This is a genomic window from Novosphingobium terrae (genome assembly GCF_017163935.1).
GTDB lineage: Bacteria > Pseudomonadota > Alphaproteobacteria > Sphingomonadales > Sphingomonadaceae > Novosphingobium > Novosphingobium terrae.
Genome location: NZ_JABVZR010000001.1, coordinates 1,072,765 through 1,128,166 on the forward strand (window position 1 = coordinate 1,072,765; position 55,402 = coordinate 1,128,166).

Consider the following 55,402-nt stretch of genomic DNA (forward strand, 5'->3'; position numbering starts at 1 on the left):
GAGCCGGGAAAGGGCGCTCGTTTTTCTCTTTGTTCCCGAAAGGATAGACCCCAGTGCGTTCTGCTTCCTTTGTCCTGATTGCGGGCGCGCTCTCGGCGCCTTTTGCCTCTTCGGCTGCGGCCAGCACGGTGTCGGTCACGCTGCCGCGCATGTCGCTGGCCGAGTATAAGCGCCCTTACGTGGCGGGCTGGATCGAGCCTGCCAATGGCGGCGCGCCGCGCAGCCTCTTCGTATGGTATGATCTGAAGAAGGGCGGCAATGAGCCGGGCACGAAGTGGCTGGGCGATCTGCGTTCGTGGTGGCGTAAGGCCGGGCGCCTGATGAAGCTGCCCGCCGATGGCGTGAGCGGGGCCACCCGCGCCCCGGGCACCTACACCATCGCTCTGCCGGGTGATCTGGCGCCGGGGCATTATGTCTTCAACGTCGAGGTGGCGCGCGAGCATGGCGGGCGCGAGCTGGTCAGCGTGCCGGTCTCGATCCCCAACCCTGCGGGCAAGGCCTCGGGCAAGTCCGAGATCGGCGCTGTCGTGGTGGCGGCCAAGTGAGGGGCGGGATCATGATGCGCAGACTCGCTTTCGCTCTGGTCCCGATGCTACTGGCGGGCACGGCGATGCCCGCTCTGGCCGACAGCACCTACATCAAGCCCTCCGCCACCAGTCTGGCGGGCAACAACAACACCGTGACCTTCGATGCGGCGGGGGCGGATCATCTGTTCCAGCTGGATCACCGGCCCGTGGTGCTGGCCACGATCAAGGCGGAGAAGCCCGATGGCACCCCCGCCACGCTGGCCAATGCGTTGCAGCAGCGCTTCCGCTCGGTCTTCGACCTGAAGCTGGATCAGGACGGCACATGGCGCATCGTTTCGCAGCAGACCATGGTGATGGGCACCGTCAAGATCGACGGGCAGGAGCGCCGCGTGGGTGGCCGTGGCGGTCCGCCTCCGGGGCAGGGCGGCAATGGGCCGAATGGACAGCGTCCGGCTGGGCCTAATGGCCCGGGCGAGGGTCGTCCGGGTGGCGAAGGGCGTGGTCCTGAAGGCGGTCCCGGGCCGGGCGGTCCGGGCGGACCCGGAGGCCCGGGTGGCCCCGGTCGCGTGCCGCCGCTGGCCCTTGCGGACATCCCCGAGAACGCCACCGATGTGCATTTGACCGAAACCGTCAGCACCACGGAAACCTTCGTGACTCAGGGCGCGCCCACTCCGCTCAAGCCCAAGGGCAAGGGGCTGGAGTTCGATCCCGTCACCCATCCCAATGCGGTGGCCATGGGTGAGCCCGCGCAGTTCCGCTATCTGATCGACGGCCAGCCTGCCGCTGGCGTGAAGGTGACCGTCATCGCCGATGGCGACCGCTATCGCGAGCAGACTGACGCCCAGACCCTGACCACCGACAAGCAGGGTCTCGTCACCATCAAGTGGCCGAGTGCCGGGCTCTACTGGATCGGCGCAGAGGCCGAGGACAAGAAGCCCGATGAAAAGCGCGCGGAAAGCCGCCGCATGATGAGCGCCGTCACGCTGGAAGTGGCGACGCCGTAAAGATGGGCGCGGCCATCGTGGGGTGAAGCTTCAGGCTTGCTCCACGATGGCGGCCACCTCGTCCCAGTTGTGGGCGATATGGGTGGCTCCGGCGGCGCGCAGGCGTTCGCCGTGGCCTGTGCGGATATGCGATCCGGCGCAGAGGCCGATCACCCTCATGCCGGCTGCGATGCCTGCTTTCACGCCCGAGGGGCTGTCCTCGATCACGATGCAGTCTTCGGGCCGGGCGTTCAGCTGCTGCGCCGCATGCAGGAAGATATCGGGATAAGGTTTGCCTCTTTCGACAAGATCGGCGCTGAAGACGCGATCCGTGAAAAGGTCGGAGAGGTTCAGCACCTCAAGGCAGACCTCAAGGCGTTCCATGGAACTGGATGAGGCGATGCAGCGCGGCAATGTCGCGAAACGCCGGATGAAGGCGGTGGCCCCGGTCACCTCGGTCAAGTCCGAGCGGAAGCGGGTCAGTGTGTTGACCATCAGCTTTTTGGCGAAGCCCTTGGGCAGGCAGGCACCGATGTCCGCCGCGATCAGCGCCGCCAGATCGTGCCAGCGCTGGCCCATATAGCGGTCCAGCGCGTCGTCATAACTTGTGGGGCGGCCCAGCGCCGAGATTTCCTCGGCCAGCACGATGTTGGCCAGAGCCTCGCTGTCGGCGATCACGCCGTCGAAATCGAAGATCAGTGCGGTCATCGCGCTCCAGCCCCGTTGATGCCCGGGATGCTACAGGGATCGCGCCGAGACCGCCATGGCTCATCGCTGACCGGTTGCAAAGTCAGGGCGGGCGCGGATAAAATCGATAAAGGCGCGCAAGGGCGGCGGCAGATGACGCCGCCCCGAATAGTAAAGCATCGGGCCGGAAAAGGGCTGATCCCAGTCTTCCAGAAAGCGCACCAGCGCGCCGCTGTGCAGATGGGGAGCCAGCCAGTCCTCGAAGAGATGGATCACGCCGAGACCGGCGACGGCGGCATCGACCAACAGATCGCAGGCCAGACCCGGCTGGATCACTAGAGGGCCGGTGGGATCGAGGCGCAGCACCTCCTCGCCCTTTTCGAACTCCCAGATGGCCAGCGCGCCACTGGAAAAGCGGCCGCGCATGCAGGCGTGTTGCAGCAAGTCGCGCGGATGGGTGGGGGTGCCATGCTCGGCCAGATAGGCAGGGGCGGCGGCGGTGATGATCGTCTGCTGGCGCGGGCCGATGGGCACGGCGATCATGTCCTGCTCCAGCCGTTCCTCATAGCGGATGCCCGCGTCCGCGCCCGAGGCGAGGATGTCGACGAAGCTGTCCTCCACCGTCACTTCCACGCGGATCTGGGGATGGGCGCGGAGAAAAGGAGGCAGGATGCCGGGCAGCACGGTCTTGGCGACATTGGCGGGCACATTGATGCGCAAGGTGCCCGCAGGCTGGTCACTGCGGGCCTGCACCGCTTCCAGCGCGGCGCTGACCTCGGCCAGCGCGGGGGTGAGGCGGGCGTAGAGCCGTTCCCCCGCTTCGGTGAGGGAAATGCTGCGCGTGCTGCGATGGAGCAGCCGCACCGCCAGCCGTGTTTCCAGCCGTTTGAGCGCCTCGCTCAGCCCCGAGGCGGAGAGGCCGCTGGTGCGGGCGGCCTCGCGAAAGCCTCCGGCGCGGGCCACGGCCATAAAGGCGGAGAGGTCATCCAGTTCCATCGCCATTGTACGAAATTCCGAACAAGCTGTTGCGAATGACCCGGCTTATCGATCGCCGCGCGCAAGTCCATAACAGATCCAACATCACAGGAGGCATCTGATGAGCAATCTTGCAAAAGCCGGCACCTTCAAGCTCGGCGACCTTACCGTGAACCGCATGGGCTATGGCGCGATGCAGCTGGCCGGGCCGGGCGTGTTTGGTCCGCCGCGCGATCATGCTCAGGCTGTGGCGGTGCTGCGCGCGGCCATCGAGGCCGGGGTCAACCATATCGACACCAGCGATTTCTATGGCCCGCATGTGACCAACACAATCATCGCCGAGGCGCTGCATCCCTACACCGAGGATCTGGTGATCGTGACCAAGGTGGGCGCGCTGCGGGGCGAGGATGCCTCGTGGAACCCGGCGCAAAGCCCGGAGCAGCTGACGCAGGCCGTGCATGACAATCTGCGCAATCTGAAGCTGGATGTGATCGATGTGGTCAATCTGCGGCTGATGGGCGATGTGCATGCGCCCAGCGAAGGTCCGCTGGAGGAGCAATTCACGGCGCTGGCGGAACTGCAGCAGCAGGGGCTGATCCGTCATTTGGGGCTCAGCAATGCGACCGCCAAGCAGGTCAAACAGGCGCAGGCCATCGCGCCGGTGGTCTGTGTGCAGAACCTGTACAATCTGGTGCATCGCGAGGATGAGGCGCTGGTGGAAGACCTGGCGGCTCAGGGCATTGCCTATGTGCCCTTCTTCCCGCTGGGCGGTTTTACGCCGATCCAGTCGGATCAGTTGGCGCAGCTGGCTGCCGGTATCGGGGCGACATCGATGCAGGTGGCGCTGGCATGGCTGCTGGCGCGTTCGCCCAATCTGCTGCTGATCCCGGGGACGTCCAGCCTGAACCATCTGTCGGAAAATCTGGCGGCGGCTGAGTTGGAACTGACCCCGGACCTTCTGGCGAAGCTGGACCTCTAAAACCGTGGAATAGGTGCCTGCCCGATAGGTTGGGCGCAACGTAGACACTTAATGGGAGCGCGAGGGGGTAACCCCCTCGCATTTCCTTTTCACTCCCTCTGCCCAATCAAATCTGCCCGAATGGCCTGCAACTCGGCCTCATGCGCGGCGGTGACCTTGGGGAAGTGGGGCTTCAACCCGTCGAGCAGATCCAGCACGATCTGAGAGACGATCAGCCGGGCGTTCTCCTTGTCGTCGGCGGGCACGACATACCATGGCGCATCGGCGCTGCTGGTGGCGCTGATGGCGGCCTCATAGGCCTTGCGGTAATCCTTCCAGAACTTGCGCTCCTCCACGTCGGAGGGGCTGAGCTTCCAGTTCTTGTCGGGCTCATCGATGCGGGCGAGGAAGCGCTTGCGCTGCTCCTCCTTGGAGAGGTGCAGGAAGATTTTCACGATGCGCGTGCCATTGGCGTGGAGGTGCCGCTCGAAATCGCGGATCGAGCGATAGCGGTCCTCCCAGAGGTCGTCTCCCTTCAGGCGCTTGGCGGGAAAACCCTGGCCTTCGAGAATCTCGGGATGGACGCGCACCACCAGCACATCCTCGTAATAGGATCGGTTGAAGATGCCGATCTGGCCGCGCTCGGGCAGTTTGATCGCGGCGCGCCAGAGGAAATCATGCTGCACCTCGGTGGCGCTGGGGTGCTTGAAGCTGGAGACCTGACAGCCCTGCGGGTTGATGCCGGACATCACGTGGCGGATCGCGCCATCCTTGCCCGCCGCATCCATCGCCTGAAAGATGACGAGGACGGCGTGGCTGTTGTCGGCATAGTGGCGCTGCTGCAACTCGCTGAGCTTGGCGACGTGGTCGGCCAGCATCTCGTGATAGTTGTCCTTGGAGTGGTAGACGGGCGTCACCAGCGTCTTGCGCTTCTTGAGATCGACCTCCTCACCCGGGGCAATGCGGTAATCCTTGAGGCGAATTTTCATGAGGGTGGCCCTTCGGTTGGAGGAGGAGAGAAAGGATTGCCGGTTGCGGCGGCTTGGGCAAGGGGCTTGCGCGGTGGATGGCGCGTGCCTGTGGCGCTCTGTCGCTCAATGCGGGATCATGGCTTGCAGGGTGGCGACCAGATCGGCCTCGGCGGCGGGCTTGTCGCGGCGGATGCGGGCGATGCGGGGAAAGCGCATCGCCAGCTTTGACTTGTGGCGGTTGCTTTCGTGGATGGAATCGAAGGCGACTTCGAAGACAAGCGATTTCTCCACCTCGCGCACCGGGCCGAAGCGGTTGGTGGTGTGCTGGCGCACAAAGCTGTCGAGCCATTTGAGGTCTTCGTCGGTGAAGCCGGAATAGGCCTTGCCCACCGGCACCAGTTCGCCGCCTTCTTCCGGCGGGGCGGTCCAGCAACCGAAGGTGTAGTCCGAATAGAAGCTGGAGCGCTTGCCCGAGCCGCGCTGGGCATACATCAGCACGCAATCGGCGGTGAGCGCGTCGCGCTTCCATTTGTACCAGAGCCCCACGCGACGCCCGCCCACATAGGGGCTGTCGCGGCGTTTGAGCATCACGCCCTCAATGGCGGCATCGCGGGCGCCGTCGCGCAGCACGGAGAGGGCGTTGAAATCCGCCGCCTCGATCAGCAGCGAGAGGTCGAAGCGGGTGGCGGGCAGGCTGGGCATGATCGCTTCCAGCCTTTTGCGGCGCTGGTGCCACGGGAGGGGGCGCAGGTCTTCGCTGCCATCCAGCAGCACATCGTAGAGGCGCACGAAGGCCGGGTAGTCCTCCAGCATGCGTGCGCTGACCTGCTTGCGGCCCAGCCGCTGCTGCAGGGCGTTGAAGCTGGCCGCGCCGCCTTCCTCGCCGCCCTGATGGCTGCCGCGCACCAGCAATTCGCCGTCCAGCACGCCATCGCGGGTGACGTCCGCCGCCACCTCGGGGAAGGAGGCGGTGATATCGTCGCCGCCCCGACTGTAGAGCCTTGTCTCGCCGCCCATGCGGACGAGTTGCACGCGGATGCCGTCCCATTTCCATTCGGCGGCGAAGTCGGCCAGATCGACTTGCTCCTCGCCGAGTGGATGGGCGAGCATAAAGGGGCGGAACACCGGGCGATGCGCGGCATCGGGTTTGGGGCCTTGCCCGCGCGCCCAAGCGAAGAGTTCGGTATAGGGCGGCTCCAGCGCATGCCATGCCTCCTCCACCTCATCCAGAGGCAGCGTGAAGGCTTGGGCAAAGGCCGTCTTGGCCAGCCTTGCCGACACGCCGATGCGCAAGGCGCCGGTCGCCAGCTTGAGCAGAGCGAAGCGTCCCTTAGCATCCAGCCTGTCCAGCAGCGCGGCCAGATCGGCATGGACGCTGCTGCGTGTCATCGCCTGCAACGCTGCGACCGTCTCGCTGAGCCCCGGCGGCGCGGCGGGCGCATCGGGCGCGGGCCACAGCAGACTGACCGTTTCCGCCGTATCGCCGACATAATCGCGCGAGAGGGCAAACAGCACCGGATCGACCCTCTGCCCGATCAGCGCCCGGATCGCGGCAGGCTTCACCGCGGGAAAATCCAGTCCACCGGTCAGCCCGGCCAAGGCCCAGCCGCCATCGGCATCGGTGGCATGGCGCAGATAGTCCGCAATCAGATCCAGCTTGCCGTTGCGCGAGCGTGTGTAGATCAGCCGGTCGATGAGGTTGGCGAAATCCTCCACGCTCAATCGTCCTCATCTTCATAGCCGACCAGATCGAGCGGGCGCGCCTTCAACTGATGCGTCTGGCACCAATGGACCAGCGCATCGTCGCGCCCATGGGTGATCCATGTCTCGGCAGGCGCAAGTTCGCGGATGGTGGCGGTCAGTTCGTTCCAGTCGGCATGGTCGGAGATCACCAGCGGCAGCTCGACATTGCGCTGCACCGCGCGCTGGCGCACCCGCATCCAGCCCGAGGCCATGGCGGTGATGGGCTCTGGCAGGCGGCGGCTCCAGCGGTCGTTGAGCGCGGAGGGTGGGGAAAGGATGATCTGGCCTTCAAGCTCGCCCTTTTCGGCCTCGCTCACCAGCCGCAGATCGCCCAGATCGACGCCCCATTCGGCATAGAGGCGGCACATGGCCTCCATCGCGCCATGCAGCCAGATGGGGGTGGTGTAACCGGCCAGTCGCAACTCGGCGATCACCCGCTGCGCCTTGCCCAAGGCATAGGCGCCCACCAGCACGCAGCGCTGGGGATGCGCGTTGCGCGCTTCCAGCAGGCGGGCGATTTCCCCGGCAATCGGCGGATGGACGAAGACCGGCAGGGCAAAGGTCGCCTCGGTCACCAGAATGTCGCAGGGCACCGGCTCAAAGGGCAGGCAGGTGGGATCGGGGCGGCGTTTGTAATCGCCGGTCACGACCACGGTTTCGCCCTGCCGCTCCAGCACCACCTGCGCCGAGCCCAGCACATGCCCCGCCGGGGCCAGCCATGCGGTGATGCCATCGCCCAGCGCGATCCGTTCATGCAGGGCGAGGGGATGCGCGCCCTCCGCCAAGCCATAGCGCAAGGCCATGATCGCCAGCGTTTCGGGTGTGGCGATGGTCTGGCCATGGCCGCCGCGCGCGTGATCGGCATGGCCATGGGTAACCAGCGCCCGGCCCACCGGTATGGAGGGGTCGACCCAGATATCCGCTCCGGGCAGATAGAGGCCCTGCGGTGTGGGGCTGATCCATGACGATGCTGTCAAAGCCATGAATCCTCCCGGCGCCGACTGTGTTCAGGAGAAAGCGCCACCAAGGGTTCTCGTTCCGCAATTAAGGAGACTTCCCTACCAATCCCTAGGGGTTTGCGCTTATTCTGAACGCATGGGGTTTTGACTCAAGCGTAAGCGGCCTCCTGTTAGCCTCAGAGGATGGATCTCTCTAACGCGCCAAAGGCCGCCTGTCTCGACCGGGCAAGACTCGATGTGCTTGCCGGGCTGGGCATTCTCGATTCCGCGCCAGAGCAGGATTTCGATGAGTTGACGCGGCTGGCCGCTGTCGCTCTGGGCGTTGAGTGCGCCGCGATCAGCCTGCTGGATGACAAGCGCCAGTGGTACAAGGCGCGCCACAACATTCCCTTCGAGGAAACGCCGCTCGATGTGGCCTTTTGCATCTATACGGTGGCCTCGCGCGAGATTCTGGTGGTGCCCGATGCCACGCTCGATCCGCGCTTTCGCGACAATCCTTTCGTCACGCCAGAGGATGGCATCCGCTTCTATGCGGGCGTGCCGCTGATCGTGAATTCGGGCCATTGCCTGGGCACGCTGTGCGTCTTCGACACGAAGGCGCGGGCTGGCCTCGATGACATCCAGTTGCGATTGCTGGCCGATCTGGCCCGGCTGGCCAGCGATCTGATCGAGGCGCGGCGCTTCAACCGCATGGGCGAGATCGCCAGCAAGGTGGTCGATGCCACCTCCGATGCGGTGCTGGCGGTCGATCCGGATGGAGCCATCGTCTACTGGAATCCGGCAGCCGAGGCGATGTTCGGCCATGCTGCCCGCGATGTGCTGGGCCATGGCATCGAACTGATGCTGCCCGATGGCCTGCCCGAGCCGGGCAGCGCCGCCGCGTCACGGGGCGAGGCGCTGGCCTGTCGCGCGGATGGCAGCAGCTTTCCGGTCGAGCTGTCCGTGGCGCCCTGGGCGCAGGGGACCACCACGCGCGGTGTCGCCGCGATCCTGCGCGACATCGGCCATCGCAAGGCGCTTCAGCGTGACCATGAGCATGCCAAGGCCTTCCTCGACAATGTGGTGAGCAATCTGCCTGCGATGCTCTTCGTCAAGGATGTGCAGAGCCGGCAATATCTGGTCGTCAATCAGGCGGGCGAAAAGGTGATCGGGCGCGAGGCCGCCGAGATGATCGGCCAAACCGATCTCGACCTCTTTCCCGAATATGGTGCCGGTTACGAAGAGCGCGACACCGAAGCCGCCGCATCTTGCGAACCGCATGTCTTCGAAAGCACCTTCACCCGCGATGATGGCGAAACCGTCCATCTGCGCACCATCCGCAAGCTGATCGACGGGCCCGACCGGCCCGGCCAGTACATCCTTGGCATTTCCGAGGATGTCACCCAGATCCGCCAGCAGGAGGCCGAGGTGCTGCGCCTCGCCCATTACGATACGTTGACCGGGCTGCTCAACCGCGCCAGCTTCACCGACCGCATCCACCGCATGGTGCAGGAGCGCGCGCCTTTCGCCATGCTCAGCATCGATCTCGACCGCTTCAAGGCGGTGAATGACATGTTCGGCCATCCGGTGGGCGATGCCGTGCTGGTGCAGGTGGGCGAGCGGTTGAATTCGGTCATTGGCGGCGGCGATTGGGTGGCGCGCATCGGCGGCGATGAATTCTTCGCCATCCTGCCGGGTGAGAATCTGCGCCACCGCGCGGAGCAGGTTGCCGAGGCCATCGTGCGCCGCTTGAGCGCGCCTTTCTCCACCGAGCGCGGCGTGGCCCATCTGGGGGCCTCGATCGGCGTGGTGCTGATGCCCGAGGACGGCACCACCACCGAGCAATTGCGCGAGAATGTCGATCTGGCGCTCTATCGCGCCAAGATGAACGGGCGTTCGGGCGTCTGCTTCTTCAACAGCGCCATGGATGCCGCGGCTCAGGATCGGCGCAGCGTGGCGCGCGATCTGCGTCAGGCGGTGGCCAATGGCGAGATCACTTTGGCCTATCAGCCGCTGATCTGCACCAGGACCGGGCAGGTCGCCAGCGCCGAGGCTCTGGCGCGCTGGACCCATCCTGATCGCGGTCCGATCCGGCCCGACATCTTCATCCCCATGGCCGAGGAATATGGCCTGATCGATGTGCTGGGCGAGCAATTGCTGCGCAAGGCTTGCGTGGATGCCCAGACATGGCCCGAGCCGCTCTGCGTGGCGGTCAATCTCTCGCCCTTGCAGTTCCTGTCGAACCAGCTGATCGCCACGGTGCGCGAGGCGCTGAAGGTCTCGGGTCTGGCGCCTCAGCGTCTGCAGTTGGAGGTGACCGAGGGGCTGCTGATCCGCGATGTGGAGCGCACCTTCGCCCAGCTGGAGCAATTGCGCGAGCTGGGCATCCAGATCCTGATCGACGATTTCGGGGTGGGCTATTCCTCGCTCAGCTATTTCCAGCGCTTCATCTTCGACAAGGTGAAGATCGACAAGAGCTTCATCAACGACATCGCCACCTCCAGCGCGGCGCGGGCCATCGTTCAGGCGGTTGTCGGGCTGGGGCAGGAGCTGGGCATGGCCGTGGTGGCCGAGGGCGTGGAGAATGAGGAGCAGATGGGCCTGCTGGTGGGGCTGGGCTGCACCCATTTGCAGGGCTATCTCTTCAGCCATCCGATTTCGGCCAAGGCGCTGGCGCGCTTCCCGGACAGCAAGGGGGTTATCCCCGCGCGTACTGCCGCTTAGGTCGGGGAGCGTTAAAAGGTAGGAAATTCAGGGAAGCAAGCCTCCGGCGGGCAAAGGGCCATCGCCCTTTGCAATCCCTTTATTGTCTGCCTTGCGTTGCGGGTTCGGCGTCAGATATCGGGCGCGATGTGGCAGCTATTGTAAGCCGCTTCGCGGAATGGGAATTCCCGTAAAGTTGGGGGAAGCAGGCATCGGATCAGCGATTTGGTGCGTCTCGACCTAACAAAACAACCTCTCTGCCAAGGGCAACCATATCACCGCCGTCAAAGGTTCTCAGGCCAAAAAATGGATCGCCTTCCGGATTATGAATATGTGCCTCGGCTTGAACGAGTATGGTCAGAAACTCTTCGCCATCCTTCTTGCACAAAGCATATTGCGGTATCAAAATATCTAGCGCTCTGCTTTGGGAGCCGTCATTCGACTGCAGGCAAAAGACAGCATTTCCTTGACCAATGTCTTCCACCGTTGCGGATCGACCTGATATGAAACCTGTGATGGGAAGGGGAGGACAAATCATGGACGGATTATTTGCGCAAAAAGCGAATGTCCGCAAGTTTTTCGTGTTCGGAATGTTCGCTTTGTGCTGAAATATCTATGTGGCATTCGCAAAGTTCTATGTTTGAATTTACTCATGCCGTCTAGTCAGCCTTACTCTTCCGTGCGCACCGTCAGCATGGCCCCGGCGGCGATCAGCAGCGTGGCGGCGGCAAAGCCCATGGTGTAGACGGGCTGGCCGGGGAAGAAGGCCTCCATCACGCTGCGCATCACCGTGGCCACCAGCAATTGCGGCACCACCACAAAGACGTTGAACAGGCCCATCGAAACACCCAGCTTGCTCTGCGGCAGGCTGGAGGCCAGGATCGCATAGGGCATCGCCAGAATGGAGGCCCAGCAGATGCCGATCCCCACCTCGGCCAGTTGCAAAGCCTCTGGTGAGCGGATCACCAGATAGGAGGCAAAGCCCGCAGCCCCGCAGCACAGGCTGAGCGCATGCGTGCGCGCCTTGCCGATCCGCGCCGACAGCCACGGCAGCAGCGCCAGCGCCGCTACAGCGGCCACGCCATTGTAGATCGAGAACAGTCGCCCCACCCAATTGGCGGCCTGCTGATAGGCGGGACTGGCTGGATCACTGGCGCCAAAGGCATATTGCGCCACGATCGGCGTGGAATAGATCCACATCACAAACAGCGCCGACCAGCTGAAGAACTGCACCAGCGCCAGCCGCTTCATCAGCGGCGGCATGCCCGAAAAATCGCCCACCACGCTGGAGAGCATATTCGGCCGCCCGGCGCGCGCCATGAAGATTGCGGCGGCATAGGCCAGCCCATAAGCCGCCAGCAGCGCGGCCAGCAGATAAAGCTCCTTGGCCAGTGACCAATGCGCCACCAGCAGCGCCAGCAGGCCTCCGGCAGCAAGCCAGATCAGCGCGACAGCAGGATTGTTGCGAGCCAGCGCCGCATCGGGGGCGGGCGTGTCATGCGCCTCGCCGAAAGCGGCCATCTGGGCGGGGGAATATTCCTGCGTGCTCAGCACCGTCCACAGCACGGAGGCCAGCAGCGCCGCGCCGCCCGCCCAGAAGCTGTAGCGCACCGTGGCGGGAATTTCCCCGGCAGGCGCCACATTGGAAACGCCCGCCCAGTCCAGCATGCTGGGAAACAGCGAGCCGATCACCGCGCCTACGCCGATAAAGGCCGTCTGCACCGCATAACCTGCCGTGTGCTGATCGCGCCCCAACATATCGCCGACAAAGGCACGAAACGGCTCCATCGAGATGTTGAGGCTGGCATCGAGCAACCACAGCAACAGCGCAGCCCCGATCAGCACATGGCTGAGCGGCATGGCCGCCAGCGCCAGCGCGGCCAGAATGGCCCCGGCCAGAAAATAGGGACGGCGGCGCCCGAAGCGGCCTAGCCATGTCCGGTCTGACAGATGGCCGATCACCGGCTGCACCAGCAGGCCGGTCAGGGGAGCTGCCACCCACAGCGCGGCCAGATCATCGACATTGGAGCCCAGCGACTGGAAGACCCGGCTCATATTGGCGTTTTGCAGCGCAAAGCCGATCTGGATGCCGAAGAAGCCGAAGCTGATGTTTCCCAGATCACGCCAGCCCAATCGGGGCTTTGCTGCGCCATGCTGCGCGATATGATCCTTCAACCCCCGTCTCCCTTTATAGGCTTATGCCTTGATCGGTTTATGGCCCTGCGGTCGCATGGGGACGTGATTTGAGCAATCACGTATACGAATACCATGCAGTGAAATCGGGCGGTGAATTCACGCTCCGCTGCTGCGCCGGACCGTCAGCCGGGCGGGCAGCATCGGCGAGGGCAGGGGGCGATCCTCGATCTGGGCCAGCAGCGTGTCGATCAGCAGTTCCCCCGCGCCGCGCAGATCCTGCACCAGCGTGGTGAGCGGCGGGCTGGTCATGGCGGCGGCGGGAATGTCGTCGAAACCCACAATGGCGACATCCTCGGGCACGCGCAGCCCCTTGGCGGCCAGCGCCCGCAGCGCGCCGATGGCGATCAGGTCCGAGCCTGCGAAGATCGCGTCGAAGCCCGTGCCCCGCTCGATCAGTGCCATGGCGGCGGAATAGCCATCATCCTCGGTGGTGTAGGCATCGGCTTGCAGCGCCGGATCATGCTTCAGGCCCGCAGCATGCTGCGCGGCAAGCAGGCCCCGGTAACGCTCGGCGAATTCGGGGTAATGCTCGTCGGCCTGGCCCAGAAAGGCGATGCGGCGGCGGCCTTTGGCGATCAGATGCTCGCCCGCCATGCGGCCAGCGCCGAAATTGTCGCTGCCCACCGTGGCGCCGATGTTATCCGACCCTACCGAGCCCCAGCGCACAAAGCGCGTGCCCTGCGCCACCAACCCGGTCAGCCGCTGCTCATAGAGTGCATAATCGCCGTAGCCGAGCAGGATCATGCCATCCGCCCGGTGGCTGTCCTGATAGCGTGTGTGCCAGTCATCCTCCATTTTCTGGAAGGAAATCAGCAGGTCCAGCCCGCGTTTGGTGCATTGTCGGGTGATCGCCCCCAGCATGGCGAGGAAGAAGGGGTTGATCTTCGATTCATCGGGCGTGGGGTCTTCAAAGAACAGCAGGGCGATGGTGTTGGCCCGCTGGGACCGCAGCGAGGAAGCGTTCTTGTCGACCGTATAGTTCAGCTCACGCGCAATGGCCTCGATGCGGGCGCGGGTTTCGGCGCTGATCGCGCGGCTGCCCCGCAGGGCACGGCTGACCGTGGGCTGGGACACCCCCGCCAGATAGGCAATGTCGAAACTGGTGGGCTTGCCTGATCCCCGCTGGCTCATCGCCGTCTTCCCCGTTGTTCCTCTGGCCGGTTCCCTGAGGGAAAGGAGCCTCTGGCGCCACACGCCGATGCCCGCTCTGCCATGCGTATACGTATACCATCTTCAAAGCCGACTAAAGCGCGCTGTATCAAGGTGATCAACAGGGCGAAACCGCCCCGATCAGACAACAGCGCCAAGCCAAACGGGCAGGCCAATTCTTGGGGGGATCTTCTGACCATGTCACCAATGGCAACGTGCTGGCCGGGCGCGATTCGGTGAGAAGGATCGCTCAAACAGTCTTGAGTGGAGTGGGGGCGCTTTGCGCGCTGACTGGCTCAATGGGCAGCGCTCAGGCCGATACGGTGGCGCAGATGCGGGCGCGTCTGCCTCAGCAGGAGGTGATCTATTTCGTCCTGCCCGACCGTTTCGCCAATGGCGACACCGCCAATGATAAGGGCGGGCTGACAGGAGACCGTCTGGTCACCGGCTTCGACCCTTCATCCAAGGCTTTCTATCATGGCGGCGACCTGAAGGGGCTGATCGCGCATCTCGACTACATCCAATCGCTCGGGGCCAGCGCGCTGTGGGTCGGGCCGATCATGAAGAACAAGCCGGTGCAGGGCCCCAAGGGGCAGGAAAGCGCTGGCTACCACGGCTACTGGATCACCGATTTCCTGCATGTCGACCCGCATTTCGGCAGCGATGAGGATTTCCGCAAGCTGGTCGATGCGGCCCATGCGCGCGGGATGAAGGTCTATATGGACATCATCGTCAACCACACCGCCGATGTGATCCATTACCGCGAGGCAGGGGATGGCCCCGTGCCTTACCGCTCGCTGGCCGACTATCCTTTCTCCCGCAAGGGCGGCGCAAAAGGCGCGCCGATCAACGCGGGCTTCGCCGGGGATCACGATGCCAGCCCCGCCAATTGGGCCAAGCTGACCGATCCATCCTTCGCCTACACGCCTTATGTCCCGGCGGGTGAGCAGGCCGTAAAAAACCCCGCCTGGCTCAACGATCCCATCTGGTATCACAACCGGGGCGACAGCAGCTTTGAGGGCGAAAGCGCCAATTACGGCGATTTCTCGGGGCTCGACGATCTGGCCACGGAAAATCCGCGCGTCCTCTCCGGCTTTATCGACATCTACGGCAGCTGGATCGACCGCTTCGGCATCGACGGCTACCGCATCGACACCGCCAAGCATGTGAACCCTGAGTTCTGGCAGGGCTTCGTGCCCGCCATGCTGGCGCGGGCGAAAGCGCGCGGCATCCCCAACTTCCACATCTTCGGCGAGGTGGCGACCTTTGACTATGATCCCGCCCTGCTGGCCAACTGGACCCGCCGCTCGGGCCTGCCCGCCGTGCTGGACTTTGCCTTCGCGCGCGCCGTCAATGATGCGAGTGGCGGCAAGCTTGGCACCGGCGAACTGGCCCGCATGGTCACGGACGACGCGCTTTATCAGGGCGGAGAAGCCGCCGCGCTGCGCTTGCCGACCTTTCTGGGCAATCACGATTTCGGGCGCTTCGCCTATTTCCTGCACAACACCAAGCCGGACATCAGCCCGGAGGAATGGCTGAAGCGCGACCTGCTGGGCCACGCCCTGCTGCTCACCCTGCGCGGCGTGCCCACCATCTATTACGGCGACGAACAGGGCTTTGCCGGGCAGGGCGGGGACCAGTCCGCGCGGCAGGATATGTTCGTCAGTCAGGTGGCGGAATACAACCAGCAGCCGCTGGTCGGCAGTGCCGGGGGCGCGAAGAACCGCTTCACCACCGCCCATCCGCTGTATCAAGAGATCGCCACGCTGGCCCGCCTGCGCCGCGCGACACCCGCACTGTGGGGCGGCAGCACCCGCCTGCGCGCCTCTGGCGAGAAGCCGGGCCTCTTTGCCGTCTCGCGCTTCGATCCGCAGACCGGCGCCGAGGTGCTGCTGGCCTTCAACACCTCCGACCAGCCGCTGACCGCCGCCGTTTCTGTCGAGCCGAATGCGACGAGCTTCACCACACTGGCGGGCGCCTGCCCGGCGACGGTCACCGCGCCGGGCAGCGCCAGCATCAGCCTGCCTGCCTTTGGCTATGCCGTCTGCGCGGCCTCTTCTTCTGCTTCTGCCTCCAAGGACCTGCACCCATGACGCTTTCCGATACGGTCTCACCCTGGTGGCAGGGCGCTTCCTTCTACCAGATCTATCCCCGCAGCTTTGCGGACAGCAATGGCGACGGGATCGGCGATCTGGCCGGGATCACCGCGCGTCTGGACTATGTGGCCAGTCTGGGCGTGGAGGCGATCTGGATCAGCCCGTTCTACACCAGCCCGATGGCGGACTTCGGCTATGACGTGGCCGATTACTGCGATGTCGATCCCATCTTCGGCACGCTGACGGATTTCGATGCTCTGGTGGCGAAGGCCCATGGACTGGGCCTGAAGGTCACCATCGACATGGTCTTCGCCCACACCAGCGACAAGCATCCTTGGTTCGCCCAGAGCCGCGCCGACAAGGCCAATGACAAAGCCGACTGGTACGTCTGGAAAGACGCTAATGAAGATGGCACGCCGCCCAACAACTGGCAGTCCGTCTTTGGCGGCCCGGCATGGACGTGGGATGCCCGTCGCCAGCAGTACTACATGCATCAGTTCCTCAAGGAGCAGCCGCAGCTGAACGCCCATAACCCGGCGGTGCAGCAGGCGGCCCTCGATGCGCTGCGCTTCTGGCTGGATCGCGGGGTGGATGGCTTCCGGCTCGATGCGCTCAACCACTCGATGTTCGATCCCGCCTTCACCGACAATCCCGCCGCGCCCGAGGATGGCCGCCCCCGCACGCGACCGTTCGACTTCCAGCAGAAGGTCAACAGCCAGAACCACCCCGATGTGGTGGGCTTCGTCGAGAAGATCGCCAAGCTCTGTGCCGAGTATGGCGCCACCTTTACCGTCGCCGAAGTGGGCGGAGACGAGGCCGTCCCGCTGATGAAAGCCTACACCGCAGGCGAGCAGCGCCTGTCCTCAGCCTACAGCTTCGATTTCCTCTATGCTCCATACCTCACCGCCGATCTGGTGGTGAAAGCTCTGTCGCAATGGGGCGAGGAGCCCTCGGAAGAAACCCTCCCCGAAGGCTGGCCCAGCTGGGCCTTCGAGAACCACGACGCCCCCCGCCATATCTCCCGCTGGGTGAGCGATGAGCATCGCCCCGCCTTCGCCCGCCTGACCGCCGCTTTGCTGGCCAGCCTGCGCGGCAACATCTTCCTCTATCAAGGTCAGGAACTGGGCCTCGAACAGGACGAAATCCCCTTCCACCTCCTCAAGGACCCCGAGGCCATCGCCAACTGGCCCCTGACCCTGAGCCGCGACGGCGTGCGCACTCCCATGCCCTGGGATGGCGAGCACTTCCACGCCGGTTTCACTGAAGGTGAACCTTGGCTGCCCCTCTCGCCCGCAAACATCGCCAAGGCCGTGGCCGGGCAGGAAGCAGATCCCGAGAGCCAGCTGCACTGGACCCGCGCGATGCTGGCCCTGCGCGAGCAATATCCGGCGCTGAAGCTGGGCGCGCTGACTGAGGCCAAGGCCGATGGCGGTTTGCTCACCTTCACCCGTAGCCATGAGGGCCAGAGCATCGCTTGCGCTTTCAACCTCTCGGGCGAGGCGATCAAGCACAAGGCGCTGGAAGGCAGCACCGTGCTGGCCGTGAACGGCGCGACCAGCACCAGCCTGCCGCCTTACGCTGCGCTGTTTGTTGAGACAGAAAAGCAATGAGGAGAAAAGAGAATGCGAGGGCCATCGCCCTCGCGCTCCCTTTACTGTCTGCGTTGGGCTTCGGGTTCGGCCTTGGAGCAACGACGCCGCGCCGCAGGCTTTCATATCGCCAGCACGACTCATCGTTCCAACATTACCTGCCTGCGGCGCTTTGCCTCGCGCAGGTGGAGAGTTCCCGCACCACGATGCGGCGCCACCAACTCATCGCCGGAAGACGTCATGGGAGCGCGAGGGGGTAACCCCCTCGCTTCTTCCCTTTAATCCCTTCATAAAAACCCAATCGGAGAGCCCCCAATGCCTCGCCTGATCCCAGCCTTCGCCGCCGCGCTCACATTGGCTGCCACGGCCCATGCCCAGCCTGTGCCTGCTACCGCCAGCGCGACATCTCCCGATGGCCAGATCGCCCTGACGGTCTCGACCGACAATGACCAGCGCGCCAAATGGTCGCTCACCAACAAGGGCAAGCTGCTGGTGGCGCCTTCGGGTCTGGGCTTTATCCTCACCGATGGCGTCAACATGACGCGCGGCTGGACCATCACCGGCAGCGAGACCCGCGATCAGGACGATACATGGGAACAGCCCTGGGGCGAGCGGCGCTTCGTGCGCGATCATTACCGAGAGCTGATCGTCCACTTCAAGCAGGACAAGGACCATCACGAGCGCCTGATGAATGTCCGCTTCCGGCTCTTCGATAATGGCATCGGCCTGCGCTATGAAATCCCCGAGCAGGCGGCCTTCAAGACGATGCATATCGCCGATGAGCTGACCGAATTCTCCATCGCCCCCAAGGGCACGGCCTGGTGGATCACGGGTGGCGAATGGAACCGTTATGAGCAGGTCTATCAGAAGACCCCCATCGATGGCGTGGCCACCGCACATACGCCCATCACCATGCGTCTGGACGATGGCACCCATCTGGCGATCCATGAGGCGGCGCTGGTCGATTACTCGGCCATGTGGTTGAAGCGCGAGGATGGGCAGACGTTTCGCTCCACGCTTTCGCCCTCCAGCCATGAGGCGCGGGTGACGCGCGATCTGCCCTTCGCCACGCCCTGGCGCACGATGCGGATCGCGCCGGATGCGGCGGGTCTGGTCGAGAACGATCTGGAGCTGAACCTCAATGAGCCCAGCAAGGTTCCTGACATCAAGACCTGGTTCAAGCCGCAGAAGTACATCGGCATCTGGTGGGGCATGATCCGGGGCGACTGGACCTGGGCGACCGGCCCCCGCCATGGCGCCACCACCGCGCGCACCAAGCAGTATATCGATTTCGCCGCGAAGAACGGCTTTTCGGGCGTGCTGGTGGAAGGCTGGGACAAGGGCTGGGACGGCACGTGGTTCGGCGATGGCTGGGGCTTCAGCTACACCCAGCCCACGCCGGATTTCGATCTGAAGGCGATCACCAGCTATGCCGCGCAGAAGCATGTGCAGCTGATCGGCCATCATGAGACCGGCGGCAACATCGCCAATTATGAGGCTCAGCTGGATGATGCAATGAAGCTCTACAGCGGGCTGGGCGTGCATATGGTCAAGACCGGCTATGTCGCCGATGCGGGCGGCGTGCAGGCCCCCGGCGATGGCCCGAACCTCGGCCCTGACAACGTGCGCATGGAGTATCATGACGGCCAGCGTCAGGTGGAGCATCACCTTAAGGTCGTGGAGACGGCGGCCAAGTACCACATCGCCATCGATGCCCATGAGCCGGTGAAGGACACCGGCCTGCGCCGTACTTATCCAAACTGGGTGGCGCGTGAGGGCGCGCGCGGCATGGAGTACAACGCTTGGGGCGCCTTCGCCAACGGGCCCAGCCATGAGCCCACTTTGGTCTACACCCGTATGCTTTCGGGCCCGATGGATTTCACGCCGGGCATCCTGAGCCTTGAGGGCCACGATCATGCGCCGCTGGCCTCCACTTTGGCCAAGCAGCTGGGGCTCTATCTGGCGATCTATTCGCCGATCCAGATGGCGGCGGACTTTATCGAGAACCTCGAAGCCCATCCCAAGGAGCTGGCCTTCATCCGCCAGGTGCCCGCCGATTGGTCGGAAAGCCATCTGATCGCAGGCGAGGTGGGCGAATACGCCATCTTCGCGCGCAAGGATCGCAATTCGGCGGACTGGTATGTCGGCGGCGTCAATGATGCCACGGCGCGCACGCTGGATCTGTCGTTCGATTTCCTCGATGCGGGCAAGAGCTACACCGCCACCATCTATAAGGATGGCGAGGGTGCGACTTACCTCACGGATGCGCGTCACAAGATCGCCTATGAAACCCGCGTGGTGAAGAAGGGCGACAAGCTCCCGCTCTGGCTGGCCCCGGGTGGCGGTGCGGCGATCCGTCTGGCGCCGGGCAAGTAAGCCTTTGAGGGCAGGGCCAGTATAGGGCTGGCCTTGCCTTCGATCCTGACGCATGGTCGCGCGCCATGACGCTCGAACAATTGCGCATTTTCGTCGAAGTGGCCGAGCGGGAGCATGTCACCCGCGCGGCTCAGATCCTCAACGTCACGCAATCGGCGGCCAGCGGGGCGATTGCCGCGCTGGAGGCCCGACACGACGTCAAGCTGTTCAACCGTGTGGGGCGCGGCATCGAGCTGACCGATGCCGGGCGCATGTTCCTTGAAGAGGCGCGCGCCGTGCTGGCGCGGGCGGCGGGGGCGGAGCTGGCGCTTTCCGAATATGGCGGGTTGAAGCGTGGCAGGCTCAGGCTGGTGGCCAGCCAGACCATCTCGGGCTACTGGCTGCCGGAACGATTGGCCGCTTTTCATCGCCGCTATCCTGACATCGAACTCTCCGTCGCCATCGCCAACACCGAGGGCGCGGCCCGCGCCGTGCAGGCGGGCGAGGCCGAACTGGGCTTTGTGGAAGGGAGCATCGACGATCCTGCTCTGGCCCATTGGCCCGTGGGCAAGGACCGCATGGTGATGGTGGGGCAGGCGCCTGTGGAGGCTGTGACCAACGCATGGCTGGCGGGCGCGCCATGGATCATGCGCGAGGAAGGATCGGGCACGCGCTCCACCTTCGAGGCGGCGATCCGCGATCGCGGGATCGATCCCGCAAGCCTGAACATCGTGCTGACCTTGCCCTCCAATGAGGCGGTGCTGGCGGCGGTGCGCGCCGGGGCTGGCTATGGCGTGCTCTCCGCGCTGGTGGTGGGGCCTGCGGTCGAGACTCACGCCTTGCAGGTGCTGCCCTTCCATCTGCCCGAGCGCCCCTTCTTCGGCATCCGCCAGAAGGAGCGCTATCGCAGCAAGGCCGCCGATGCCCTGCTGGAGGTGATCGCCACCCATGATGCGCAGCCCGAATGGGTGATCTGATCGGTTGGCGCGATCGGTATGATCGGGGGCAAAGCCGTCTGATACATCATCATCCGGGCAAGGCTGACTGAAACCTCGGAAAATGGGGCTCAATCAATCTTTCTGTGAGATTGGAATGATATAAATCCATCGTTGGAATGATTGGTCTGCCGGGTCCATCTCCCTCTTGTCCCAAGGAGGCGATCATGGTTCACGGCACATCTTTCCGGCTTCATCTGACCCGGCTGCTCCCCGGTCTGGGGCTGTGTCTTGCAGTGTCTGGCGCGGCTTACGCCCTGCAAGGCGTGGAAGAGCGCCTGCTGGGCCGCAGCTGGCTGGAGGCTCTGGTGCTGGCGATCCTGCTGGGCACCATGCTGCGCTCGCTCTGGACGCCGCATAGTCGCTGGGCTCCGGGCATCACCTTCAGCGGCAAGTTTCTGCTGGAAGCCGCCGTGGTCCTGCTGGGCGTGACGATCAGCGCCCGCACCATTCTGGCCGCTGGGCCGTTGATGCTGCTGGGGATTGCCGGTGTGGTGGCCTGTGCCATCGGGGCCAGCTTCGTGATCGGGCGACTGCTCAAACTGCCCCCGCGCATGGCGCTGCTGGTGGCTTGCGGCAATTCGATCTGCGGCAATTCGGCGATTGCGGCGGTGGCACCGGTGATCGGCGCGGATGGCGATGATGTTGCCACCTCGATCGGCTTTACCGCTGTGCTGGGCGTGGCGGTGGTGCTGGGCCTGCCGCTGCTGGGCATCGCACTGCATCTCGACGGGCTGCAATATGGCGCTCTGGCAGGGTTGACGGTCTATGCCGTGCCTCAGGTGCTGGCGGCGGCGGCGCCGCTGGGCGCGAGTGCGGTGCAGATGGGCACGCTGGTCAAGCTGGTGCGCGTGCTGATGCTGGGGCCGGTCTGCCTGCTGCTCTCGCTGGTGGCGCCGCGTCTGCGGGATGGGGCGGGCGACGTGGCGGCGAAGCGCCCGGCGCTGCATCATCTGGTGCCGTGGTTCATCATCGGCTTTCTGGGCCTGCTGGCGGCGCGCTCTTTCGCTCTGGTGCCCGATGGGCTGGTGGCCCCGGCCAGCGGGCTGGCGAGCTTCCTCACCGTGGTCTCGATGGCGGCGCTGGGGCTGGGGGTGGATGTGCGCAGCGTGGCGCAGGCCGGTGGGCGCGTCACAGGCGCCGTGGTACTCTCGCTGCTGGTGCTGGGCGGGATCAGCCTTGGCTTTATCCACGCCCTGCACATCGCCTGAAACAGGCGAAGGCCGCCCCTTTTGAAGGGGCGGCCTTCAGGCGATCAGGCCATCACCTGAAACAGCGAGCCGGGCTGGATCGTCGAGAGATATTTGGAGGCGGTGCTGGCAGCGGCCTGCTCCGCCTGCTTGCTGCCATATTTCTGCTGATCCTGATCGGTGGCCGCCGTCGTGGTGGTCGAGGTGGTGCCATCGGTGTAGGTGATCACCGTGGTCTTGATCCCGCCGCTGACGGTGACGGTTTCGGAAAGCTCGGTCTTGGTGGACGATCCGCCACCGCCAGCTCCACCCGCTCCGCCGCTGCCGCTGCCGCTGCCGCTGCTCTGAGCGCTGCTGGTGCTGGCGGAACTGTCAGATGCCGTTGCGGTGGTGGTGGCCGCCGTGCTGCTCTGGGTGCTGGTGCCTGACGACTGGGCATCCAGATCGTCCAGCGTCTTCTTCACCGCCGTGGCATCGCTGGCCGACAGCTTGCCCGAAGCGACATCTTCATCGATCTTCTGATCCAGCGCGGCACGCACCGATTTCACATCGACCGTGCCCGACGTCGATCCGCTGGCGGTGTCGGCGAAGGCATTGGCGAGATCATTCTCAACCAGCTGGGCCTTGTCGGCGGAAAGGCCGTTGGCTTCCAGCTTGGAGAGCAGGGGATTGGTCGTGTCGGCTGAGATCGCACTCAAGCTGCTGATGGCCATAGCGGATTCCTTTTTACCGTTTGCGCCAAGAACGGTATCAAATTCGCATAGTTAAGGGCAAAAACGGAGATTATGCGCGAGCCATTTTAGCCACGCCATGGCTTTGGCAGGTTTCAGCGCTCGATATGCCTCAGCCTTTCGGTGTCCTGCTCGATGCGGCTCATCATCGCGCGCTGCTGCTGCGCCATCTGCTCGACCATGCCCAGCAGCGCGGTGATGCTCTGGAAGGAGCCGAACATCTGATCGAGCGAGCTGGCGATCACGCCCAGCCCTTCACGGGCGCCCAGCAGCTTGGCTTCCGAGGCCGCGACATGGCTGCCCAGCAGCCCCATCGATTCCTCGACCTCCTCGAAGGAGCCCTTGCTCTGGTCCAGCGTGTCACGGGTGACATTGGCCAGGCTGCGCACCTCATTGGCCACCACCGCGAAGGCGCGGCCTGCTTCCCCGGCTCGTGCCGCCTCGATCCCCGCATTGAGCGAGAGCAGGTTGGTCTGCATGTTGATGTTGTCGATCACCGCGACGATTTCACGCAGCCGCTGCGTGGTGGCGGAAACGCGGCGGAATTCGGCATCGAGCAGCCCGGTGCGGTCATTGCCCGCCATTTTATGGATCTGCTCCTGCGCCTGGATGCGCATGCTCTCCACATGGCGGCGTGCCTCTTCCGTGCCGCTCACCGCCTGATCGAGTTCGAGCGTCAGGCGGCTGGCGCGGGTCACGAAATCCACCAGCCCGCCGATCAGCTTCTGGCGCAATTCATTCATCAGCCGCTGCTGGTTGAGCCGCGTTTCCACGAAATAATGCGCGAAACCGGCGTAATAGATCGGGAAGCGATCGATATAGGGATCGTGGAAGGCCTCGCCCGGTGCCACGCGGAAGAAGACCGCCGCCGTCAGCGTCAGATTGAGGTTGATGCCCAGCAATTCGCCAAAGGTGGAAAAGCCCGCCACGGGCGCTGAACCCCACAGGCCGTCCAGCTTGTGCAACTGGCCGGGGTTCTTGGTACGGCGCTGGATGCAGTCGTTCAGCACGACGCCCGCGGGTTCCGGCTTGCCTTGCAGGAAACTGGCCAGATCGCGGCGGGTCTGCTCGGCGAAATCGGTGGTGCGCACCAGATGGAGTTCGTCGCCGGCATTGACCTCGCAATAGAAGGTCACCACGCCATTCTCGATATCGATGTCCGAGGCAGAGCGCACGAACAGCTCGCCATTCATCACGATGGCGAAGTCATGGTGGCGCATGCGCTCCTTCAGCTCACGGGGCTGGCAGCGCATCATCGCGCACATGGCGTCGATCACCGGCACGATGTCCACCGTGCCCTGCTGCGCCACGGTGGTGATCTGGCGGGTTTCCACCGTGCCTTCCATCACCACCAGACTCTTGCCCACGGGCACGACATTCTGGGTCTTGAAGATGCCGAAGCGGGCATGCTCCTGCATCTTCACAAAGGCCACCAGCGCGCAATGCTGCACGAAATCCCGCCCGTCGAATAGCCATGTACCCTGCGGGTTCTTCTGCGTGGCCGAGGAGCCGCCGATAAAGATGCAGGGGAAGCGCCCGCTCTTGTAGACGGCCTCCATAAAGAAGTTTTCCGAGGCCGAGAGGCCGTCGATCAGGGTCAGGGCCAGCGTGTCGTCATGGCGGATGGGGAAGGGCGGCTGGACGCGGTCCAGATGAGCGCCGATCTCCTCCAGCCGCTGGGCCACGGGCTTTTCGGGATGGCCGGCGCGGATGTCCTCATTGGCCAGCGGAATGGAGTGGACGCTGACATCGCGCAGCAGATCGGCGCCGAAAATCTGCACCACCAGATTGTTCCAGGCGCCCTCGGCGGGGCAGTAGAGCTGGGCGGGTCTGGCCTGCGCACCGCCCGGATCACAGAGTTCGCCCGCTGTGGTCACGGCGATCAGGCGGGCAGGCGCGCTCAGCAGGCGCAGGCGTGCCACCACCTGACGGAAATCGACATGGGGCGAGATATAGGCGATCACCAGTATGGCCGGCGCCCCGGCAAAGCGGAAACTCTCGGGCGAGAGATTGCCCAGCGCGGCATCGCTGCGGATCACGCGCATGGTGGCTTCGGTCTGGGGGGCGTTGTGCGTGCCGTCCTCGGGCATGGCAGGCTCGGGCACATCCTCGTGCCACAGTTCCTCCCGCCGCCGTCTCCAGAACATGCCGAATCCTCCCAAAGGATAATGCGGCAGACTGATAAGCCAGTCCGATCAAGAAAGGCTGTGGCCGCCTTAGACACGATTACCTAGCCTTTAGGCATGTTTCGGTCAGACAATGCGGACCCATATCATCAGGATATGGTAGCGCGTTCCAAACGGTGTTGGCGCTTGCGGCTTTGCAGGGTCACATAAGGCTCCGGTTCAATCGAGGACCGGAGAGCCCCCATGCACAGCAAGCAGCATTCCAGAAACCATCATCGACAGGGCCCAGCGGTGAAGGCTGCCGCGCGCCAGCACCAGCTCCGGGTCGATTATGCTCTGGTGGCGCTGCTGGCTGCGCTGGGGGGCGGCTATATCTATCGCGCGGTCTGGCAAGCCGCCGGGGATGGCGTGCTGGCTCTGCTGGCGCCGCTGGTGGTGTTCCTCGTCGTGGCCTCGTTCTTTTCCGATGGCGGTCACGCCCGGCGCTGAGCTGCGCCGATCCTGCCCAACCCCCGGGCCGGACATGGTGCGCCATAGGGTCCCGGCTTGAAGGGCCTGTTTCTTTTCGCTTAATCAGCGGCCTCCCATGCTTTATCAGCCATGCCTCGCGTGGAGGCAGAGGGAAGGGAAGCCGGTTTGAAGGGAAGGATGCTGAGCCTGCTGGCTCTGGCCGTGCTGACGGGCTGCGCCGGCGATCAGGGCGCTTCCCCGGCCTTTTCAGGGCCGGCCCAGATCAAACCGCTGGGCCCGCCGCAACTGGGGCAAGGGCGCCATCTCTATCAGTTCGAACTGCGCGACTGGCATGGCAAGCCTCAGCCCGACCAGCCCTTTGCGCTCAGCATCCAGAATGTGAAGGGGCGCAATCTGCCTTTCGTGGCGGACCGCAAGAAGGTCTATCAGGGCGTCACCGATGCTCAGGGTCGCACGCCGGTGATCGCTCTGCCCTTCCGCATCAAGCCGGGCGACTGGCGCCTGCGCGAAAGATTCGGCTCGGGCCCTTATGGCGAGGATTTCCGGCTGACCGGCCCTTCGGGCAAGCACCCTTTGCCGGGTCTCGATTATACGCTGGTCGCCTGCGGGAAGGTGCCCCGTCATTATGAGGGCACCTCCAACGCTCAGGGCTTCACCGCCTATATTGCCAGCGAGGAGCCTGAACATCTCACCCTCTATTATCGCGGGATGGGGGATGATGACCCGGAGACGCTGATGAAGGAGGCCTGCCCGGCCTCCTCCGAAACCTCCGCCAAACCCTGAGTCTTCAGGCGGCCACCGCCACGGCATCGATGGTCTGCTCATCGCGCGCGGCATAGCGGCGGGCCAGCGTGGCGCAGACGAACAGCTGGGCCTGATGGAACAGCATCAGCGGCAGCACGATCATGCCCACCGCATGGCCGGGGAAGAGGATGGTGGCCATGGGGATGCCGCCCGCCATGCTCTTCTTCGATCCGCAGAAGACAATGGCGATCTCATCGGCCACGGAGAAGCCCAGACGGCGGCTGGCAAACGTCGTGGCGGCGATCACCAGCGCCAGCACCAGCAAGGAGAGCACCAGCACCACCGCCAGATCCGCCACCGAGAGGCGCGACCACACGCCCGCCACCATGCCCGCACTGAAAGCGGCATAGACCACCAGCAGCACCGATCCGCGATCGACCACCGAGGTCAGCGTGCGGTGGCGCAGCAGCCAGTCGCCGATCAGCGGGCGGGCGGCCTGCCCGACCACGAAGGGCAGCAGGATCTGCACGCCGATATCCTCCAGCGCATGGGCCGAAAAGCCGACGCTGGAGCCGGGCAGCAGCAGCGAGACCAGCACGGGCGTGATCACCACCCCCAGCAGGTTGGAGACCGAAGCGCTGCACAGGGCGGCGGGCACATTGCCCCGCGCGATGGAGGTAAAGGCGATGGAGCTTTGCACCGTGGAGGGCAGCAGGCAGAGATAGACAATGCCGACCAGAATATCATGCGGCAGGAAGGGCTTGAGCAAGGCCTGCAAGCCCAGCCCGATCACCGGAAAGAGGATGAAGGTGCTGGCAAAGGTCAGCCCCTGCAGCCGCCAATGGGCAAGGCCGCTCCATACCGCCTGAGGTGAAAGCCGCGCGCCATAGAGGAAGAAGAGCAGCGCCACCGCCAGAGCCACCGCCGCATCGGCGATGGGTTTGCCCGCGCCCTGCGCCGGACACAGCGCGGCCAGCCCCACCGTGCCGATCAGCATCAGCAGATAGGGATCGATGGGGGAGCGGTCGATCAGCGTGCGGAGGGTGGACATGGCGTAAACTCCCTGTTGTCTGCGGTTGGGGTTACGCCCGAGATTGGTGATGCACAATTCAGGTGACCGTGGTAACAGTCATCATGGTTCATGATAACAACGCCGGGCTGATCGCCCCCGATCTGCTGCGCGCTCTGGTTGCTGTCGCTCAGGCTGGCAGCTTTTCCGGCGCGGCGCGGGCGCTGGGCTTGCGCCAGTCCACCATCAGCCAGCAGATCAAGCGGCTGGAGGAAGCGACAGGCCGCCGCCTGCTCGATCGCGATACGCACCGCGTGGCGATCACTGCCGAGGGCGAAGCGATGCTCGATCACGCCCGTCGCGTGCTGGATGCGCATGAGCGGATGGGGCGTTACCTCTCTGGCACGCGGCTGCGCGGGCGGTTGAGGATCGGCGCTTCGGAGGATTTCGTGCTCTCCGCGCTGCCCGATGTGCTGGCCGATTTCGTGCGCCGCTCGCCGGAGGTGACGCTGGAACTCACCGCAGGTTTGAGCGAAACGCTCTATGACCAGTTCGAGGCCGGGCTGCTCGATGTGCTGGTGGTCAAGCGCTGCCGGGGCGATCAGCGCGGCACGCTGGCCTGGAGCGAGCCCATCGTCTGGCTGGGCCGCCCCGATTACCGCCCCTCTGCGGGCGAGCCTTTGCCGCTGCTGCTCTATCCCGCGCCCAGCGTCACCCGCGCCCGCGCGCTGGAGGTGCTGGAACGCCTCGGCCAGCCGTGGCGGATTGCGCTCACCAGCGCCAGCCTGACCGGGCTGACGGCGGCGGCGCGCGCAGGCATCGGCGTGTTGCCGCATTCGGCGCGGCTGATGCCGCCGGGGCTGGCTGTGGTGCAGGCGGGGCTGCCCGCGCTGCCCATGGTGGATTTCGTGGTGATCGGCCCGGGCGGGCGCCATGAACTGGCTGATGCGCTGACGGCCGCGATCCTGCAATGGGCGGCGTCAGGCCGGGCGCAGAGCCGGTAAGGCTTACGGCGTCGTATACTGTCCGCAGTCGGGCAGCGGGGCATCGGGGCGGTATTCGCCCGCGGCGGCATCGAAATGGAAGGCGCGGCGATAGGTGCAGGCCTTGTCCTCGCTCGTCACCAGATCGCGTTTGGTCAGCGGGGGCAGGGCAAGGGAATCCGCATCCCGGCTGACACCCCGCGGAAAGCTTGTGGATCTGACGTTCAGCAGCAGATCGGGCAGATCACCGGCACGGGGCCCGACGGAAAGATCGCCCGTCAGCGCATAATCATCGTGGCAGGCGCCGGCGCGCTGTTTCATATCCTTCTCGCTGAAGCAGGCGCGGATCGAGATATCGCTGCGATAGGGCACCTCCAGCACGGCCCGAGGATCGGCGCCGGGGCGCAGCAGCATCAGGCGCTGCGCCTCCACATCGGCATTGCCGCCCGAATACATCTGATGCTGCTGCACGCCGATGCTGACCAGCAGAGCGCCGCCCTTCAGCCGCAGCAGCATGGGCAACGGCTCGAAGCTGTCGTCGTCCTGATCCTCGCTCCATGTGCCGAGCGGCTGGCCCTTGCTGGTGACGGCAAAGGCGCCCTCATCCGTGGCCGAGACGCAGATCTCGCCATCCGCCGTGCAGAAGGGCGCATCCTTGCCCGCCTGCACCAGAGTCTCGAAACCGGACGGCAGGGCGGCCAGAGCGGCAAGGGCCAGCAGAAAACTCATCCTACCTCTCCCGACACGGCCTCTTCAAAAGACATCGCCCAGCGGAACATCATCGACATAGACCTGACGGCGCTTGACGTTGCGCACCTCCACCTTGCCCGTTTTAATCCCGCGCGCGATGCGTTCGTCCTCGGCCTTGTCATGGGACAGGGCATGGCGGTCCACGGCCCATATCTTGCCATCGAAGTGATAGAGGGTCGAGCCCAGAGCGGTGACGATCACGGCGTCATCGCTGTCCGGCTTGTGCATGACCACACAGTGGGCATCGGGACCGCAGGCGCTGTAATCGGCCAGCTGGTCGAAGAGGGCGGGTGGCAGCTGTGTGCCGCGTGGCAGCACGACAAGACGCGCCGGGTTCATCCGGGGGCGGGGCGGTTCCTTGTGAGGCGTCAGCTCATAGCGGCTCATCGGGCTCAGAGCATGGGCGGCGGCGGCGCGGATGGCGGGCGTTGCGCCCTGGCTGGCGAGGCGCCGGATCGCCTCCATGCCGCTCTGGCCGAAATCGAAGCGCAGGGCGCCCCAGTCGAAGTCGTCAGGCTTGAGGCGGCCATCCTCCAGCCGTGCGACCTGATCGCGTGTGGAGATGGCGGCGAAGTTCAGCAGCGGTGTGGCCAGCAGCAGCGAGGCCGCCGTCAGCGCAAAAGCCAGCCGCAGATTGGCCTGTCGCAGATGCGGGGCCGCCTCGCGCCGATAGCGCGCGATGGAGACCAGATAGGCCAGCCCATAGGCGCAGGCCATGCCGGTGAAGATCACCGCCCAGAGCCGGTCCGGCGTGATGCCATGTTGCTGGATGCGCAGGCCGGTCGAGAAAGCTGCGATCAGCGCCAGCGGCAGCATGGCAAGGCTCAGCACCCCGGCGGCGGCGCGCAGCAGGGGGCTGCGGGCTTCCCCGGCCTCTTCCTCGCCGATCACCGCATTGGTGAGGCAAAGCGCGCCGATGATGCAGCCCAGCAGGATCGGGCTGGTCGAGCGGGTGGCGTTCCACAGCGGGGCAAGGCCGGTGAAAGGGATCGCCAGCAGGAAGATCAGCAGGCCCAAAGCCAGCACCGGGGCCAGTACGGACAGCACCGTGGTCACCACGCGTTGCAGCAGGGTGAGCATGGCGGAGCGGTCGCGCAGCAGGGCGATGCCGGCGCCCAGCGCGGCGCCGGTCAGGGTGAAGGCCATCCATTCCTTGTCGAGCAGCTTCTCCAGCCCATCGATGCCGATCAGCTTGAAGAGCTGCCCCAGCAGCAGTGCCATCGCCCAGACCACGCCGACAAAGGCCCAGGCCGCCACGCCCAGCACAGCATCGGTCCAGGCATGGGGGTGCACCTCGCGATAGGAGAGGTGCCAGGCCAGCGGGCCTTGCTCTGGCTGCGCCCCGCGCCAGGCCTGAAACAGCGGCGTGGCCATGGCTACGGCCAGCGCCGCGCAGCCGATCCGCCATGGCTGGTCGGAGGCCTGAGAGGGCACATTCCAATAGACCGTCAGCCCGACCAGCGCGGCGCCGATCAGGGCGAAAGACAGGCTCCAGCGCAGGCGCGTGCGTTCGATCAGCAGCCCCAGCAGCGCGGCGGCGGTGGCCATGAAGGTTGCCGATGCCATGCGCAGATCGCGGTGATCAAGCTCGGGAAAATAGCGATCAGGCCGGGCGATCCAGTAGATCGAGAGGCCCGCGATGGCGCCAAGCAGTGTCAGGCCCCAGGCGCGCAATGGCCAGCCTTGCGGATCGTTTTCAGGCTGCGGGCCAGCCATGGGGGAGGGGCTGCTGGTCATTATGGCTTCCTTTCCGGCGCCGTCTGCTCAGGAGTAGAAGGGAATCCGGCTGAGCACATAGCCGCCACCTTTGGGAGAGAAGACCAGCTGTTCCTTGATGTCTGTCGCGTTCAGCAGATATTCGCCTTTCATCAGCGGGCCGGGGGCCTCGCCGTCATCGCTGCCGGGGCGGAAGGCGCGGATCTTGCCAGTGCGGATCGCGGCGACCACGCCGGGGGTGAAAAGCTTGTCGAAATTGGCGATGAACTGCGCGCGGGTGGCGGCGCTGCGGTTGACTGGCCCTTCCGAGAAATCCTTGAAGGGCAATTTGACCATACCGGCCACCCTGGCGCGGTCATGGGCCAGCACGGCAGAACGGAAATCACTGAAGAACGCTTTGAAGTTCTGCTGCGAGGCAACGGGCGCGGCGGCAGCCTGCTGCGCGGGCAGGGTGAGCGACAGGGGCGCAGCGAGCGCAAGCAGCGTGGCGAAACGCATGGCGGGGTTCATGCCATTCTCCTTCTGGTGACAGGTGGCAATCGGGGGGAGGCCTGCCTGTCGGGGTCGCATGGGCAGGCCCATGTCTGTTGTTGCCATGCCAGCGTATCGGGCAATTGATCGGCGATCAATTAAAAATTCCACGCTGTACATTTTTTGCGGAAACCACTATGCCTGTGGCCATGGGCAGACGATCAGACCACAGCCGCAAAGAGCTGGAACAGATGCTCATTGTTGAGGGCCACAAGCATATGGCCGATGTCGGCTTTGCCCGATTTTCGGCGCGGGAAGTGGCCAAGCGGATCGGCTATTCGATCGGCACGCTCTACAATGTGTTCGGCACCTATGATCAGCTGATCATCGCCATCAACACGCGCACCTTCGCGCTCTGGACCGACCATCTGCGCGATGCGCTGGAGCAGGGCGGGGATGACCGTATCCGCGCGCTGGTCGAGGGCTATTTCAGCTTTGCCCGGGCCAATCGCAACATCTGGATGGCGATCTATGATCACCACCTGCCGCCCGATGTCACCATTCCCGAGGAGCAGCATCTCCAGCGCGGCCAGTTGACCGAGATCGTGGTGCAGGAAATTCGCGCCGTGTTGCCCTCTGCCGAGCAGGAACAGGCGATGCGTCTGGCGCGCTCTCTGGTGGCGACGGTGCATGGGCATTGCATGTTCGACATCAACGGCTCCTTCGCCCTGATGGGCGAGAAGGAGCCGGAGGCGCTGGCCTTGGCCCGCGTGCGCGAAAGTCTGGCGGTGATACGGGCGGAAGGGTGAGGCTTTGATCGCGATAAAGCGTCTTTTGCCCATCGCCGTCATGGGGCTGATCAGTGCCTGCTCTGCGGGGCATGGCGATCATGAGGCGGCCACAACGGCTTCGCAATCGGTCTCATCGGCGGTTCCGGAAAAGGCTGCGGCGGCTGAAGCATCGGGCTTTGTTTCGCAGATCAAGGACATGTCTTTCAGCGCGGCCACAGCGCTGCCCAAGGCACCCGCCAGCGCGGCGAGTCAGGCGGATTGCGGCGGTTTTGCGCTGTCACCCCAATCCTCCGCAGCGCGAGCCTTGGCGGCGGCGGGCTGGGGCGTGACGGGTGAGGGGCGCATCGGCGCCTATCAGATCGTCAGCTTCGCAGGCGGTTTCGAGCCTGCCACCAGCGGCACATGCGAAGTGAGCAAGGGGCATCTGGCCGTCTATCAGGGCGGCAGGCTAGTGGCGCTCGCCGCTATGCGTGCCGGCGCTAAGGCGGACATCGGTCATATCGCGGGTTTCGGCAAAGTCGGGCTGCGGATCTGGGATGGCGATGTCGTCCCCATGCCGCTGGCCGATCTGCGCCTCACGGACCAAGGCTTGGTCATCGGCACTCTGGCTGCGGAGGAACAGACCTGCGGCGGCGCGGTGCCCCGGATTGATCATCTGCCTGTCACAAGGGCCCGCGCGCGCCTGATCGCTGCGGGCTGGAGCCCGATTAACCACGGCGGCCCCGGTCACCGCAGCGACAGCCGCGAGGCCGATCTGGCGCGCAAGGGCGTGATCGAGGTGGAAAGCTGCTCGGGCACGGGGTTCGGCTTTTGCAGCTATGGCTACAAGCGGGGGGCTGCCGTGCTTTCGGTCACCACATTCGGCGATGGTGAGGATCCGATCGTCTCCGATGATGCTGTGAGATGCGGCCGCTAAGGCCGCCCGAACCTTTAGCCAGCCATCGCCAGAATGCGCCGGGCCTGGATCAGGTGAGGGCGGTCGATCATCTTGCCCTCCAGTTTCAGGGCGCCCGCGCCGGGGTTGGCCGCAAAGGCGTCGACCACGGCTTGAGCATGGCGGATCTCTGCCGCGCTGGGGGTGAAGCCCTGGTTGATGGTCTCGATCTGGGCGGGGTGAATGGCCATCATGCCGGTGAAGCCGTCGCGGCGCGCCCGGGCCACATAGGCGGTGAGGCCTTCGGGATCGCTGATGCTCGGGAAGACCGTTTCGATGGGGGCTGTGTTGGCGGCATGAGCGCCGAACAGGGTGAGGCCGCGCACCATTTCGTAAGGCGCGGTGTAGCGGCCGTCGGTTTCGCGTGAGGTGGCGGCGCCGATGGCGGCGGGCAGATCCTCGGCGCCCCATGTCAGGCCGGCCAGATGCTGGCTGACCTTCTGATAACTGCCCAGTTGGAAGATGGCAGCGGGGGTTTCGGTGGCGATGGGCAGGATGGGAAGTTTTGCTGCGCCCAGCATGGTAACCAGCGCTTCGACGCTGACTGCGCCCTCGGCCTTGGGCAGCACCAGACCGTCCGGATGGAAGGGCAGGATCGCGGCCAGATCCTCGGCTGCCAGACCGCTGTCGAGCGGGTTGATCCGCACGAAGCTGGGGCAGATGCGGGGCCCGGCCAGCCATTGGGCGATATGCTCGCGCCCTTCCGCCTTCTTCTCCGGCGCGACGGAATCCTCAAGGTCGAGGATCAGCGCATCGGCGCCGCTGGCCGCCGCCTTGGCGAAACGTTCGGGCCGGTCGGCGGGGACGAAGAGCAGCGAGCGGAGTTTCATCCTTGCGCGTCCTGACCCTTGATCAGCGCCATGCGCAGGCATTCGCAGACCACCTCGTCGCGTTGGTTGAGCATGCGGTGCCGGAAGGTGACGATCCCTGCGCCGGGGCGGGATTTGCTGGGTTTCAGATCGGCTATTTCGGTCTCGGCGCGCAGGGTGTCGCCGATAAACACCGGTTTGGGCATGACCAATTTGTCATAGCCCAGATTGGCGATCAGCGTGCCCAGCGTGGTCTCGCCCACTGAAAGCCCCACCATCAGCGCGAAGGTGAAGGTGCCGTTGACGATGATCTGGCCGAACTCGCTGGCCTTGGCCGCCTCGGCATCGAGGTGCAGCGGCTGGGGGTTGTGAGTCATGGTCGAGAACAGCAGATTGTCGGTCTCGGTGACGGTGCGGCGGATTTCATGGGCGATCTGGTCGCCGATGGACCATTGATCGAAGAAACGGCCTGCCATTACTTGTCCTCCGCCTTGTCGATCTGCGCCAGCAGCGCGCCTTCGCTGACCTGAGCGCCTTCTTCGGCATCGAGTTGCGCCACCGTGCCGTCGAAGGGGGCGAGCAGGCTGTGTTCCATCTTCATGGCCTCCACGGTGAGCACCTTCTGGCCTTTGGTGACGTGCTGCCCCTGCGTGACCGCCACCGCGATGATCCGCCCCGGCATGGGCGAAAGGATCGCGCCATCGGCCAGATCCGGGCCGCCCGTGGCGGCAGCGCGCCATGGGGTGAGATGCCAGACCTGCCCGCCCTCGGCCACCAGCACGTCTTCCGCATGCTCTGCTGCGCCGGAAGGCGGCAGGGTGACGGTGACCTCATGGCCGTCGAGCAGAAAGCGGGCTTCCCGATGCGGCGGTGCATTCAGGCGAAAGCCGGAAAGCAGGCCGGGCGCCACCAAACGCGCGGCGGCGCGGGACAGCGCCTGCGCCGAGGGTTGAGGCGAGGGTAGCAGCGCATCGCCCGCCCGCGCGATCAGCCCGGTGTCGAGCCTTGCCGCGGCAAAGTCTGGATGCTCCAGCGCCTTGACCAGAAAGGCGGCGTTGGTTTTCAGCGGATGGATCACCGTGTTGCCCAGCGCCCCGGCCAACTGTCTGCGCGCGGCATCGCGATCCGGCCCATGGGCGATCACCTTGGCGATCATCGGGTCGTAGAAGGGGGAAATCTCCGCGCCTTGCTCCACGCCGGTGTCGATGCGGCAAGCGCTTTCGATATTCGTGCCGATCTCGAAGCGATCCAGCGTGCCGATGCAGGGCAGAAAGCCCTTGGCCGGGTCTTCGGCATAGAGGCGCGCTTCCATCGCCCAGCCGTTGATGGAAAGCTGATCCTGCGTGCGGGGCAGGGGCTCGCCGCTGGCCACGCGCAATTGCCATTCGACCAGATCCTGCCCGGTGATCGCCTCGGTGACGGGATGCTCCACCTGCAGGCGGGTGTTCATCTCCATAAACCAGATGCGGTCGGCGCGCAGACCCTCCGAGCCATCGGCGATAAACTCGATGGTGCCCGCGCCGACATAGTCCACCGCCTGCCCCGCGCGCACTGCCGCTGCGCAAATCGCGGCGCGCGTTTCAGCATCCATGCCCGGCGCCGGGGCTTCCTCGATCACCTTCTGGTGGCGGCGTTGCAGCGAGCAGTCGCGTTCAAAAAGATGGACGACGTTGCCATGGCTGTCGCCGAAGATCTGCACCTCGATATGGCGCGGGTTGCTGACCCATTTTTCCAGCAGCACATGATCGTTGCCGAAGCTGGCGGCAGCCTCGCGGCGGCAGGAGAGCAAGGCGTCGGCGAAATCCTCCGCCGCATCCACCTTGCGCATGCCCTTGCCGCCGCCGCCCGCCACAGCCTTGATCAGCACGGGATAGCCGATGGCATCGGCCTCGCGTTTCAGGCGGTCCTCGCTCTGGTCCTCGCCCAGATAGCCGGGGGTGGTGGGCACGCCCGCTTCCTGCATCAGCTTCTTGGCGGCATCCTTCAGCCCCATGGCGGTGATGGCGGCGGGCGGCGGGCCAACCCACACCAGCCCGGCATCGATCACGGCCTGTGCGAAGTCCGCGTTCTCGCTGAGGAAGCCATAGCCGGGATGGATGGCCTGCGCCCCCGTCTGCCGGGCAGCGGCGATGATGCGCGCGCCGTCCAGATAGCTTTCACGCGCCGGCGAAGGCCCGATATGCACCGCCTCATCGGCAAGGCGGACATGCAGGGCCTGCGCATCGGCATCGGAATAGACGGCCACGGTGCGCAGCCCCAGTCGACGCGCGGTGCGGATGATGCGGCAGGCGATTTCGCCGCGATTGGCGATCAGGATGGAGGTGAGCATTGGGTTTATCCTTCCATCACATCCGGAACACGCCGAATTTCGCGGCTTCGGGCACGGGCGCGTTCAGCGTGGCGGCAAAGGCCAGACCCAGCACGTCACGCGTCTGGGCCGGGTCGATGATGCCATCGTCCCACAGGCGCGCGGTGGCGTAATAGGGGTTGCCTTCCTGCTCGAACCGGTCGCGGATCGGGGCCTTGAAGGCCTCGGCCTGTTCTGGAGTCCAGCTCGCGGCGTCGCGGTGGACGGTGGCCAGCACGCTGGCGGCCTGCTCGCCGCCCATCACGCTGATGCGCGCGTTGGGCCAGGTGAAGAGGAAGCGCGGCTGATAGGCCCGCCCGCACATGCCGTAATTGCCAGCGCCGAAGCTGCCGCCGATCAGCACGGTGATCTTGGGCACAGAGGCCGTGGCAACGGCGGTTACCAGCTTGGCGCCATGCTTGGCGATGCCCTCGGCCTCATATTTGCCGCCGACCATAAAGCCGGAAATGTTTTGCAAAAACAGCAGCGGAATCCGGCGCTGGCAGGCCAGTTCGATAAAATGCGCGCCTTTCAAGGCGCTTTCGCTGAACAGCACGCCATTGTTGGCCAGCACTGCCACCGGAAGCCCGTGGATATGCGCAAAGCCGCAGACCAGCGTGGTGCCATAGAGCGGCTTGAACTCATGGAATTCGCTGCCATCCACGATGCGGGCGATCACCTCGCGCACATCATAGGGCGCGCGCACATCCTGCGGGATGATGCCGTAAAGCTCTTGCGGATCGTACTTCGGCGGCTTGGGCGCGCGCAGATTGAGGGTGATCGGCGGGGCGGGCGGGAAGGTGGAAACAATGTCGCGCAGGATCGAGAGCGCATGCTCATCATTCTCCGCGACATGATCGACCACGCCGGACTTGCGGCCATGCAGATCGCCGCCGCCCAGATCCTCGGCGGAGATCACTTCGCCCGTCGCGGCCTGCACCAGCGGGGGGCCGGCGAGGAAGATCGTGCCCTGATGGCGCACGATCACGCTTTCGTCGCACATGGCGGGCACATAGGCGCCGCCCGCCGTGCAGCTGCCCATCACGCAGGCGATCTGCGGAATGCCCTGCGCCGACATTTGCGCCTGATTGAAGAAGATGCGCCCGAAATGATCGCGGTCGGGGAAGACCTCGGCCTGGTTGGGCAGGTTGGCGCCGCCCGAGTCCACCAGATAGAGGCAGGGCAGGCGGTTCTCCAGCGCGATCTCCTGAGCGCGCAGATGCTTCTTCACCGAGAGCGGGAAATAGGTGCCGCCCTTCACGGTGGCATCGTTGCAGGCGATCATCACCTGACGCCCGGAGACGTATCCAATCCCGGCGATGATCCCGGCGCCGGGCACCTCATCGTTGTAAAGGCCATTGGCGGCCAGCTGCCCGATCTCCAGAAAAGGGCTGCCCGGATCGAGCAGGCGTTCCACCCGCTCACGGGGCAGCAGCTTGCCGCGCGCGACATGCTTGGCGCGGGCGGAGTCTGAACCGCCCGCTGCGGCTGCTGCCACCTTCTCGCGCAGCTCTTGCGCCAAAGCGCGGTTGTGATCGGCGTGGGTGGCGGCTGACAGCTTGCTGTCGATAACAGGCGCGCTCATCAGCCGATCAACTCCCGCCCGATCAGCATGCGCCGGATCTCATTGGTCCCGGCGCCGATGTCGAGCAATTTGGCATCGCGCAGAAAACGCTCCACCGGCCAGTCCTTCGTATAGCCCGCGCCGCCCAGCGCCTGCACCGCTTCCAGCGCGGTCTTCACGGCATTCTCGCTGGCCAGCAGGATCGCGCCCGCCGCATCGAAGCGGGTGGTGCGCCCCGCGTCGCAAGCTTTGGCCACGGCATAGACATAGGCCCGCGCGGAATTGAGCGCCACATACATATCGGCCACCTTGGCCTGCATCAGCTGGAACGTGCCGATGGCCTTGCCGAACTGCTTGCGCTCCCGCACATAGGGCAGCACCACATCGAGGCAGGCCTGCATGATGCCCAGCTGGATGCCCGCCAGCACGGTGCGCTCATAATCGAGGCCCGACATCAGAACACCCGCGCCACCGTTCAGCGGCCCCATGATGTTCTCTTCGGGGACCTCGCAATCCTCGAACACCAGTTCCGCCGTGGGCGAGCCGCGCATGCCCATCTTGTCGATCTTCTGGCCGATGGAGAAGCCCTGAAAATCCTTCTCGATCAGGAAGGTGGTGATGCCTTTGGAACCCTCACCAGTCTTGGCGTAAACCACCAGCGTATCGGCATAGGCGGCATTGGTGATCCAGAATTTGGTGCCGTTGAGGATGTAGCGGTCACCCTTTTTCTCGGCCTTCAGCTTCATCGAGACCACATCGGAGCCCGCGCCAGCTTCGGACATGGCCAGAGAGCCGACGTGCTCACCCGAAATCAGCTTGGGCAGATATTTGGCCTTCTGCGCCTCATTGCCCCAGCGGCGGATCTGATTGACGCAGAGGTTGGAATGCGCGCCATAGCTCAGGCCGATGGAGGCCGAGGCGCGGGCCACTTCCTCCTGCGCCACCACATGCTCCAGATAGCCCAGACCGAGCCCGCCGAACACTTCCTCCACGGTGATGCCATGCAGGCCCAGTGCGCCCATTTCGGGCCACAGGTCACGCGGGAACCAGTCCTCCGCATCGATCTTCGCCGCCAGCGGAGCGATGCGCTCGGCGGCGAAGCGGGTGGTGCTTTCGCGGATCATATCGGCATTTTCACCGAGCCCGAAATCGAAATCACTCACGGCATCTCTCCTCTTTTGCAGCAGGTTAACGTGCCGGGCGCATCGAGGGAAATTGAAGTTTGTGCCGGTACTGCATTGATCGTATCTATGAAGTCAATATCCGCCCAGCAGAAGTCCGCAGCATGTTCGACCGTTATCTGATCCGCTATTTCCTCGCCGTGGTGGATCACGGCAGCTTTTCCCGCGCGGCGGCGGCCTGCCATGTCACGCAGCCGACGCTCTCGGTGGGCATCGGCAAGCTGGAGCGCGCGCTGGAGAATGTGCTGCTGATCCGTTCCAACCAGCGGGTGGAACTGACCGAGGCAGGCGCGCGCTTCCTGCCCCATGCGCGGCGGATCGAGCGGGCCTTCAACGTGGCGACGCAGGATATGATCGGGGCTGCCGATCTGCCCGTGCTGCGCCTCGGCGTGCTGAGCAGCATTCCCGATGTCGTGGTGGCCGATGCCGTGGCGGAAACGCGCCCTACCGAAAGCCACCGCTTCGAACTGCTGTTTGGCGATGAGCGGGAATTGCTCAGCCATCTGGCCAAGGGGCGGATCGATCTGGCGCTGACTTTGGTGGATCGCGGCTCAAAGCGCTTTCTGGAACGGGTGATCCTGACAGAGGGTTATGCGCTGGCCATCCCCGCCACGCATCCTCTGGCAGGCGAGGCCGAGATCACCGCCGAACAACTGGCCCATGAGGTGATGATCGTGCGCCGCCATTGCGAGGCGCTCTCCGAAACCAGCCGCTTTTTTACCGAGCGCGGCGTGCGCCCGCATTTCGCGCTGCGCTCGACCAATGATGACCGGGTGCTGCAAATGGTTGCAGCGGGGCTGGGCATCACGGTGATGCCGCGCAGCCATCGCCATGAAGGCGTGGCGCGGCCCGGGCTGAAAGGCTTCAAGGCCCAGCGCAGGATCGGCCTGATGGCGGGGCATGACAGCGAGCATCTCTTTGCCGATCCGCCCGCCTTGATCGCTGCGCTTTCGCGCAAGCTTGGCGGTGAGGCATAGGCACTAGCAGGGGCCGCTCGAAATCACCGCGCCTCTTGCACATACCCTTTCAGGCTTTGCAGAAAGCCGTCGATCCGCGTCTGGAGCGCAGCCATATCGTCACTCTGGAGGTCGATCTCTTCCAGCCTTCTGCGTAAGGCTGCGGCGTTCTCGCGCTCGGCCCCAAACATATCGAGCGTCGCCACCAGATCCAGCATCGACAGATATTTGTGGACGCGCAACAGCGCGCTGAAGGCCCCGGATATGGGCTCGATCAGCGAGGGATCGCTGCGCCAGTCGCGCCCTGCGAAGAGCGCGGTCGCCCGCTGCCCGGCGCCCAGACAATCGAAGCTGATGCAGCCGTGAAAACCAAGATCGGCGCGCCGGGCGTGGATCGTGCAGCCGCCATCCGCATGGAGGTTCGGGCAAGCCTGACCGGCCTCCTTGTCGATCGCGAACTGGCTTGAGCGGTCAAAGGCCAGCGCCATGCAGCACAGCGCCGCGCAATGCGTGCAATCAGGCAGAAGGCTGATGTCCTTCATCGCAGCGTTCCATATCGCACGCCGCCATGGCCCGGCAAAGGGAGGGACAGGTCTGTTTCCATCGCTGCCGCCTATAGCCGCCGATCATCAAACCACCAACGGGCATCCGCTTTGGTGATGATCCGGCGGGATGGCCGATGCTGCCACCGGCCTCCCGCCTTATGTCAGATATGGCGTGTCAGATCTGGCCGGCGTGCCAATCCGCATAGCTTCGCGAACTGGCCAGCGTGGCGATCTGATCGGCCCTCAGGGGCGAGGTGTCATCGGTGCGAATGGCATAGCGCCAGCGCTCCGCCGGTTCCGCCGCCATCACGATGCCGACGAGCCGCCCAAGCGAGCCCGCATCGACGGAATCGCCGCGAAAGCCGGTTTCGGCACCGTTCTGGTCATCAAAGGCCAGCAATGTTGCGGGTATGCTGAAACTGATATCTGCCATGACCGTCACCCCTTCTGTTTTTCAGCCTGATGGTGCTGGAAACGCCGAAGGAGCGCAAGATATCGAATCCTCATTGTATCGATAGGAATGCACGGCACGCCCGAGCCGCGTCGTCGATCGCGCGCTGGAGGGCTAGATCAGCTCTTTCAGCGCCTGTTCCGCATCGGCCAGCCGGTCGAGGTCCGGCCTGGCGCCGGCTTCGATCAGCTTGCGGCCCTGCACATAGTCCTTGACCCGATTGACGCAGTCGAGCGCCAGCAGCACCCCCTCCTGCAGATAGGCCACCGAGAAGGAACGGCTGGCCGGATCGCCGCGGATAATCGCCTGATCATAGCCGCGATTGATCCCGGCGGTCTGCAGCTTGAGGTCATACTGGTTGGACCAGAACCACGGAAAAGCGCGATAGGGCTGCGGATCGCCGCAGATCGCCTTGGCGACGCATGTGGCCATATCATTGGCGTTCTGCACCGATTCCACCCGCATCACCGCACCCCCGGCAAAGCCGCAGGCGAAAGCCGCGCAGTCGCCGATCGCGAAGACATCGGGCAGGGAGGTGCGGCACAGATCATCGACCTCCACGCCATTCGCGCCCTTGGCTCCGGCTGCGATCAGTGGGGCGACCGCAGGCACGATGCCGATGCCGACAATCACCGCCTCGGCAGGAACGACCACGCCATCGCCGAGCCTCACGCCGGTGACATGTCCATCCTTGCCCTCAAGCCCATCGACGGCCGCACCCATGCGCAGATCCACACCATGCGCCCGATGCTCGGCCTGATAGAAGGCGGAGAGATCCTCGCCCGCGACGCGCGCCAGCACGCGCGGCAAGGCTTCGAGCAAACTCACGCTCAGGCCTGCCTTGGTGAGCACGGCGGCTGCTTCCAGCCCGATATAGCCGCCGCCGATCACCACGACGGTTTTGATCCCGCCGTCAACCTCGGCCATCAGCCGGTCGCAATCCTCGCGGGTGCGCACGCTGTGGACGCCGGCAAGATCTGACCCCGCACAGGACAGGCGACGCGGATCGCCACCGGTGGCCCAGACCAGCTGGCCATAGCCATGGCTCTGCCCATCGGACAGCGTCAAAACCTTGGTCTGCGGATCGACCGCTGTGACCTCGGTGCCCAGACGGAAGGCGATGGCCTTCTCCGCCCAGAAGGCGGGCGGGCGGATCAGGATGCGCTCGAAGCTTTTCTCGCGGGCGAAATACTCCTTGGAGAGGGGCGGGCGCTCATAGGGGTACTCCGGTTCGCGCCCGATCACGGTGATCGTTCCCGCAAAGCCGTTCTGGCGCAAAGCGATGGCGCATTGCGCCCCGCCATGCCCGGCCCCCACGATGACAACCTCCGATTTATCCATGGCTCTGCGCCTCCAGAAAGGCGGTGAGGGTTGCGGCCAGCGCTTCGGGCGCTTCGAGCGGCGCCAGATGTGCGGCCTCCAGCGACACATGCGCCGCGCCGGGGATCAGGGCGAGGAGATGCTCGCCATGGCCAGCGAAGGGCGTCGATGTGTCGCGGGTGCCGGTGATGACCAGCGTCGGGCTGGCAATGGCGGAGATGCGGCCAGCCAGATCCATATCGCGGATCGCCGCGCCGCATCCGGCATAGCCCTGCGCATCCATCGCGATCAACTGGCGCCGCACGCTTTCGAACACCGCAGGCCGGGCCGCATCGGACAGGAAGCGCCCCATCGCCAGATCGGCGATGGCGGCCATGCCCTGCGCGCGCACCTTGGTGATGCGGTCATCCCACGATTGGCTGTCCATGGTGGCGGAGGTGCAGATCAGCGCCAGCTTTTCCAGCCTTTCAGGGGCCAGCAAAGCCAGTTCCATCCCGATCATGCCGCCCAGCGACACACCTGCGAGCGAAAAGCGATGCAGCCCGGCAGCATCGGCCACCGTCAGCACATCCTGCGCCAGAAGCGGCAGGGACCAATCCCCCGGCGCGGCGGGGGAGGCGCCATGACCGCGCGTGTCGATCCGCAGCAGGGCGAAGTTATCGCGCAGATGAGGCAGAACCTCATCCCACAGATCCATATCCGTGCCGATCGAATTGAGCAGCACCAGCGCCGGAGCATCGTCCCTGCCGTCACGCTTCCAATACAGGCGCCCGCCGGGCACATCGGTAAAAGCCATGGGTCAATCCTCCGGGGCGATGGTGACGCGCAGGCCGTCAAGCCCGGCGGTCATGGCGATCTGGCACGACAGGCGCGATCCTGCCGAGCGATGATCGCTGGAATCGAGCAGATCGTCCTCATCCTCGCCGGGTTGGCCGGTCGCCGCGAGCCATGGGGCATCGACGAAGACATGACAGGTGGCGCAAGAGCAATTGCCGCCGCACATGGCCAGCAATTCGTCAAAGCCATTGTCGCGGATGGCTTCCATCACGGACATCCCTTCCGAGACCTCGACAGCGGTTTTGTCGCCCGAGCGGTTGACGATAATCAGTGTGGGCACGTTGCGGGTTCCTGTTGTTCAACGCGGGTTTTCAAAAGGGCGAAGGCGCTTCAGCCCAGATCGCCACCGGCCACCATCAGGATCGAGCCGGTGATGTAGCTGGCCTCGTCAGAGGCGAGGAACAGGATCGGCGCGATCTGCTCGTCCAGCGTGCCATAGCGTTTCATAAAGGCCGATGAAGTCACCTGAGCCACCGCCTCGGCCATCCATGCCTGTTCCCGGGCATTGTCGCCCTCGGCGTTGCGGGGCACGCGGCGCGGCGGGGCGCTTGTGCCGCCCGGCGCGGTGGCCACCACGCGGATGCCCGCCTCGGCATATTCCATGGCCAGCGCCTGCGTCAGCCCGTTGATGCCGCCCTTGGCTGCCGAATAGGGCACACGGCGAATGCCGCGCGTGGCATTGGAGGAAACATTGACGATGGTGCCACTGCCCTGAGCCAGCATGGCGGGCAGCGCCGCATGGCAGCAGTAAAGCGTGGGCATCAGCGAGCGGCGGATTTCAGCATCGATCTGCGCGGGTTCGAAATCGGCATAGGGTCGCATGCGGATCGCGCCGCCGACATTGTTGACCAGCACATCGATGCGCCCGAAAGCTGCGATGGTCGCCGCCATGGCCTGCGCCGCGCCTTCATGGGTTTCAAGATCGCAGCGCACAGAGATGGCCTGCCCACCAGCGCTGGTGATTGCCTGTTCGACCTCGGTGACGAAGTCGGCGCGGTCCACAAGGACGAGCTTCGCCCCTTCCGCCGCCGCGCGCGTGGCCACACCCGCGCCGATGCCCTGTGCCGCGCCGGTCACCACCATGACCTTGCCGGCAAAGCGTTGTTGAAAGATCACCGCTCCGGCTCCTCAGATATGGTAGATGTCGATGACCTGATGGATGTAATCATCCTTCAGGACGATGGTCTTCTTCAGGATTTTGAGCGCTTCATCTGCCGTATCCAGCGTCAGGAAGGTGGTTCCGAAGAATTGATCCGTATGCTGGTAGCGATGGCTCAGCGTATGCCAGTTGTAGCGCAGGTCGATTGCGCCATCGCGGTGATCGAGGACTTCGATGTTGGCGATGAAATGGGATGTCCGCGCCTCGGGCGTGCTGGCCGAGGAGCGCTCGGTCTTCAGGCGATAGACGCGGTCTTCCAGCCCCTTGCGGTTGCCGTAATAGATCAGCGAGATCTGGCTCTGCGGATCGGTGGTGAGCGCATCGTCATCGGTCCAGGAGGGCATCCAGTATTCGACGCCTTCGGCATAGCAGTCCAGCCATGCGTCAAACGCGCGATCATCGAGCAGGCGGGCCTCGCGATAGAGGAAGGCGCAGATGTCGGCATAGGCCAACGCTTGTTCAGCCAGAAGTGTCATTCTGCCGCCTCCATCATGGGCCGGGCATCCCGGGCAAGGCCATCCAGCATGATCCGGGCCCAGAACTCATGCTGGCGCACGAAGAGGCCTTCATCCTCGCTGCGCTCGCTCGACAGCAGCGGGTTCATGCCCATGGCCGCCGCATTGGCATCGGGCCCGTCGATCCAGCGCAGGGCGCCACGGCTCAGGTCATTCCACAAGGCGCCCGCGCCTTCATAGGCCGACTGGCAGCTGCGGAATTCCTCCAGATCGTCGGGCGTGCCCATGCCGGTGACATTGAAGAAGTCCTCATATTGCCGGATGCGATGGGCGCGATCCTCCGCGCTTTCGCCCTTGGGGGCGTAGCAATAGATCGTCACCTCGGTGGTGTGGACATCGATGGGGCGCACCACCCGGATCTGGGTGGAGAACTGATCCATCAGGAAGACGTTGGGGTAAAGCGCCAGATTGCGCGTCTGCTCCAGAATGAAACGCGCCTTGTCTGCGCCCAGACGCTCCTCCAGCTGGCCCTTCAGATGCCAGACCGGGCGCACCTCGGGATTGAGCACCTGGGTCCAGAGCAGGATATGACCATGCTCGAAGCCATAGACGCCGCTGGCGGGCGCCTTCGACCAGCCATTGGCATCGACGGCTTTGGTGCCCCCCTCGGCGCGGCGACCCATGGTGGACTGGTAATTCTCATGGACGGAGCTGACGTGATAGCCGTCGCAGCCGTTTTCCATCTGCATCTTCCAGTTGCCGTCGAAGGTGTAGGTGGAGTTGCCGGTCAGCACCTCCAGACCTTCGGGCGCCTGATCGACCATCTGGTCGATGATGACTTTGGTTTCACCCAGATGATCTTCCAGAGAAACCACATCATGGTTGAGAGAGCCGAAGATAAAGCCGCGATAACTTTCCACGCGTACCATCGTCAGATCATGCGATCCTTCATGGTTGAAGCTTTCCGGATAGGCCCCGCTGCTGGCATCCTTGGCGCGCAGCAATTTGCCGTCGGTCTTGAAGCTCCAGCCGTGGAAGGGGCAGACGAAGAGCGGCTGGTTGCCCCGCTTGCGGCGACACAGCTTGGCGCCGCGATGGGCGCAGGCATTGACCATGCCGTTCAGGCCGCCATCCTTGCCGCGCGTCAGGATGATGGGGGTGCGGCCGATCCAGGCGGTGAGGTAATCATTCTTCTTCTCGATCTGGCTTTCATGGGCCAGATAGACCCAGTTGCTCTCGAAGATGTATTTCATCTCCAGCTCGAACAATTCGGGATCGGTGAAGACATCGCGGCGGCAGCGGAAGATGCCGGTCTTCGGATCGTCGACCACGGCGCTTGAAATGCGCTGCATCAGATGGTCATGCATGGTGCTCTCTCCCGATGGCGCCGTCAGGCGTTTTCTGCAGCTTTGACTTCGGCGCGGGTGCGAGCCGAGAAGCCTTCGTCGCCTTCATCATGGGCGCGCTGCAGCTGGAAATTGAAGGCGATATAGGCGCTGTCACCCTGACGGCTGGGCACGGGCAGCAGGCCCTCGCGGGTGCCGAAAGCGAAATCGTCGGCAGCAAAGGGATCGTCGCCGAAATTGATCTGCGTGGTCAGCGTGCGATAGCCGGGCGCCTCGATGAAGAAATGGACATGGGCCGGGCGATTGCCATGGCGGCCCAGCGCCTGCATCAGCTGATCGGTCGCGCCGCCGGGGGGCACCGAATAGCCGCTGGGCTGCTTGGAATGGAAGGCATAGCGGCCATCGTCACCCAGCTTGATGCGGCGGCGGTTGTTGAAGGGCGTCTGCTCGCTAGTGGGGTCGAAATGCGAGTACCAGCCCTTGGAATTGGCATGCCAGACATGGACGATGGCATCCTTGACCGCCTCGCCATCGGGGCCGGTGACGGAACCCGTCATATGCAGCACCTGCGTGCCCTCATCGGGATCGGTGCTGAGGTTGACATTGCCCTCGACCAGCGGGGCGCCCGCCACATAGAGCGGCCCCTCGATGGTGCGCGGCGTGCCGCCCGACAGGCCCGCCTCGGCATCCTTGGCGTCCATATAGAGGTCGAGGAAGTGCTCAAGCCCGGTGCCGGGCATGATCAGGCCGAATTCGCCCGCGCCATCGGCCAGGAATTTGACGGCCAGCCAGAACTCGCTTTCCGAGATGTCATGGCGCACGATCAGTTCCATCATGCTTTGCGTGAAGTCGCGCATGATCGCCTTGAGGCGTGGATTGCCGCCGCTTTCGTTCACGCCCGAGGCGCGGTCGAGCAGCTGCTGGATTTCGGGGGTCTTTACGAAGCTGACGTCCATTTTATTCTCTCCCAATGTCAGTTGATGCCAGTGTTCAGCGATCATCCTCATGGATCGACGAGGGGTGGCGGCAGAGCGGTGTCACGCTCAGGGTCATGAAGGGGAACAGCGGCAGCGCCATCAGCGTGTCGTGAAGCGCGGCATTGCTCTCGACATCGAAGATCGAGACATTCGAATAGAGCCCGACCTTGCGCCAGATATGCCGCCAGACGCCGGACGCCTGAAGCTTCTGGAAAAAAGCCTTTTCTTCGGCCTTGATCCGCGCGGCTTCGGCGGGGTCGAAGTCATTCGGAATGTTGACGTCCATTTCGACCATGAACAGCATGGTGGTCAGGCTCCTGTGCTCAGCGCGTGAAGGGTGGGGGCGGTGCGGTCGCGGCGGAAATGGGCCAGCTTGTCCTCGTCCAGCGCGATGCCGAGGCCCGGGGCGGTCGGCACCTCCAGCGAGAAATCGCGGTAGACCGGTGCTTGGGTGAGGATCTCCGCCGTCTGGAGCAGGGGGCCGAAGAGTTCGGTGCCCCAGGCCAGTTCGGGCAGGGTGGCGAAGAGATGGGCCGAGGCGATGGTGCCCACGCTGCCTTCCAGCATCGTGCCGCCATAAAGGCCGATCCCGGCTGCCGCGGCGATGGCGGCGACCTCTGCCGTGGCGAAAAGTCCGCCCGATTGCGCGATTTTCAGCGCAAAGACCCCGGCGGCATGGGCCGAGGCGATGCGCAGCGCGCTGCGGGGGCCTTGCAGCGCCTCATCGGCCATAAGCGGCACCGGCTGGGCGGCGGAGAGGCGGGCCATGGCGGCGATGTCGTCCCCGGCGATGGGCTGCTCGACCAGATTGCAGCCCACATCATGCAGCATGGCCATACCCAGCCTGGCCTGCGCTTCGGACCAGTTCTGGTTCACATCGACGCGCACGCTGGCGCGGTCGCCCAGCGCCTTGCAGATGGCGCCAACATGGGCGACATCCTCGCGCACGCTGCGCTTGCCGATCTTCAGCTTGAAGATGCGGTGGCGGCGCTGGGCCAGCATCTCCTCGCCCTCGGCGATGTCACGCAATGTGTCGCCGCTGGCCAGCGTCCAGGCGACGGGCAGGCTGCTGCGTCGGCGGCCACCGCCGATCAGTTCGGAGACCGGCACGCCAAGGCGCTTGCCCGCCATATCCAGCAAGGCGGTTTCCACCGCGCATTTGGCGAAGTGATTGCCGCGCACGCCTGTGGCGACCTTCGCCATCGTCGCGCCGACCTGCGCGATGTCGCAGCCTTGCAGGATGGGGAGGATGTAGGTGTCGATCGCCGATTTGATGCTTTCGGGGCTTTCCTCGCCATAGCTCAGCCCGCCGATGGTGGTGCCTTCGCCAAGGCCTTCCACGCCGTCGTTGTCGGCCAGCCGGACGATCACCATCGACTGGACATGCATGGTGGCCATGGCCAGAACATGGGGCCGGATTGTCGGGACATCGACAATGAAGGTATCGGCTCGATCCAACGCGGCCATTGCGGCGACTCTCCAGAATGCTTAAGGTCTGCGCTTGAGATATGCCGCTGCCGAGGCTTGTTCAAAGATCAATAAGGTTTCAGGCAGATACCTTGGAGGTATTTTGTGATCGATCTGCGCCTGTTGCGCTATTTTGTGGCCGTGGCTGACGAGGGCAATTTCAACCGTGCGGCCGAAAGGCTGCATATCGCCCAGCCGCCGCTGTCACGCGCGATCCAGCAGCTTGAGGCGCATGTTGGCGCGCAACTGATCGACCGTGCGATCAGGCCGCCCCGGCTGACGGCGGTCGGCAGGCTGCTCTATGCGCAGGCGCAGCAAATGCTGACCCGCATGGATGATGTGGAGGCCATGGTGAAAGCCGCTGCGCTGAGCGAGCGGCGCCATCTGGTGATCGGCTTTGTTGCCTCGACGATCTATGCCCGCTTGCCCGAGCTGATCCGCGAATTCCGCAAGGCGGCCGAGAATGTTGAGCTGGTGCTGGTCGAAAGCTCGTCGCTGGAGCAGATTGCGGCGCTGAAGGATGGGCGGATCGATGTGGGGTTTGGCCGCATCCGCTTTGAGGACCCGGCGGTCAGCCGCATCATCCTGCGCGATGAGAAGCTGATCGCTGCCTTTCCGGTGGATCACCCGCTGGCGCAAGGGGAGGGGCCGATCTCGCTGCGCGATCTGGCCGATCAGCCGCAGATCGTCTATCCGCGCGCGCCCAGGCCAAGCTATGCCGATCAGGTGATCTCGCTGTTTCGCGACCACGCGATTGAGCCGCGCATCGTGCATGAGGTGCGCGAATTGCAGATCGCGATCGGTCTTGTCGCGGCGGAGGAGGGGATCGCCATCGTGCCCGAATCGGTGCGGCGTGCGCGCAGCCATGACGTGGCCTTCCGCGATCTGCAGGAGGCCGCCACATCGCCGATCATCATGAGCCACCGTAAAGGCGATCACTCGCCCGAACTGACGCTGATGGCGACGGTGATCGCGCGCCAGTATGAGCGCTGGGCTTATCCCGTTCCGGCGGCGCTGCTGGCGCAGGAGGGCGATCTTTGATGGAGTGCCTCTTGCGGCATGCGTCGAAATCCAGCGCAATGTTATTATGACGGAACGATGCAATCCGTGTCTGGCGCTGGAAATGCGATTGCTCTTGGGGGCAGGCTGGGTGTTCTGGAATGACGCAAAAGTCATGGCATCGGGAATATCCGGTTTCAGGCGAGAACTGGCTGCCCTCGACCAGATCGCAGCGCTCGGACGTGGTGACGCGAAGGGTTGAAGCTGATAATGCGGTCCCGCCCCATGATGTTGGGTCTTGGCGATGAGCGGAGCTGGACATTGAACGCATATGTTGCCTTGCTACGCGCCGTGAATGTTGGCGGCACCGGCAAACTGCCGATGGCAACTCTGGCTCATATGTGTTCGGCGGCTGGGTTTGAGGCGGTGAAAACCTATATCGCCAGCGGTAATGTCGTCTTTCGAAGCGATGGCTCGGAGGATCAGGTGCGGTCTGCCCTTGAAGAAAAGCTACACGCTTATGCCGGCAAAAGCGTGGGTGTGATCGTCCGAACTGCGGCAGAGATTGCCGACACGCTTGGCCGTAATCCCTTCCCGGACTCGCCCGGCAACCGCGTCATGGCACTGTTCTCTGACGAAACGCTTCCCGCCGATCCACTCGATGGCGTGACCGGGCTTAAGAATGAGCAGCTTCGCTTGGGAAAGCGTGAGGTGTTCATCTTCTATCCGGACGGGATGGCGGACACTCGGCTACGCATACCCTGCGATAAGCGTGGTACGGCGCGAAATATGAACACCGTCGCCAAGCTGGCGGACATGGCTGCGGCGGTCCTTTAAGTCTGAAAGAGCGTTGTCGGTGGTGGGGCTGGCCCCGCGCGCATATGCTCAGGCCAAGAGGAATTGCAGGATCGTCTCGGCCTGACCGGGGATGAAATGGCGGGCTTCGGGCAGGAAGCGGATTTGCGCCTCGGGGAGGAGGCGTTCCAGCCGCTCGCGACTTTCCCGGGAATCGAGCAGCACATCGCGTCCACCCAGAATCGCCAGCAGCGGCATGCGCAAACCGGCCAGCGCATCATCCTGAAACACGGGTGGGTGCAGCGCCTGCAGCCGGGCGCTTTGGCCGATCAGCCGCATCAGATCGACAATCGCTTGCGCGAGCGGTTCCAGTCCTGCTCGTTCCGGCCCGATCACCATCGCCCTGATCCGGCGCATGCCCCATGGTCCGAGCAACATCAGCGGCAAGGCTTTGAGCAGGAATTTCCTCTGGCGTCCGATGCCCGTGGGGCAGAGGAGCGCCAGGCTGGTCACCCGATCCGGGCGCCGGATCGCGTAATCAAGCGCGATCCACCCGCCCAGCGACACGCCGACAACAGCGGCCTGCTTCAGCCCAAGCCCATTCAGCACATCGTCGAGCCAGAGTGTATAGGCGTCGCCCGTGAAAGGAGGCTGAGAAGGCGCGCTCAGCCCCGGTTGGCCGATCAGATCGAGTGCGTAGACCCGAAACTTTTGCGACCACAATGCCGCATCCGGCAGCCATGAGGCTGCATTGGCTTGCATGCCATGCAGCAGGATTAACGGGGGCGCTTGCTCCGGCCCGCAGGCAAGAACAAAGGTCTCGCCCTGGCGCGTGGGCAGCAGATGCTGCGCATGGTCGATCGGCCAGGATGCGAGCAGGGCGCGATAGCGCTCCAACACCTGCCGCCGCGCGCCTTCGCTCTTGAAGACGGCGCTCATGCCGGGGCGCCACGAAAGATGTCGAAAGCCTGTAGCAGCGCTGCTGTATCGGCGGGCTCGGCAATGATCACGATCTTGAGATGGCTTGCCGCAGGATCGAATGCGGTTTCCAGATGCACGGGCGTGGAAGATGCGTCGCGCGCGATCAGCATGGCCTGCAGGGCAGCGGTCACCCGGGTGGCCTGATCCCGCGAGGCGTCGGGCATATCGACGATCGAGGTGACGCGCACCGGCCTGACGCTCTGTTCGGGCGGAACACCGGCAAAGGCATCGAGATCGCCGCGCAAGATGCGGTAGGATTTGCCGATTTTTGTGGCGCGCAACCGTTCCGCCGCGATCAGCCGCAGAACGGTTTTGGGATGCAGCCCGAGGCGGTCGGCCACCTGATCGACGGTGAAAAAGGTCTGCGACATGGTGCTTCCTGATGAGGATGCCATGTCTAAAATATTACCTGATTTGGAGTCAATGGGGAACTATATGGACAAATATGCTTCCGGCACAACCTCGCGGCGAGAGGCGCGATAGCATTCCGGAGGATATATCCGATGGGTTGGAGGCTGATAATAAAGCCTTCTCAAGCCCTTGAGGTATCCCGCCAACTTACGCCTTATCACGCTTGGCTCAGCACCCGCGCGATACCCAGTTGGCCCGCGCTATAGTGGCCCTTGTTGAGCATGGTCTGCGCCAAATCCTCGGCCTGCCTGTTGCCCAGCCTTACGAGGGTGGAGAACTGGCGCAACATCTCGAGCCGTGGATTGGCCAGCGGCCGGGCGACATCGACATTGCCGACAAACCATTGCCACGCCCGCCCCAGCACGCCGCGCGGCGGCCCCATGCGCAGGGCTTCCTCTCGGGCAAGCTGGACCACGCGGTAGGAGAGGGGGTCGAGCGTTTCGGCGTGATCGACCTGAAATGCGGCGCTGTTGGTGTAAGTCGTCATGTCACAGTCTCCGCCGGCGATCGCCGGCAAGCAGGGAAGCCACCATCAGGAACAACAACACGAGGCCCAGCATCGCCAGCATCGTGTCATCGGCAGCGGCAAGGATCGCGCGGAAGATCATGAAGCCCATCGCCACGACGATCAGCCCGGCGAGCACCTGCCCGGCACGATGAGAGGTGGTCACAGTGTGACGGGGGAAGCCAAGAGAGCGGTGCTGGCTTGTCATGGGGACTCTACCGGTGCGTTGTTGAACCGAACGCTCCTATATTATCATACCTGTCGGTACACAATGTTAATTTTAGACCGATCGGTATATTTCTGCGATATCGGCGACAAGATATCCTTTCGCCCTGTGCGAGCGGATGGCGGCTTCCAGAGCCTGCAGATCCGAAAAGGACATGCCAGCTCTGCCAGCGCTTAACGAAAGTGTTGATCAGGCGAGCGAATATGCTCGCGCTGAATGCCCAGGCCTAGCAACCTTGCGGGCAGCGCTTGCAAGGCCGGTACGCTTTGCAACAGGCGCAGGATCATGGGCGCGCGAGGCGTGGTGCCGCGCATGGCCGGGCCGATGACCCGGCGATGGATGAGCCGCTGCAAGGTCTGAATGAGGCCGACCGCCAGTTTGCGCCGATCGCGAACCTTGTGCAGCAAGGGATCGGGATTGCCGCCCTCTGCGAGGCATGCCGCCAGAATGTTCGCGGCGGCAACCGCGTCCTGAATGGCCAGATTGATGCCGACGCCACCCACCGGAGACATGGCATGCGCGGCATCCCCGATGGCAAGCAGACCAGGGCGGTGCCAGCAGGTCAGATGATCGAGCGAGACGGTCAGCAATTTGACATCGTCCCAGTTGGTGATGGCTCCCATATGCGGCGCCAGCGCGGGGACCGTTGCCGCCACATCCATCCGAAAGCGCTCAAGCCCCGCCGCGCGCACCCGTTCGGCTCCCCCCTTTTCGATGACGCGGGCGCATTGGAAATAATCGCCGCGGTCGATGGTGACGATCATCTCGCCCCGATCGATATAGCCTTGTGTGCGATTGTCCGGCGTGCGCTGCTTGGGAATGCGGAACCACAGGACATCGATCGGCGCCCCCAGATCCTTGCGCGGCAGTCCGGCACTGTCACGCATCAGCGATCCGCGCCCGTCCGCAGCGATGACAAGCGCCGCCCGCAAGGTCTCGCCATGGGCGAGGCGAACCCCTTCGATGCGCCCGTCCTCCTCGATCAGGGCGACGGCCTCGCTGTTCATTCGCAGGGTGAAACAGGGCAGTCGGCGGGCCTGTTCGGCAACGAAGTCCAGAAAATGCCATTGCGGCATCATGGCAATGAAGCGCGCCGGCCCCGGCAGGCGGCTGAAATCCGCGATCCGATAGGTTGTGCCGCCGATCACCGCGCCAACACTCGTCACCTTGTCATGATCGCGCATCAGCAGCGCGTCCAGCAGGCCGAGTTCGTCGAAGAGGTCGAGTGTGGAGGGATGAACCGTGTCTCCGCGAAAGTCGCGCAGGAAATCCGCGTGCTTTTCCAGAACGACGGTTCGCACACCGGCGCGTGCCAGCAGCAGGCCCATCATCATTCCGGCGGGACCGCCCCCGACGACAAGGATGGGAGGTTTTTCATGATCGATCATAGCCTGCACCAGCCTCATCGAAAATGCGTACTGCAGACAAGCTGAGGGATAGCCGATGTGCAAGGGAAAAGATCGTTTTGGCGTTTGCTCCTCTGCGGGCCCGCTCGTGATCTCGCTGGCCAGAAGGATGGGCCCGCTATCGGCATGTCTTGTTCGGCTTTGCGGTGCTGCGTATCGTGGTGAGAGTGAACAGCGGCTCCTCCGATCAGGAGTGCCGCTGATGCCAAGACCAGCCTGGCGAATGTGACGCTACCCGCACTGCGATCGGGCAGGGCGACTGGTCTGCGATAGGCAAGGTTTGAATGTCTTTGAATGTAAGGCCGCTTTCAAGGCCGATCAATGCTGTTACCGGGCTCGAAAATTCTTCCCAAGATCCTGAGCATTGCCAAAATAATGCCGAAATACATAATGGAGGGGATTCCAGAGTTCTGTATTGATGTGACTCGTCTCTGGGATGAGGATGTCACGATGCGCATGAACGCGGATGATTTCGACTTCGAAGAGCAGATGCGAGGAAGCGCGATCGTTCGACTTTGATGCGCTTTCATGGCGGGCCAACAAGCGGGCTTCGAATTGCAACGGGCATTCCTGAATGCATGGCGGGGACACCATGGCACTTTGCCGCTGCGTGAAGCCGCCAAGGGCAAATTTGTCAGCTTCGTATCGATATCCCATGTTGGCTTTTTCGTGGGGAACAGGGATGCTGCCCGTTGTGGGGGCGATGGCTTCCACGTTCTGCCAGAGCCGTGCGGAAGGAAAATTCAGCGTGCATTCGCCACTTTGCTGAAGATTGGCCGTGCCCTGGCCGGTCGCGCCCAGGCCCAGCACCACCGAGCGTCCCAAAGCCCAGGCCGAGGACATGGGGGTGATGTTGGGCGTGCCGTCCGGATTGTTGGTGACAATGAGAACGACGGGTGTTCCGAAATAGAGTGTCGAAGGGTTGATGGTGAGATGCTCGGGCATGGGGACTCCGTGATGGCGTGGGCATCGAAATAGCTGCTGACATGCTCCGATGTTTCGATCCTTGGCGAACTATGGCCAGGGTCGCGATGCCTCAGGATGGCCGCGCTTTTCGTTCAAGTGCCCCGCCATCCGCCGGGAAAAGCGTATCGGATGGCGCCTGATCGCGTTCAATCATGCCGTAATCCCGCGCCACCTCGGCAACGCGTAACCTGTAATGGCTGAAAAGCGTCGTTCGGCCGAGGCGTTGGGCCATGCGGTGCATCTGCGTGTTGCGCCATCGCATCACCGCTGCCTCATCACGGAAAAAGGAGAGGGACAGCATCTTGCCTGGCTGGGTAAGGCTCTGGAATCTCTCGATTGAGAGAAATCCCTCAACCCTCTCAAGCTCCGAACGCAAATCAGCGGCCAGCGCCAGATATTGGTCGCTTTTGCCGTCAGCCAATTCGACTTCAAATATCACCGCGATCACAAGGCCGCCTCCTTAGCGGAAGGATGTTCTTCGAAACCTTGCCCCGGCAGAAGGGGCCTATCTTGCGATGGATGATGCATGTAATCCTCACTCATGTGCCGATTGTCGGCCTGCTTTTTCTAGGGCGCACACGCAGGATGATGCTTCGATCCTGCTCGAAGCATCAGGTGCCGTTGCTGTGAGAAGATCTTGCGTGACCTCGCCCCTCTTTTCTGGACAATCGATGCTGACCACCACCGGGATCGCCGAAATCGCAGCGCTTGTCGGTGACCCTTCCCGCACCGCCATGCTGGTCGCCCTTATGGACGGCCGCGCGCTGACGGCGACCGAACTGGCCCATGTCGCAGGGGTGACGCCTCAGACAGCGAGCAGCCACCTTGGCCGCCTGGCAGAGGCACAGCTGTTGACGGTCGCGCAGCAGGGGCGTCATCGATACTACCGTCTGGCATCCTCCACGGTGGGGGCCATGC

At 64.2% G+C, this 55,402-nt stretch carries 55 protein-coding genes (1 of these 55 cut by a window edge); 18 read left to right on the forward strand and 37 right to left on the reverse strand.

Going from position 1 to position 55,402, the window contains the following annotated elements:
* Window positions 1–53 precede the first annotated feature (53 nt).
* Both HGK27_RS05055 and HGK27_RS05060 read left to right on the forward strand, forming a co-directional pair.
* Entirely contained in the window at window positions 54–545 is a 492-nt protein-coding gene (locus tag HGK27_RS05055; RefSeq protein ID WP_206239244.1) for a DUF2271 domain-containing protein, read from the forward strand.
* An 11-nt stretch (window positions 546–556) separates the two neighbouring features.
* A complete protein-coding gene (locus HGK27_RS05060) occupies window positions 557–1,531 on the forward strand; it encodes a DUF4198 domain-containing protein (RefSeq protein ID WP_241126852.1) in 975 nt (324 codons plus the stop codon).
* Window positions 1,532–1,561: 30 nt separating this feature from the next.
* Here the strand turns inward: HGK27_RS05060 and HGK27_RS05065 are convergent, their stop codons facing one another.
* Both HGK27_RS05065 and HGK27_RS05070 read right to left on the reverse strand, forming a co-directional pair.
* Entirely contained in the window at window positions 1,562–2,218 is a 657-nt protein-coding gene (locus HGK27_RS05065; RefSeq protein ID WP_206239246.1) for an HAD family hydrolase, read from the reverse strand.
* 60 nt (window positions 2,219–2,278) lie between these two features.
* A complete protein-coding gene (locus HGK27_RS05070) occupies window positions 2,279–3,199 on the reverse strand; it encodes a LysR family transcriptional regulator (RefSeq protein ID WP_206239248.1) in 921 nt (306 codons plus the stop codon).
* 94 nt (window positions 3,200–3,293) lie between these two features.
* Between HGK27_RS05070 and HGK27_RS05075 the strand changes: the two genes are divergently transcribed.
* Window positions 3,294–4,151: an aldo/keto reductase family oxidoreductase gene (locus HGK27_RS05075; RefSeq protein ID WP_206239249.1), complete on the forward strand. Its 858-nt coding sequence runs from the start codon at window positions 3,294–3,296 to the stop codon at window positions 4,149–4,151.
* An 89-nt stretch (window positions 4,152–4,240) separates the two neighbouring features.
* On the opposite strand, the gene HGK27_RS05080 is transcribed toward HGK27_RS05075, so the two are convergent.
* The 3 genes from HGK27_RS05080 to HGK27_RS05090 all read right to left on the reverse strand — a co-directional run bounded on the left by HGK27_RS05080 (window position 4,241) and on the right by HGK27_RS05090 (window position 7,827).
* The gene (locus HGK27_RS05080; RefSeq protein ID WP_206239251.1) at window positions 4,241–5,119 is read right to left on the reverse strand and encodes an ADP-polyphosphate phosphotransferase; all 879 of its coding nucleotides are present in this window, start codon (window positions 5,117–5,119) and stop codon (window positions 4,241–4,243) included.
* A gap of 105 nt (window positions 5,120–5,224) precedes the next feature.
* Window positions 5,225–6,817: a cisplatin damage response ATP-dependent DNA ligase gene (locus HGK27_RS05085; protein WP_206239253.1), complete on the reverse strand. Its 1,593-nt coding sequence runs from the start codon at window positions 6,815–6,817 to the stop codon at window positions 5,225–5,227.
* Between the two features lie 2 nt (window positions 6,818–6,819).
* Window positions 6,820–7,827 (reverse strand): ligase-associated DNA damage response exonuclease, encoded by a 1,008-nt coding sequence (locus HGK27_RS05090; RefSeq protein WP_206239255.1) that lies wholly within the window; start codon window positions 7,825–7,827, stop codon window positions 6,820–6,822.
* 159 nt (window positions 7,828–7,986) lie between these two features.
* On the opposite strand from HGK27_RS05090, the gene HGK27_RS05095 reads away from it, so the two are divergent.
* On the forward strand, window positions 7,987–10,506 hold the full coding sequence (locus tag HGK27_RS05095; protein WP_206239257.1) for a sensor domain-containing phosphodiesterase: 2,520 nt from the start codon (window positions 7,987–7,989) through the stop codon (window positions 10,504–10,506).
* 196 nt (window positions 10,507–10,702) lie between these two features.
* Here HGK27_RS05095 and HGK27_RS05100 read toward each other — a convergent pair whose 3' ends face one another.
* From HGK27_RS05100 to HGK27_RS05110, 3 genes are all read right to left on the reverse strand, one after another.
* Entirely contained in the window at window positions 10,703–11,023 is a 321-nt protein-coding gene (locus tag HGK27_RS05100) for a hypothetical protein (protein ID WP_206239259.1), read from the reverse strand.
* 131 nt (window positions 11,024–11,154) lie between these two features.
* On the reverse strand, window positions 11,155–12,660 hold the full coding sequence (locus HGK27_RS05105; RefSeq protein ID WP_407674595.1) for an MFS transporter: 1,506 nt from the start codon (window positions 12,658–12,660) through the stop codon (window positions 11,155–11,157).
* A gap of 117 nt (window positions 12,661–12,777) precedes the next feature.
* Window positions 12,778–13,812 carry a LacI family DNA-binding transcriptional regulator gene (locus HGK27_RS05110; protein ID WP_206239260.1) on the reverse strand — a complete coding sequence of 345 codons (1,035 nt, stop codon included), beginning with the start codon at window positions 13,810–13,812 and terminating at the stop codon, window positions 12,778–12,780.
* A 317-nt stretch (window positions 13,813–14,129) separates the two neighbouring features.
* Here HGK27_RS05110 and HGK27_RS05115 point away from each other — a divergent pair, with 317 nt between their 5' ends.
* From HGK27_RS05115 to HGK27_RS05135, 5 genes are all read left to right on the forward strand, one after another.
* Window positions 14,130–15,923, forward strand: coding sequence for an alpha-amylase family glycosyl hydrolase (locus tag HGK27_RS05115; protein WP_206242829.1), 1,794 nt, complete (start codon window positions 14,130–14,132; stop codon window positions 15,921–15,923).
* Window positions 15,920–17,536 carry an alpha-amylase family glycosyl hydrolase gene (locus tag HGK27_RS05120; protein ID WP_206239262.1) on the forward strand — a complete coding sequence of 539 codons (1,617 nt, stop codon included), beginning with the start codon at window positions 15,920–15,922 and terminating at the stop codon, window positions 17,534–17,536. The genes HGK27_RS05115 and HGK27_RS05120 overlap by 4 nt, the downstream gene beginning before the upstream one ends.
* 294 nt (window positions 17,537–17,830) lie before the next feature.
* Window positions 17,831–19,891 carry a glycoside hydrolase family 97 protein gene (locus HGK27_RS05125; RefSeq protein WP_206239264.1) on the forward strand — a complete coding sequence of 687 codons (2,061 nt, stop codon included), beginning with the start codon at window positions 17,831–17,833 and terminating at the stop codon, window positions 19,889–19,891.
* A 65-nt stretch (window positions 19,892–19,956) separates the two neighbouring features.
* Window positions 19,957–20,847 (forward strand): LysR family transcriptional regulator, encoded by an 891-nt coding sequence (locus HGK27_RS05130; protein WP_206239266.1) that lies wholly within the window; start codon window positions 19,957–19,959, stop codon window positions 20,845–20,847.
* 185 nt (window positions 20,848–21,032) lie between these two features.
* Complete coding sequence (locus HGK27_RS05135) at window positions 21,033–22,076, forward strand: YeiH family protein (RefSeq protein ID WP_206239268.1); 1,044 nt, start codon at window positions 21,033–21,035, stop codon at window positions 22,074–22,076.
* Window positions 22,077–22,120: 44 nt separating this feature from the next.
* Here HGK27_RS05135 and HGK27_RS05140 read toward each other — a convergent pair whose 3' ends face one another.
* Complete coding sequence (locus HGK27_RS05140; protein ID WP_206239269.1) at window positions 22,121–22,768, reverse strand: hypothetical protein; 648 nt, start codon at window positions 22,766–22,768, stop codon at window positions 22,121–22,123.
* A gap of 113 nt (window positions 22,769–22,881) precedes the next feature.
* Window positions 22,882–24,933 (reverse strand): methyl-accepting chemotaxis protein, encoded by a 2,052-nt coding sequence (locus HGK27_RS05145; RefSeq protein WP_206239271.1) that lies wholly within the window; start codon window positions 24,931–24,933, stop codon window positions 22,882–22,884.
* A gap of 222 nt (window positions 24,934–25,155) precedes the next feature.
* On the opposite strand from HGK27_RS05145, the gene HGK27_RS05150 reads away from it, so the two are divergent.
* The gene (locus tag HGK27_RS05150) at window positions 25,156–25,401 is read left to right on the forward strand and encodes a hypothetical protein (protein WP_206239272.1); all 246 of its coding nucleotides are present in this window, start codon (window positions 25,156–25,158) and stop codon (window positions 25,399–25,401) included.
* Window positions 25,402–25,560: 159 nt separating this feature from the next.
* Window positions 25,561–26,166 (forward strand): hypothetical protein, encoded by a 606-nt coding sequence (locus tag HGK27_RS05155; RefSeq protein ID WP_206239274.1) that lies wholly within the window; start codon window positions 25,561–25,563, stop codon window positions 26,164–26,166.
* 4 nt (window positions 26,167–26,170) lie between these two features.
* On the opposite strand, the gene HGK27_RS05160 is transcribed toward HGK27_RS05155, so the two are convergent.
* Window positions 26,171–27,178, reverse strand: a complete 1,008-nt coding sequence (locus HGK27_RS05160; protein ID WP_206239276.1) for a bile acid:sodium symporter family protein — start codon at window positions 27,176–27,178, stop codon at window positions 26,171–26,173.
* Between the two features lie 83 nt (window positions 27,179–27,261).
* On the opposite strand from HGK27_RS05160, the gene HGK27_RS05165 reads away from it, so the two are divergent.
* A complete protein-coding gene (locus tag HGK27_RS05165; RefSeq protein WP_206239278.1) occupies window positions 27,262–28,140 on the forward strand; it encodes a LysR family transcriptional regulator in 879 nt (292 codons plus the stop codon).
* A gap of 3 nt (window positions 28,141–28,143) precedes the next feature.
* Here HGK27_RS05165 and HGK27_RS05170 read toward each other — a convergent pair whose 3' ends face one another.
* The 3 genes from HGK27_RS05170 to HGK27_RS05180 are packed head-to-tail and all read right to left on the reverse strand — an operon-like array spanning window position 28,144 to window position 31,095.
* Window positions 28,144–28,848: a hypothetical protein gene (locus HGK27_RS05170; RefSeq protein WP_206239280.1), complete on the reverse strand. Its 705-nt coding sequence runs from the start codon at window positions 28,846–28,848 to the stop codon at window positions 28,144–28,146.
* A 24-nt stretch (window positions 28,849–28,872) separates the two neighbouring features.
* Entirely contained in the window at window positions 28,873–30,606 is a 1,734-nt protein-coding gene (locus tag HGK27_RS05175) for a DUF4153 domain-containing protein (RefSeq protein ID WP_241126853.1), read from the reverse strand.
* 27 nt (window positions 30,607–30,633) lie between these two features.
* On the reverse strand, window positions 30,634–31,095 hold the full coding sequence (locus tag HGK27_RS05180; protein WP_206239281.1) for a hypothetical protein: 462 nt from the start codon (window positions 31,093–31,095) through the stop codon (window positions 30,634–30,636).
* A 212-nt stretch (window positions 31,096–31,307) separates the two neighbouring features.
* Here HGK27_RS05180 and HGK27_RS05185 point away from each other — a divergent pair, with 212 nt between their 5' ends.
* On the forward strand, window positions 31,308–31,865 hold the full coding sequence (locus tag HGK27_RS05185) for a TetR/AcrR family transcriptional regulator (protein WP_241126854.1): 558 nt from the start codon (window positions 31,308–31,310) through the stop codon (window positions 31,863–31,865).
* Window positions 31,866–31,890: 25 nt separating this feature from the next.
* Window positions 31,891–32,763, forward strand: a complete 873-nt coding sequence (locus HGK27_RS05190; RefSeq protein WP_206239285.1) for a hypothetical protein — start codon at window positions 31,891–31,893, stop codon at window positions 32,761–32,763.
* A gap of 14 nt (window positions 32,764–32,777) precedes the next feature.
* On the opposite strand, the gene HGK27_RS05195 is transcribed toward HGK27_RS05190, so the two are convergent.
* Genes HGK27_RS05195 through HGK27_RS05215 form a run of 5 tightly spaced genes read right to left on the reverse strand, consistent with a single transcriptional unit; the run spans window position 32,778 to window position 38,664 of the window.
* Window positions 32,778–33,611, reverse strand: a complete 834-nt coding sequence (locus HGK27_RS05195) for an HpcH/HpaI aldolase/citrate lyase family protein (RefSeq protein ID WP_206239287.1) — start codon at window positions 33,609–33,611, stop codon at window positions 32,778–32,780.
* Window positions 33,608–34,066: a MaoC family dehydratase gene (locus HGK27_RS05200; protein WP_206239288.1), complete on the reverse strand. Its 459-nt coding sequence runs from the start codon at window positions 34,064–34,066 to the stop codon at window positions 33,608–33,610. The genes HGK27_RS05195 and HGK27_RS05200 overlap by 4 nt, the downstream gene beginning before the upstream one ends.
* Entirely contained in the window at window positions 34,066–35,919 is a 1,854-nt protein-coding gene (locus HGK27_RS05205) for an acetyl/propionyl/methylcrotonyl-CoA carboxylase subunit alpha (RefSeq protein ID WP_206239290.1), read from the reverse strand. Before HGK27_RS05205 ends, HGK27_RS05200 begins: the two co-directional genes overlap by 1 nt.
* 16 nt (window positions 35,920–35,935) lie before the next feature.
* Window positions 35,936–37,522: a carboxyl transferase domain-containing protein gene (locus HGK27_RS05210; protein ID WP_206239292.1), complete on the reverse strand. Its 1,587-nt coding sequence runs from the start codon at window positions 37,520–37,522 to the stop codon at window positions 35,936–35,938.
* Complete coding sequence (locus HGK27_RS05215; RefSeq protein ID WP_274617151.1) at window positions 37,522–38,664, reverse strand: isovaleryl-CoA dehydrogenase; 1,143 nt, start codon at window positions 38,662–38,664, stop codon at window positions 37,522–37,524. The genes HGK27_RS05210 and HGK27_RS05215 overlap by 1 nt, the downstream gene beginning before the upstream one ends.
* A 122-nt stretch (window positions 38,665–38,786) precedes the next feature.
* Here HGK27_RS05215 and HGK27_RS05220 point away from each other — a divergent pair, with 122 nt between their 5' ends.
* Window positions 38,787–39,659, forward strand: coding sequence for a LysR family transcriptional regulator (locus tag HGK27_RS05220; RefSeq protein WP_206239294.1), 873 nt, complete (start codon window positions 38,787–38,789; stop codon window positions 39,657–39,659).
* A 23-nt stretch (window positions 39,660–39,682) separates the two neighbouring features.
* On the opposite strand, the gene HGK27_RS05225 is transcribed toward HGK27_RS05220, so the two are convergent.
* The 11 genes from HGK27_RS05225 to HGK27_RS05275 form a co-directional block, all read right to left on the reverse strand.
* Window positions 39,683–40,180, reverse strand: coding sequence for a hypothetical protein (locus HGK27_RS05225; RefSeq protein WP_206239295.1), 498 nt, complete (start codon window positions 40,178–40,180; stop codon window positions 39,683–39,685).
* Between the two features lie 178 nt (window positions 40,181–40,358).
* On the reverse strand, window positions 40,359–40,616 hold the full coding sequence (locus HGK27_RS05230; protein ID WP_206239297.1) for a hypothetical protein: 258 nt from the start codon (window positions 40,614–40,616) through the stop codon (window positions 40,359–40,361).
* Between the two features lie 132 nt (window positions 40,617–40,748).
* The gene (locus HGK27_RS05235) at window positions 40,749–41,975 is read right to left on the reverse strand and encodes an NAD(P)/FAD-dependent oxidoreductase (protein ID WP_206239298.1); all 1,227 of its coding nucleotides are present in this window, start codon (window positions 41,973–41,975) and stop codon (window positions 40,749–40,751) included.
* On the reverse strand, window positions 41,968–42,750 hold the full coding sequence (gene pcaD / locus HGK27_RS05240) for a 3-oxoadipate enol-lactonase (RefSeq protein ID WP_206239300.1): 783 nt from the start codon (window positions 42,748–42,750) through the stop codon (window positions 41,968–41,970). The genes HGK27_RS05235 and pcaD overlap by 8 nt, the downstream gene beginning before the upstream one ends.
* A 3-nt stretch (window positions 42,751–42,753) precedes the next feature.
* Window positions 42,754–43,071 (reverse strand): 2Fe-2S iron-sulfur cluster-binding protein, encoded by a 318-nt coding sequence (locus tag HGK27_RS05245; protein WP_206239302.1) that lies wholly within the window; start codon window positions 43,069–43,071, stop codon window positions 42,754–42,756.
* A 50-nt stretch (window positions 43,072–43,121) separates the two neighbouring features.
* Window positions 43,122–43,907 carry a benzoate diol dehydrogenase BenD gene (gene benD / locus HGK27_RS05250; RefSeq protein WP_206239304.1) on the reverse strand — a complete coding sequence of 262 codons (786 nt, stop codon included), beginning with the start codon at window positions 43,905–43,907 and terminating at the stop codon, window positions 43,122–43,124.
* 12 nt (window positions 43,908–43,919) lie between these two features.
* Entirely contained in the window at window positions 43,920–44,426 is a 507-nt protein-coding gene (gene benB, locus HGK27_RS05255) for a benzoate 1,2-dioxygenase small subunit (RefSeq protein WP_206239306.1), read from the reverse strand.
* Window positions 44,423–45,772: a Rieske 2Fe-2S domain-containing protein gene (locus tag HGK27_RS05260; protein WP_206239308.1), complete on the reverse strand. Its 1,350-nt coding sequence runs from the start codon at window positions 45,770–45,772 to the stop codon at window positions 44,423–44,425. Before HGK27_RS05260 ends, benB begins: the two co-directional genes overlap by 4 nt.
* A 23-nt stretch (window positions 45,773–45,795) precedes the next feature.
* A complete protein-coding gene (locus tag HGK27_RS05265; protein WP_206239310.1) occupies window positions 45,796–46,707 on the reverse strand; it encodes a dioxygenase family protein in 912 nt (303 codons plus the stop codon).
* A 34-nt stretch (window positions 46,708–46,741) separates the two neighbouring features.
* A complete protein-coding gene (gene catC / locus HGK27_RS05270) occupies window positions 46,742–47,032 on the reverse strand; it encodes a muconolactone Delta-isomerase (protein ID WP_206239312.1) in 291 nt (96 codons plus the stop codon).
* 5 nt (window positions 47,033–47,037) lie between these two features.
* Window positions 47,038–48,195, reverse strand: coding sequence for a muconate/chloromuconate family cycloisomerase (locus tag HGK27_RS05275; protein ID WP_206239314.1), 1,158 nt, complete (start codon window positions 48,193–48,195; stop codon window positions 47,038–47,040).
* A gap of 108 nt (window positions 48,196–48,303) precedes the next feature.
* On the opposite strand from HGK27_RS05275, the gene HGK27_RS05280 reads away from it, so the two are divergent.
* Together HGK27_RS05280 and HGK27_RS05285 are read left to right on the forward strand one after the other, a co-directional pair.
* Window positions 48,304–49,236 carry a LysR family transcriptional regulator gene (locus HGK27_RS05280; protein WP_206242835.1) on the forward strand — a complete coding sequence of 311 codons (933 nt, stop codon included), beginning with the start codon at window positions 48,304–48,306 and terminating at the stop codon, window positions 49,234–49,236.
* Window positions 49,237–49,479: 243 nt separating this feature from the next.
* A complete protein-coding gene (locus tag HGK27_RS05285) occupies window positions 49,480–50,031 on the forward strand; it encodes a DUF1697 domain-containing protein (RefSeq protein WP_206239316.1) in 552 nt (183 codons plus the stop codon).
* Between the two features lie 48 nt (window positions 50,032–50,079).
* Here the strand turns inward: HGK27_RS05285 and HGK27_RS05290 are convergent, their stop codons facing one another.
* The 7 genes from HGK27_RS05290 to HGK27_RS05320 form a co-directional block, all read right to left on the reverse strand.
* Window positions 50,080–50,928: an alpha/beta fold hydrolase gene (locus HGK27_RS05290; protein ID WP_206239317.1), complete on the reverse strand. Its 849-nt coding sequence runs from the start codon at window positions 50,926–50,928 to the stop codon at window positions 50,080–50,082.
* Window positions 50,925–51,341: a helix-turn-helix domain-containing protein gene (locus HGK27_RS05295; protein WP_206239319.1), complete on the reverse strand. Its 417-nt coding sequence runs from the start codon at window positions 51,339–51,341 to the stop codon at window positions 50,925–50,927. The genes HGK27_RS05290 and HGK27_RS05295 overlap by 4 nt, the downstream gene beginning before the upstream one ends.
* A 197-nt stretch (window positions 51,342–51,538) precedes the next feature.
* A complete protein-coding gene (locus tag HGK27_RS05300; RefSeq protein ID WP_206239321.1) occupies window positions 51,539–51,868 on the reverse strand; it encodes a hypothetical protein in 330 nt (109 codons plus the stop codon).
* Window position 51,869: 1 nt separating this feature from the next.
* Window positions 51,870–52,094, reverse strand: a complete 225-nt coding sequence (locus tag HGK27_RS05305; RefSeq protein WP_206239323.1) for a hypothetical protein — start codon at window positions 52,092–52,094, stop codon at window positions 51,870–51,872.
* Between the two features lie 191 nt (window positions 52,095–52,285).
* Window positions 52,286–53,500, reverse strand: a complete 1,215-nt coding sequence (locus HGK27_RS05310; RefSeq protein ID WP_206239325.1) for an FAD-dependent oxidoreductase — start codon at window positions 53,498–53,500, stop codon at window positions 52,286–52,288.
* Between the two features lie 345 nt (window positions 53,501–53,845).
* The gene (locus HGK27_RS05315) at window positions 53,846–54,463 is read right to left on the reverse strand and encodes a flavin reductase family protein (RefSeq protein WP_206239327.1); all 618 of its coding nucleotides are present in this window, start codon (window positions 54,461–54,463) and stop codon (window positions 53,846–53,848) included.
* A 91-nt stretch (window positions 54,464–54,554) separates the two neighbouring features.
* Complete coding sequence (locus HGK27_RS05320) at window positions 54,555–54,932, reverse strand: antibiotic biosynthesis monooxygenase family protein (RefSeq protein WP_206239329.1); 378 nt, start codon at window positions 54,930–54,932, stop codon at window positions 54,555–54,557.
* A 223-nt stretch (window positions 54,933–55,155) separates the two neighbouring features.
* Between HGK27_RS05320 and HGK27_RS05325 the strand changes: the two genes are divergently transcribed.
* A protein-coding gene (locus HGK27_RS05325) for an ArsR/SmtB family transcription factor (RefSeq protein ID WP_206239330.1) crosses the window boundary here: on the forward strand, window positions 55,156–55,402 show its 5' portion. 455 nt of this gene lie beyond the right edge of the window; 247 of the gene's 702 nt are visible here — the first part of the coding sequence; it begins with the start codon at window positions 55,156–55,158; its stop codon lies beyond the right edge, outside the window.

Bases quoted from the DNA above. Each gene is read 5' to 3' on its own strand.
- HGK27_RS05060 (WP_241126852.1), top strand. From the start codon at position 557: ATGATGCGCAGACTCGCTTTCGCTCTGGTCCCGATGCTACTGGCGGGC.
- HGK27_RS05065 (WP_206239246.1), bottom strand. From the start codon at position 2,218: ATGACCGCACTGATCTTCGATTTCGACGGCGTGATCGCCGACAGCGAG.
- HGK27_RS05070 (WP_206239248.1), bottom strand. From the start codon at position 3,199: ATGGCGATGGAACTGGATGACCTCTCCGCCTTTATGGCCGTGGCCCGC.
- HGK27_RS05075 (WP_206239249.1), top strand. From the start codon at position 3,294: ATGAGCAATCTTGCAAAAGCCGGCACCTTCAAGCTCGGCGACCTTACC.
- HGK27_RS05080 (WP_206239251.1), bottom strand. From the start codon at position 5,119: ATGAAAATTCGCCTCAAGGATTACCGCATTGCCCCGGGTGAGGAGGTC.
- HGK27_RS05090 (WP_206239255.1), bottom strand. From the start codon at position 7,827: ATGGCTTTGACAGCATCGTCATGGATCAGCCCCACACCGCAGGGCCTC.
- HGK27_RS05095 (WP_206239257.1), top strand. From the start codon at position 7,987: ATGGATCTCTCTAACGCGCCAAAGGCCGCCTGTCTCGACCGGGCAAGA.
- HGK27_RS05100 (WP_206239259.1), bottom strand. From the start codon at position 11,023: ATGATTTGTCCTCCCCTTCCCATCACAGGTTTCATATCAGGTCGATCC.
- HGK27_RS05110 (WP_206239260.1), bottom strand. From the start codon at position 13,812: ATGAGCCAGCGGGGATCAGGCAAGCCCACCAGTTTCGACATTGCCTAT.
- HGK27_RS05115 (WP_206242829.1), top strand. From the start codon at position 14,130: ATGGGCAGCGCTCAGGCCGATACGGTGGCGCAGATGCGGGCGCGTCTG.
- HGK27_RS05120 (WP_206239262.1), top strand. From the start codon at position 15,920: ATGACGCTTTCCGATACGGTCTCACCCTGGTGGCAGGGCGCTTCCTTC.
- HGK27_RS05125 (WP_206239264.1), top strand. From the start codon at position 17,831: ATGCCTCGCCTGATCCCAGCCTTCGCCGCCGCGCTCACATTGGCTGCC.
- HGK27_RS05130 (WP_206239266.1), top strand. From the start codon at position 19,957: ATGACGCTCGAACAATTGCGCATTTTCGTCGAAGTGGCCGAGCGGGAG.
- HGK27_RS05135 (WP_206239268.1), top strand. From the start codon at position 21,033: ATGGTTCACGGCACATCTTTCCGGCTTCATCTGACCCGGCTGCTCCCC.
- HGK27_RS05140 (WP_206239269.1), bottom strand. From the start codon at position 22,768: ATGGCCATCAGCAGCTTGAGTGCGATCTCAGCCGACACGACCAATCCC.
- HGK27_RS05145 (WP_206239271.1), bottom strand. From the start codon at position 24,933: ATGTTCTGGAGACGGCGGCGGGAGGAACTGTGGCACGAGGATGTGCCC.
- HGK27_RS05150 (WP_206239272.1), top strand. From the start codon at position 25,156: ATGCACAGCAAGCAGCATTCCAGAAACCATCATCGACAGGGCCCAGCG.
- HGK27_RS05155 (WP_206239274.1), top strand. From the start codon at position 25,561: ATGCTGAGCCTGCTGGCTCTGGCCGTGCTGACGGGCTGCGCCGGCGAT.
- HGK27_RS05160 (WP_206239276.1), bottom strand. From the start codon at position 27,178: ATGTCCACCCTCCGCACGCTGATCGACCGCTCCCCCATCGATCCCTAT.
- HGK27_RS05165 (WP_206239278.1), top strand. From the start codon at position 27,262: ATGGTTCATGATAACAACGCCGGGCTGATCGCCCCCGATCTGCTGCGC.
- HGK27_RS05170 (WP_206239280.1), bottom strand. From the start codon at position 28,848: ATGAGTTTTCTGCTGGCCCTTGCCGCTCTGGCCGCCCTGCCGTCCGGT.
- HGK27_RS05175 (WP_241126853.1), bottom strand. From the start codon at position 30,606: ATGACCAGCAGCCCCTCCCCCATGGCTGGCCCGCAGCCTGAAAACGAT.
- HGK27_RS05180 (WP_206239281.1), bottom strand. From the start codon at position 31,095: ATGAACCCCGCCATGCGTTTCGCCACGCTGCTTGCGCTCGCTGCGCCC.
- HGK27_RS05185 (WP_241126854.1), top strand. From the start codon at position 31,308: ATGCTCATTGTTGAGGGCCACAAGCATATGGCCGATGTCGGCTTTGCC.
- HGK27_RS05195 (WP_206239287.1), bottom strand. From the start codon at position 33,611: ATGAAACTCCGCTCGCTGCTCTTCGTCCCCGCCGACCGGCCCGAACGT.
- HGK27_RS05200 (WP_206239288.1), bottom strand. From the start codon at position 34,066: ATGGCAGGCCGTTTCTTCGATCAATGGTCCATCGGCGACCAGATCGCC.
- HGK27_RS05205 (WP_206239290.1), bottom strand. From the start codon at position 35,919: ATGCTCACCTCCATCCTGATCGCCAATCGCGGCGAAATCGCCTGCCGC.
- HGK27_RS05210 (WP_206239292.1), bottom strand. From the start codon at position 37,522: ATGAGCGCGCCTGTTATCGACAGCAAGCTGTCAGCCGCCACCCACGCC.
- HGK27_RS05220 (WP_206239294.1), top strand. From the start codon at position 38,787: ATGTTCGACCGTTATCTGATCCGCTATTTCCTCGCCGTGGTGGATCAC.
- HGK27_RS05225 (WP_206239295.1), bottom strand. From the start codon at position 40,180: ATGAAGGACATCAGCCTTCTGCCTGATTGCACGCATTGCGCGGCGCTG.
- HGK27_RS05230 (WP_206239297.1), bottom strand. From the start codon at position 40,616: ATGGCAGATATCAGTTTCAGCATACCCGCAACATTGCTGGCCTTTGAT.
- HGK27_RS05235 (WP_206239298.1), bottom strand. From the start codon at position 41,975: ATGGATAAATCGGAGGTTGTCATCGTGGGGGCCGGGCATGGCGGGGCG.
- pcaD (WP_206239300.1), bottom strand. From the start codon at position 42,750: ATGGCTTTTACCGATGTGCCCGGCGGGCGCCTGTATTGGAAGCGTGAC.
- benB (WP_206239306.1), bottom strand. From the start codon at position 44,426: ATGACACTTCTGGCTGAACAAGCGTTGGCCTATGCCGACATCTGCGCC.
- HGK27_RS05260 (WP_206239308.1), bottom strand. From the start codon at position 45,772: ATGCATGACCATCTGATGCAGCGCATTTCAAGCGCCGTGGTCGACGAT.
- HGK27_RS05265 (WP_206239310.1), bottom strand. From the start codon at position 46,707: ATGGACGTCAGCTTCGTAAAGACCCCCGAAATCCAGCAGCTGCTCGAC.
- catC (WP_206239312.1), bottom strand. From the start codon at position 47,032: ATGCTGTTCATGGTCGAAATGGACGTCAACATTCCGAATGACTTCGAC.
- HGK27_RS05275 (WP_206239314.1), bottom strand. From the start codon at position 48,195: ATGGCCGCGTTGGATCGAGCCGATACCTTCATTGTCGATGTCCCGACA.
- HGK27_RS05285 (WP_206239316.1), top strand. From the start codon at position 49,480: ATGATGTTGGGTCTTGGCGATGAGCGGAGCTGGACATTGAACGCATAT.
- HGK27_RS05290 (WP_206239317.1), bottom strand. From the start codon at position 50,928: ATGAGCGCCGTCTTCAAGAGCGAAGGCGCGCGGCGGCAGGTGTTGGAG.
- HGK27_RS05295 (WP_206239319.1), bottom strand. From the start codon at position 51,341: ATGTCGCAGACCTTTTTCACCGTCGATCAGGTGGCCGACCGCCTCGGG.
- HGK27_RS05300 (WP_206239321.1), bottom strand. From the start codon at position 51,868: ATGACGACTTACACCAACAGCGCCGCATTTCAGGTCGATCACGCCGAA.
- HGK27_RS05305 (WP_206239323.1), bottom strand. From the start codon at position 52,094: ATGACAAGCCAGCACCGCTCTCTTGGCTTCCCCCGTCACACTGTGACC.
- HGK27_RS05310 (WP_206239325.1), bottom strand. From the start codon at position 53,500: ATGATCGATCATGAAAAACCTCCCATCCTTGTCGTCGGGGGCGGTCCC.
- HGK27_RS05315 (WP_206239327.1), bottom strand. From the start codon at position 54,463: ATGCCCGAGCATCTCACCATCAACCCTTCGACACTCTATTTCGGAACA.